This is a genomic window from Methylobacterium sp. WL1 (assembly GCF_008000895.1).
Lineage (GTDB): Bacteria > Pseudomonadota > Alphaproteobacteria > Rhizobiales > Beijerinckiaceae > Methylobacterium.
In genome coordinates this window covers 1,285,007-1,338,486 of the sequence record NZ_CP042823.1, presented here as the reverse complement: position 1 = coordinate 1,338,486, position 53,480 = coordinate 1,285,007, and the positions used below count along the sequence as shown (strand labels likewise).

The window sequence follows — 53,480 nt, the reverse complement described above, 5'->3', positions numbered from 1 at the left end:
GGGCCGACCGCGTCCTGACCCTCGACCTGCATGCCGGCCAGATTCAGGGCTTCTTCGACATCCCCACCGACAACCTGTTCGCCGCCCCCGTGATGGTGCGCGACATCAAGGAGCGGCTGCCGAGCGCCGACCGCATGGTGGTCTCGCCGGATGTCGGCGGCGTCGTGCGCGCCCGGGCCATCGCCAAGCGGATCGACTGCCCGCTGGCCATCGTCGACAAGCGCCGGGAGCGCCCGGGCGAATCCGAGGTGATGAACATCATCGGCGAGGTCGAGGGCCGCTCCTGCATCCTGGTCGACGACATCGTCGATTCCGGCGGCACCCTGGTCAACGCCGCCGAGGCCCTGCTCAACGCCGGCGCCAAGGACGTGTCGGCCTACATCACGCACGGCGTGCTCTCCGGCGGCGCGGTCTCGCGCATCGCCGCCTCGCGGATGAAGGAGCTGGTGATCACCGATTCGATCCAGCCGACGCAGGCCGTGAAGCTCGCCCGCAACATCCGGGTGGCGACCATCGCGCCGCTGCTCGGCGAGGCGATCGGCCGGACCGCCACCGAGGCCAGCGTGTCGAGCCTGTTCGACTGACCGCGCGGGTTCTCCGCGGAGACGCGCGGCATGTCTTCGACGCGCCGCACGGCCGGCGCAGCATTCGTCGCAGTTCCGGCGCAGGATTTCGGCGCTACCTCCCGGCTGCGGACGCATCGCGATCCGGGAGGGCGGGCCCTGGGCCGGACGACACTCATCGGCATCCACGGGCTCGCCAACAAGCCGCCCCGGGATGAGAAGGCCGCGTGGTGGCGCGCGGCGATCCTGGAAGGCCTCGCCCGCAATCGCGGCGCCGCGCCGCCCGAGGTGCCGTTCGCCTTCGTGTACTGGGCGGACCTGCGCTACCCGCAGCCCCTGGCCGGCGACCGCAACCGCGAGCCCTACGATGCCGAACCCGGCACCGGCCCGTTCCCGTCCCCGGACCCCGAGCAGGCCGAGCCGACGCTCACCGACCGGATCTATCGCGGCCTCTCGTACCTGGAGGAGGCCACCGGGTTCACCCCGGTCGACGACCTGATCCTGGAATACCGCCTCGACGACCTCTGGGGCTATCACGCGGACGCGGCGTTCCGGGCCGCCGCCCGCGCGCGCCTGCACGAGGCCCTGACCGAGGCGGTCGACCGCGACGTGCTGATCGCCGCGCACTCGATGGGTGGTTTGATCGCCTACGACGTGCTCCGGGCCGCCGAGCGGGACGGGACTCCCCTGCCCCGCTGCACCCTGGTCACCCTCGGCTCGCCCCTGGGGCTCGCCGAGCTGAAGCTGAAGCTCGCGGACGAGCACGGCGACCTGCGCGTGCCGGAGGCGGTCACGGCCTGGACCAACCTGATGGACCGCCAGGACATCGCCACGGTGGGCGACGACCTCGCCGAGACCTACCCGCCCAACGCCGCCGGGGTGCGGGTGCGGGACGTGCCGGTGATCAACGCCTACCGCAGGCCGGACGGCACCGAGAACCGGCACAAATCCTACGGCTACCTGCGGACCCCGGAATTCTCGGACGCCGTGGCGGCGTTCCTGGCCGCCACGGCCTGAGACAGGGCGGTGACCGCCGTCACAGCCGGCCCGGCACCGCCTCGCGCAGCACCCGCTCGGCGGCGGCGTCCTCGATCTTATTGATCAGCCGGCTCGCCTCGTGCTCGTCGCGCAGGGTCTTGGCGAGGGTGAAGGTCGTGCCGGTGAGGAAGAGCGCCGCCATGGCGAGGTAGCCCTTGATCCAGATATCGGCGGGCAGGAAGAAGATCCCGATCGCCAGCATGGCGGCGGCGGCGGTGAAGCTCACCAGCGTGAAGGTCTTCCAGGCGGCGGTGTGGGGCATCTGCGGCATCATCGGTCGTGCTCCTGTGGCTCGGGTGGTTGCTCGGGTGGTTCTTCGGGTGGTTCTTCGGGTGGCGAACGGAACGACGGATCAGGCCTGGGCCCGGAGGCGGTCGAGCACCGTCCGCGGGTCGGTGCGGGGACGGCCGTAGCCGGCGGCGTCGAGGGCGGCCTCGATCCCGGACGCCGCCTCGGCCTCCAGGCCCGCCAGGGCCTCGGCGGCATCCGCTTCGGCGGCCTGGGCCTCGCGCAGGCGCTCCAGCGTCCGCTCGGCCTCACCGAGGGCGCCCGCCGACAAGGCCGTGACCCGGCGCCCCTGGATCCCCGCCCGTCGCAGCGCCTCGGTGGTCCGGGCGGTCTGAAGGCCGCGGTCGAGGTCCCGAAGCCGGTCGCCGCCCTGCCCGACCAGGCGCTTCAGCCGCTCGATCTCGGCGCCGAAGCGGGCGGCGGCGGCTTTGCCGGTCGGAGCGCTCGTCCACCAGGGCGGCGATGTGGATTGCCGCCTCGCTGCCGAGATCCGCGCGTCCGTCGGCGAGCGCCCGGCGCGCCCCGTCCGACAGGGTCTCGATCCGGGCGTCGATCGCGTCCAGCGCGCGGGCCTCGGCGGCGTGGTAGGCCATGGCGACGGCGAGTTCGCGCCGGGCCGTCGCCACGGCTCCCGCCGCCTCCCGGATCTGCTGGCGCAGGATCGTCACCGCGTTTGCGTCGTGGATCGCCTGGGCGTTGTCGGCGATCACGCCGCGCATCAGGAGGGAGAGGGTCCTCATCACGGTTCACCTCGGGGAGCGGCGCACCGGACCCGGTCCGGAATTTGTTGAACGCCGTTCATGAAAGATATAAGCACAGCCCGACGGGCCCGGCAAGGCATTAAATGAACGACGTTCAGAAAAAAGCGAGGGGCCGCCCGCGCAAGGGGCAGACCGACCGCCAGGCGGATCGTCAGGCGCTGATCGTGGCCGCGGTGGCGATCCTGGACGCGGGCGGACCGGGGGCACTCACCGCCCGTGCGGTCGCCGAGCGGGCCGGCACCGCGGTCGGCTCGGTCTACACGCAGTTCGACAGCCTGGAGCTGCTGCGGCTGGAGGCCAACGCCATCACGATGCGGCGCCTGCGGGACGCCCTGGCGGCGGCGCTTTCCGCCTGCCCGTCCCGGGAGACCGAAGCCCGGCTGCTGTGCCTGGCCGACGCCTACCTGGCGTTCGCGGCCGAGCACCATCCCGCCTGGGTGGCGATCTTCGAGCGGCGCACGGTGGCGGCGCCCGCCTCGGTCCAGGCCGACATCGCGGCCCTGTTCGGGGTCCTGGAGGGGGTGCTGCGCGATGGCGGCCAGCTCGCCGAGGTCGCGATTCCGGTGATGGCCCGGGCGCTCTGGTCGAGCGTCCACGGCATGACCTACCTGGCCGATCTCGGCGGCCTCGGGCCCCTCGGGGCGGCGGATGTCCGCCCGATGATCGACGCCCTGGTGCGGGCCGCGGTGCGGGGTTTTCCGTCCGCCTGAACCCGTCCGCGATCAGGGGCTGGCTGGAACGGTCGGGTCTCCGCCCCGATGCCCCGCGAAAGGCCGAGTCCTTCGGGAGCCCGATCGTCCGGTCTCCTGGCGCTCACCACCCCGCGCACAATCTCCTGGATCGCGGCGTTCTGCTCTTCCATGGCGGCCGCGACCCCGACCGCGATGCTGCGCATCTCCTCGATGGTCTGGCCGACCTCGCCGACCGCCGCCACGGCCTGACGGGTCTCGCCCTGGATCCGGGCGATCTGGGTCGCGATCTCGTCGGTGGCCCGGGCGGTCTGCCCGGCCAGCGCCCTGCCCTCCGAGGCCACCACCGCGAAGCCGCGCCCGGCCTCGCCGGTGCGGGCCGCCTCGATGGTGGCATTGAGCGCCAGCAGGTTGGTTTGGCTGGCGATCGACGCAATCAGCCCGACCACGTCGCCGATCCGCTCGGTGCCGTCCGCGAGCGCCCGCGTGGTCGCCTCCCCCTGGCGGGTGGTCTCGGCCGCGCGTCCGACGACCTCCGAGGTGCGGTGCACCTGCCCGGCGATCTCCTGGACCGAGGCCGACATCTCCTCGGTGGCCGCCGCCGCGAGGCCCCGGCTCAGGTCGCCCCTTGGGCCTCGAAGGCCCGGGTCAGGCGGTCGAGCGCGGCGGCGCGGCGGGCGGTCCCTTCGGCCCCCTCCGGAACGAAAATTTCACGCGGAGAGACGGTGCGACGTTACCATTACCGCGCCGTGAAGACCGCGCCGGGCCTTGCGCTTATCGGCATGAGGCTGTCCACTCGGCGCCAATAAAGCCCGGATCCGGACATGAAGCCGGCGGGCCAGGGAGGACACACATGGTGCGTGCGTTGCGGGCGAGGACGATTCCGGGACTCTGCCGTCACCTCTTCCGGGGCGGCCACGTCGCCCTGCTGCTGGCCGGGCTGGCGCTCGCCGCCCCGCTCGCCGTCTCGGCCCAGGCCGACGACGCCAAGGTCCGGATCAGCCGGCAGCCCGGCTTCGTCTACCTGCCGGCGGTGCTGGCCGAGCGGCACAAGCTGATCGAGAAGCAGGCCAAGGCGGCCGGGCTCGGGGACGTCACGGTCGAGTGGGTGAACCTGACCAGCGGCGCAGCCGGCAACGACGCGCTGCTGTCGGGCAACATCGACATCGTCGACAGCGGCTCCACCAACATGCTGCTGCTGAACGACCGCACCCGCGGCGACGTGAAGGGGCTGTGCGGCGTCGGCAGCACGCCGATGCTGCTGCTCACCCGCAACCCGGACGTGAAGACGGTCGGCGACTTCTCCGGCAAGGACAAGATCGCCCTGCCCTCCGTGAAGGTCTCGTCCCAGGCGGTGCTGCTCCAGATCGCCGCCAAGAAGGCTTTCGGCCCCGATGGGGCGACCAAGCTCGATCCGCTCACCGTCCAGCTTGGCCATCCCGACGCGGTGGCGGCGCTGGCCAGCCCGCAGAACGAGGTCAACAGCCACTTCTCGCTGCCGCCGTTCCAGCAGCGCGAGCTCCAGGACCCGGCGATCCACGCGGTGCTCAACTCCTACGAGCTGGTCGGCGAGCCGGTGAGCAACGCGATCTTCTACGCCCGGACCGGCTGGTTCACCCGCAACCCCAAGCTCGCCGCCGCCATCGTGGCCGCCATCGACGAGGCGAATGCCGAGATCGCCAAGGACCCGCTCCAGGCCGCCAAGGACTACGTCGCCGCCACCAACGACAAGACGCCCCCCGAGACGCTGGTGGCGATCATGAAGGAGCCCGGCACCACCTTCTCCACCACCCCGTACGGGATCATGCTCCAGGCCCGGCACTTCTACGCGATGAAGACCATCAAGGCCGAGCCCAAGGATTGGAAGGACACGTTCTTCCCGATCGTGCACGGGCTGCCGGGGAAGTAGGGCGTCGGCCCGGACATTGTTGCCCGCTCCGGGCCGCGTTACGTTCGGGAGCGGGATTGGCGGCTACCGCCGATCCCTGGCATTCACCTGCTTGAGGTGTAGCCAAGCCCAGAGAGGAATGGCGAGGCGGAGCCGGAAGCTCCACCGCCATTCGCTTTTCTGGACCATGCCAGTACGATGACCATTCTCTGCACTCCCGGCCGCATCGGGCCGCGTGCGGCGTTCGCCGCTGGGTCGGTCAGGCTCACATCCGGTTTGTCGCCGGGGCTCGGGCTTCGGTTAATCGGCGCCCGGCGTCCCGAACTCGCGATTGCGCCCTTCCCCGGGCGGCCCTATAGTCGCTCATCCCCATTCGACAGCGTGAGACGGGACTTCCGGATCTGCATCCGGAGCCCGCGGCCCGGTGCCCGGCCCCCGTCCCGCCAGGCCGGAGCACGAGAGTACATGTCCCAGGGTCCGCTGATGCCGAAGGCGACCGCCGTCTGGCTGGTCGAGAACACCTCCCTGGCCTTCGAGCAGATCGCCGACTTCTGCAAGCTGCACCCGCTCGAGGTGAAGGGCATCGCCGACGGCGAGGTCGCGGCCGGCATCAAGGGGCTCGACCCGGTCTCCACCGGCCAGCTCACCCGCGACGAGATCGAGAAGGCCCAGAAGGCGCCTCACTACAAGCTCAAGCCGGCCGTCTCCAAGGTGAAGCTGCCGGAGGTGAAGCGCACCACCAAGGGCCCCCGCTACACCCCGCTGTCCCGCCGCCAGGACCGGCCCAACGCCATCCTGTGGCTGCTGCGCAACCACCCCGAGCTGAAGGATTCGCAGGTCATCCGCCTGGTCGGCACCACCAAGTCGACGATCCAGCAGATCCGCGAGCGCACCCACTGGAATTCCGGCTCGCTCCAGCCGATGGACCCGGTGACCCTGGGCCTGACCACCCAGATCAACCTCGACTTCGAGGTCCAGCGCGCGGCGGCCGACCGCCCGGCCGCGCTCGCGGCCGATTCCGGCGCCTCGCTGCTGCCCACCGAGGTCTCGACGGCCCCCGAAGCCGAGGACGCCGGCGAGCATGGCGGCCGTGAGGAGCGGATCGACGCCGATTCGGTCTTCGCCAAGCTCAAGGGCCGGCATCAGGGCGAGGACGACGAGGCGTAGGATCGGCGATCCGCGCCCCGCGCCCGCCGTGGGCGAGGGGCGCATCCGCGATGGGCGTCTCGGCAGGTGCGCCGACGTCCCTCCCCTTCTCCGGCGGGCAGGCCGAGGCCGTCAATCCGGGAGCGGCTTCCCGGTCGTCTCCGGCATGAACCACGGCACGATCAGCCCGATCGCGTAGACGCTCGACATGGTCAGGGCCGCGGCGGCCACGCCGCCCGACAGGGTGACGATCTGCCCGGCGATGATCGGGAAGATCCAGGCGATCAGTCGCGCACCGTTGAACACGGCGCTGGCTGCCGTCGCCCGCACCGCCGGGGTGAACAGTTCCACCAGGTAGATCGCCATCCACGAGAAGGCGAAGCCCAGGGTGAAGAACCCGTTCAGGAACGCGAGCCCCATGAAGGGCACCAGCCCGCCCGTCCAGAGATAGCAGGCGAGCGAGGTGACGATGCAGCCGGCATACGTGATCAGGAGGAAGGTGCGCCGCCCGACCGCATCCGCCACGAAGCCGGAGAGCAGGTAGGCGGTGATCGCCCCGACATTGTAGATGATGCCCATGCGCGGGCCCCACACGTTGGCGGGTTCGCCTGCGACCTTGGCCAGCCCCTCCGTGTAGGCCGGCAGCCAGGACGAGACCGCCCACCAGCCCACCGTCGTGGCGAACGACATCAGGGTGGCGAGCAGGACCCGCCGGCGGCTCTCGCGTTCCCGGAAGATCTCCGTCAGGGAGAACGGACGCCGTCCCCTGCGCTGCGTGCTCGCGGCGTCCTCGGCGGTGGCGGCCCAGCGCTGCTCACGAAGGGCCTGCATCCACTGCTCGGACTCCTCCAGGGCGCGCCGGAGGTACAGGCAGACGAAAGCCGGAAGTGCCCCCAGCGCGAACATGATCCGCCACGATTCCGGGCCGAGCGGTTCGAAGGCGGCGAGCAGCGCCCAGACGATCGCGGCGAGCACCGCACCGCCGCCGAAGCCCGATTGCAGGAAGCCGCAGCCCTTCGGCCGGGCCCGGTTCGGCCAGGTCTCGGCGACCAGGGCGATGCCGGTGGACCATTCGGAGCCGATGGCGAGGCCGGTGATGAACCGCAGGATCGCGAGCTGAGCGAAGCTCCCGGCAAACGCCGTCAGCCCCGTGAACAGGGCGTATCCGAGGATGGACAGCATCATCATGCGCTTGCGGCCGATGTAGTCGGCCGCGATCCCGCCCATCAGCCCGCCGAGCCCCCAGCCCAGGAGGGTAATCCCGATCGCCGCCCCCACGTAGAAGGCCGGCGCCTGGGCCTGCTCGGGGGTGAGGAGCGATCCGAGGGCCGGGCGGAGCGCGTAGACCAGGGCGACCGCCTCGTAGCCGTCGAAGATCCAGCCGAGATAGCTGCCCCAGAGAATGCGCCAGTGCCGCCGGGTCAGGCCGGCGTGCCAGGGTGCGTTGGCCCCATCGGGTAGCCGGACATCGCCCCCACGCATCGCTCGCGCCCTCCCGGTGGGACCGCAACCGACGCGGCCCCCTCCCCGGCAGGTATACAGGTCGTCGCCGCCGCGTCGGCGCGTGCAGAGGCTTGGGTGACACTATTCGTGTCGTGCTGCGCCATATTCGCACCACGCCGTGCAGTCTCCGGGCCGCGCCGAGGCCCGGCTCAGCGGGCCGCGTCGAAGGCGCCCAGGAAGGTCGTCAGATTCTCCGGCAGGGCCGCGCAGAGGTAGCCGCCCTCCTGGACGATCGCGGTGGGTAGCCCGGCGCGTGCGATTCGCTGCGCCGCCGCGGCGAAGCCCGCTCCGGTCACCGTGAGGACGCCGATCGGGTCGTCCGCCGCGGCGTCGAGGCCCAGGGCCACCACGAGGCCCCGCGGCCGGAACGCCGCGATCGCCGCGAGCCCGGCCTCCACGGCGGCGAGCCAGGGCGCGTCGCCAGAGCCCGGCGGCAGCGGCAGGTTGCGGTTGAGGCCGGCGCCGGGCCCCGCCCGGCCTCGTCGGCATATCCGGCAAAGAATGGGAAGTAGTCCGACGGGTCGGCGTGGACCGAAACGGTAAGCACGTCCCCGCGGGCATAAAAAATCCCCTGCGTGCCGTTGCCGTGGTGCACGTCGATGTCGAGGATCGCCACGGGGCCGCCCCCGGCCGCTCGCATCCGCTCCGCCGCGATCGCGCTGTTGTTGAGGAAGCAGAAGCCGCCGGCCGAATCCGCGTAGGCATGGTGGCCGGGCGGCCGGCACAGCGCGTAGGCGTGGCCGACCGCAAGGGCCGCGTCGGCGGCCGCGACGGCGCATTGCGCCGCGCCGTAGACCGCCGCCCAGGTTCCGGCCCGGATCGGCGTCGAGGTGTCGGCGGTGTAGAGCCCGGCGAGCCCGAGCAGGCCGGCGGGCGTCCGGTGCATCTGCGGGCGCGCGAAGCTGCCCGTGAGGATTTCGTCGGCCACCCCCGGGATCTCCGACCGGCGTGCCCAGGCCTCGGCCAGGAACGCGAGGTAGCCGGGATCGTGCACCGCCCGGATCGGGTCGAGGCCGTGATCGGCGGGCTCCGCGAGGGCGTGGCCGCCGTCCCGGGCCGCTTCGTGCAGGATCGCGTAGCGCGAGGCCTGCTCGGGATGCGGGATCGGCGTGCCCCGCCGCAAATACTGGTCGGGATCGTGCCGGGCGGAGGCGGCGGTGTGGAAGACGCGCATGGGGGCAGGTTAGGCGCAGCTTTGCGCCGCGTCACCCCGGCTCGGTCCGCGGTGCCGGCGGTGTCGCGCCCGGTGGGCCCGATGCACCAGGGCTCTGCGCACCAGGGCTCTGCCTTGGTCCCGCGAAAGGTCTCGCCCGTTCGAAGCCAGGATTTCCGGGGATCAGGACGTATGCGGCCTCATCCGTGGCGCCTGTAGGCGGGCTCGTCGGCGTCGGGGCTGTCGACGAGCCGGCCCGCCAGGACGGGCGTCTCGGCCGCGATCTCGCGGAGCAGGGTCGGCACCCGGGCCCAGGGCTCGGTGACGGCGTGGGCGTCCCGCCGGCCGGTGGCCCGCTCCTGACCGCCGGCCACGAGGACGTCCGGCCAGCGCGCGCAGAACGCCTTTACGCAGGCCGGGTCGAAATGGCGGCCGCTGTCGGCCCGGATGCAGGCCAGCGCCGCCTCGAACGGCATCGCCTCCTTGTAGGGGCGCTGCGTGGTCAGGGCGTCGAACACGTCCGCCACGGCGACGATCCGGGCCGCCAGGGGGATCGCGTCGCCCGCGAGCCCCTTCGGGTAGCCGCTGCCGTCCCACTTCTCGTGATGCGCCTCGGCGATCTCGGCGGCCAGCCGGATCAGCTCGGAGGAACTGCCGCCCAGGATGCGCTGGCCGATGGTCGCGTGCGTCTTGATCAGGGCGAACTCGTCCGGATCGAGCCGGCCGGGCTTCAGCAGGATGCCGTCCGGGATGGCGACCTTGCCGACATCGTGCAGCGGCGCGGCGAGGTACAGGTTGCGGCAGGCCTCCGCCGGCAGGCCGAGCGCCTCGGCCACGATCTGGCTGTAGCGGGCGACCCGCCAGGTGTGGTCGCCGGTGTCGTTGTCGCGATACTCCACGGCCAGCGACAGGCGGAAGATGATCTCCTCCTCGCGCTCGCGCATGTGCCGCAGGGCGGCCTCGACCTCGCCGTCGAGCCAGGCGGCCTGCTCGGCCAGCCGCCGCACCGCCTTGGCGAGGCGGATCAGGTTGCGCAGCCGCACGGTCTGCTCGACGCCGCGCATGGACTTGTCGAGGAAGTCGGTCGCCCCGGCCTCGAGCGCGGCGAGCCGCACCGCGTCGGAGATGTCGCTGGTCACCATCGCGATCGGCACCTGCGCGTAGTGCGGGATGGTGCGCATGCGCTGGATGAACGCGATCCCGTCCATGGCCGGCATGTGGTAGTCGACCAGCACGATGTCGAAGGCGCGCATCTGCGCCTCCAAGAGGGCGGCGGCCGGGTCGGCGTAGTCGGTCACGCTGACGTCGGGCTTGGCCTCCAGCATCTGGCGCAGGCGCAGGCGCATGGTTGCGCTGTCGTCAACCAGGAGCGCGTCCATCATGGCGTCTCGCCTCGCTCGGCGGTCCGGATGCAGGATGGGCGGGGCGTCGGCGCCGCGATCACGGCAGCCCGCGGGCGCCGGGAGCCGCGGGTCTCCGACGTCGGATCCGGAGGGCTGGAAGCGGTCATGATCCGATCCGGTGACGATCGCGGGTGACGGTGCCGTCCGCGATCGGGGAAGTCTCGGCGGTGATGCGATACATTTGGAATAGTGCACGTTAAAGGGGGGTAAATGATTTCGCCCTCGTGCTCTTGGATTATAACTTGATATGCGTCAGTAAATATCAGATTGAGGTTGGATTGACGCAGTCTTTTATGGATCGAGAACATAATATTTCAGAATGAGTAGTGCGATTACAAATGATATCGACCGACGAAAATGTCGATCCGGTGCCTGTGTTGATTCTGCGGTGTCCGATCCCCCGTTGCGCCGCTCCGGTTGCCGACGCGGCTTCGGGCGACGCGGCCTCCGGCGGTCGCTGACACGCGTGCCGGGCGACGCTACCGTCCCGCGCCGTCGCTGCGGGACCAAGGCGCCCGGTGGTGCCGCTGCTGAGAGGGGCCTTCGGCGATGATGCGGTTCGATCTCACCGACCTCGGCTTGTTCCGGCACGTGGTCGAGGCCGGCTCGATCACCCACGGGGCGGCGCGGGCGAACCTCGCCCTGGCGGCCGCCTCGACGCGGATCCGGATCATGGAGGATTCGCTGGGCGCCGCGCTCCTCACCCGAGGACGGCAGGGCGTCAGCCCGACCCCGGCGGGGCGCACGCTCCTGGCCCATGCAAGGGAGATCCTGGCCGGCGTCGAGCGCCTGCGCGAGGAGATGGCGGTGTTCTCCGGCGGCGCGGCCGGGCAGATCCGGGTGCTCGCCAACACCAACGCGCTGACCGAGTTCCTGCCCGACGCGCTCTCGGCCTTCCTGGCCGGCCATCCCGGGATCGGCGTCGAGATCGACGAGCGCACCTCCGAGGAGATCGTCGGGCTGGTGGCCGAGGGCGCGGCCGATCTCGGCATCCTGTCCGGCACGGTCGATACCGGCTCGCTCCAGACCTTCCCGTTCCGGGAGGACCGGTTCGTGCTGGTGGCGGCCCGGGACCATCCCCTGGCGGCGCGGGCCGACATCCCCTTCGTGGAGGTGCTCGGCCACGACCTGGTCGGCCTCGACCGGCGCAGCGCCATCAGCCGGTTCCTGGTCGCCCAGGCAGTGCGGGAGGGGCGGCCGATGCGTCTGCGGGTGCAGTTGCGCGGCTTCGATGCCGTCTGCCGCCTGGTCCAGGCCCGGGTCGGGCTCGCGGTGCTCCCCGAGAGCGCCGCCGCCCGGGCGGCCCAGGGCCTCGCCATCGCGGTGGTGCCGCTCTCCGATCCGTGGGCCCGCCGCGACCTGACCCTGTGCCTGCGCGACCTCGACGGCCTGCCGCCGTTCATGCGCGCCTTCGTGGCGCAGCTGCGGGGCTGAAGCGTCGTCCCGAGTCCATCGATCCTGATGTGATCGGCGAAATCGCGGTAGGTTGCGCGCCCGGTCTTCGAAGGCCGATTCTCCGATGTCCCGCACATCGGAGCGGTGCCGGGATCAGCACAGCAGGAGGTACCGTGAACCGTTTGCTCTCCCGGGGCGGCATCGCCCTCCTTCTCGCCATGGGATTTCCGGGTGCGGTGGAACAGGCGCACGCCGCATCGTCCGCGATGAGCAGGGTCGCGTTCGCGTGTCCCGCGGGGCGGACGCTCACGGTCGAGTTCGACACCGCCGACCTGAACGCGCCGGCCGTCGTTCACCCGCCCGCCGGCCCGTCGGTCACCTTGCCGGTCGAGCCGCACGCGGATGGGATCCAGTACGGAGACGCGAGCCATGAGCTGCGCGGCAAGGGGCGCACCGTCACCTGGACGGAGGCGGGCAAGCCCCCTCTCACCTGCACGGAAGTCCGCTCCGGCAAGTAGCGCCCGGCAAGGAACGCTCAGCAAGGAACGCTCAGCAAGTCAAAACCCAACCGGAGCGGGCGCCGCTATCGAGCCGAGGAAGATCCGGGCCGGGCGGTAGATCCGCTAAGATGCAGCAGTTCAATCAGAAGATGAGCATGCCGCCGGAGCCTGCGCGGCAGCGTAAACGTATGTTTCCGGGGTCGCGAAAAATTACGTACGTGCTTTACAGGGTTCCCGATCGCTATCATTCATGCGTTTTCGCGCGTTCAGGTTCTGGCGCGGCCGCAGGACGACTTTCAGATGACAGCAATGGGCAGCGCGGTGGAAACCTGCGACGTGGCCGTGGTGGGGGCCGGGCTGGCCGGGAGTTGCCTCGCCGGGGCGCTCGCCCGCGCCGGGACCCGGGTCACGCTGATCGACGCCCAGGCCGAGCGCGGTGAGGCACGCCGCGACTTCCGGGCGGAGAAATTCGGGGCCGACCAGATGGCGCTGTTCGAGGGCCTCGGCTTCGGCCGGGCGCTCGCCGCCTGCACGACGGCGACCGAGGAGGTCGCGGTGGTGCGCTACGGCCGCCTCGCCTACCGGGAGGCCTCCCGCGAATGGGGCGCGCATTATCCGGTGCTGGTCGGGGCCGCCCGGGCCGCCCTGCCGGAGGGGCTGCTGACCCCCGGCCGGGTCGCCGATTTCGACCTCGGGCCGGATCGCCAGATGCTCTCCCTGAGCGACGGCCGCCGGATCGAGGCGCGCCTGGTCGTGCTCGCCACCGGGCTCGGGCAGGCGCTGCTGGCCAAGGCCGGCATCACCAAGCGGGCGCTGAGCCCGCGTCACTCGCTGGCGGTCGGCTTCGACATGGCGGCGCCCCGGGCCGCCTTCCCGTTCCCGGCCATGACCTACTTCTCCGAGGGGTTCGGCGGCCGCGACGCCTACCTGACCCTGTTCCCGATCGGGGACGTGATGCGGGCCAACCTGTTCTGCTACCGCGATCCCGGCGAGCCGTGGGTCGCGGCCCTGCGCCGGGACCCGGAGGCGGTCCTGCGGGCGATGATGCCCCGCCTCGCGCGGCACTGCCCGGACCTGTCGGTGTCCGGCCCCCTCGAAGTCCGGCCGATCGACCTCGCCCGGGCCGACGGGGTGGAGCGCGACGGGCTGGTGCTGATCGGCGACGCCTTCCAGACCGCCTGCCCGATCCCGGGTACCGGGATCGGCAAGCTGCTGACCGATGCCGACCAGCTCGCGCGGGTCCACGTGCCGGCCTGGCTCGCCACCCCCGGCATGGGCCGGGACAAGATCGCCGGCTTCTACGCCGACCCGGTCAAGCAGGCCTGCGACGCCCGCAGCCTGCGCGCCAGCGTCTACGCCCGCGGCCTCGCCGTGGAGACGGGCGCGCTCTGGCGGGCCCGGCGCCTGCGCAACCGCGTCGCCCGCACGGCGATTCGCCTGGTCAAGGATGGGCCGCGGGCCGCCGCGGCCTTGGCACCCGGGTTGCTGCCGATGGGGCTGTAACGTTCGGCGTCGTCGGGGCACCACTCTGACAACCCGCCGAAGGGCTCGCCCTTTGGAAACCAGATCCCGCGCCGCAGGTCTTCGTCGCGGCGCGGCCATGGGGTAGCGTCGCGCTGATTCCGCCGGGGGGCGGAGGAGGTTTGCGCATGCCGATCGAGACCGTGGACGCCGCCGGGAGCCGGAGGGGCGCCGACCTGCTGCTGGATGTGCTGCGCTCGGAGGGCGTGCGCTACATCTTCGGCAATCCCGGCACCACCGAATTGCCGCTGATCGACGCGCTCACCGAGGCGCAGGACATCGGCTATATCCTGGCCCTGCAGGAGGCGACCGCGGTGGCGATGGCCGACGGCTACGCGCAGGGCGCGCGCCGGCCCGCCTTCCTCAACCTGCACACCGCCGGCGGCCTCGGCCACGGCATGGGTGCGCTGTGGAACGCCCAGGTCAGCGGCACGCCGCTCGTGGTGACGGCCGGGCAGCAGGACCTGCGCCACGCCCTGTCCGACCCGCTGCTGATGGGCGACCTCGTCGCCATCGCCGACCCGGTGGTGAAGTGGGCGCGCGAGGTCACGAGCCCGGACCAGATCCCCGTGCTCCTGCGCCGGGCCTTCCACGATTGCGGCGCCGCCCCGTCCGGTCCGGTCTTCCTGTCCCTGCCGATGGACGTCATGGAGGCGATGACCACGACCCCGGCGGGCGAGACCTCGACCATCGACCAGCGGGCGGTGGCGGGCTCCCTCGATCGCCTGGCCGAGAAACTTGCCGCCATCGCGCCCGGCCGCCTGGCGCTGATCGCCGGCGACGAGATCGACGCCTCGGACGCCTCCGCCCAGATGGTGGCGCTCGCCGACCTGCTGGCCGCGCCGGTCTACGGCTCGTCCTGGCCGGCCCACATCCCGTTCCCCACCGCCCACCCGCTCTGGGCCGGCAACCTGCCGACCCGGGCCGACGCCATCGCCGAGCTCCTCGGGCGCTATGACGCGGTCTTCGCGCTCGGCGGCAAGTCGCTGATCACCATCCTGTACTCGGAGGTCTCGGCGGTGCCGCCGGGGACGCAGGTGTTCCAGCTCTCCGCGGATGTCCGCGACCTCGGGCGCACCTACGCCACCAGCCTGTCCACGGTGGGCGACATCCAGGCCTCCCTGAACGCGCTGCTGCCGCTGCTGGCGCCGCGCGTGGCCGACCGGACCGGCGCCTTCGCGGAGTTGCGCGCGGCGGCGACGACGGCCCGGGCCGAGCGCCGGGCGCAACTCGCCGCCTCGGCGGACGCCGCCTTCGACGATCCGGTGATCGCCCCCCTGGTCGCCGCCCGCGAGGTGGCCCGGGCCGTGGGGGCGCAGACCACGATCATCGACGAGGCGCCCGCGACCCTGACCCACCTGCGCACGTTCCTGAACAGCAACTCCGTCCACCAATACGCCGCGATGCGCGGCGGCGTGCTCGGCTGGGGCATGCCGGCCGCGGTCGGTTTTTCCCTCGGCATCGACCGCGCCCCCGTGGTCTGCGTCGTGGGCGACGGGGCGGCCATGTACTCGCCCCAGGCACTCTGGACGGCCGCGCACGAAAAGCTGCCGGTCACCTTCGTGGTGATCAACAACGCCGAGTACAACATCCTGAAAAACTTCATGAAGGGGCAGGCGCACTACGCCTCGGTGCGCGCCAACCGCTTCATCGCCATGGATCTCACCGACCCGCGCGTCGACTACCTGGCGCTGGCCACCTCCATGGGGGTGCCGTCGCGGCGGGTGACCCGGGCCGCCGACATCGCCCCGGCGATCGAGGCCGGGATCCGGTCAGGGGGCGCCAACCTCGTGGAGGTGGTGGTCCGGGCGAGCTGACCGGGGGCGCCCGGGGGCATCGACCCCGAACACGGGCGGAGTCCGAGGGCCCGGCAGCCGATTGACGGCGCTTGCCGGGCCTCCAATGACTGTCTGGACCGACATGCGAGGTCCGGCATGCGCATGCCGGCCTTCGCCGGCCCCATCCTGCCGATCGATACCGCGATCGCGCTGCGCCCAACTTCACGTCCCCGATCGCAGGCGCGAGCACGATGCTCGGATCGCGGCGACCGGGCCTCGCTCACGACCTGACGATCGTCACCCGCAACAGCGCCGATTTCGCCGCGACCGGCGTGACGCTGCTCAACCCATGGCGTTGAGGGCAGGCCCCTCCAACGGGACGGACAAGTCTTGAGGGCAGGGCAAGGGGCCCGGTGGGCTCTACTCCAGCCCCGGGATCGGCACCCCGAAGGCGGCGGCCAGCAGCACCATGTTGAGGCCGAGCACCAGGGCCGCGCCGGCCATGGCGGCGGCCTGGGTCAGGGGGCCGTTGGCGAAGGCGCCCATCACGCTGCGGCGGCGGGTGAACACCACCAGAGCCACCATCGGCACCGGCAGGGCGAGCGACAGCACCACCTGGGACAGCACCAGGGCCCGGGTCGGGTCGACGCCGATCGCCACCACGACGAAGGCCGGCAGCATGGTCACCAGCCGGCGGACGATGAGCGGGATGTGCCAGCCGGTGAAGCCCTGCATCACCATCTGGCCGGCGAGCGTGCCCACCACCGAGGAGGAGATCCCGGAGGCCAGCAACGACACCAGGAAGGCGGCCCCGGCCGCCGGCCCGAGCAGGGGGGTCAGGGTGCGGTAGGCCTGGTCGATCTCGGCGACCTCGCTGTGGCCGGCATGGAAGGCGGCGGCCGCCATGATCACCATCGCCATGTTGACGAGGCCCGCCAGCAGCAGCGCCACCACCACCTCGCGGTTCGAGAAGCGCACGAGCAGGCGCCGGTCGGCGTCGTTGCGGGGGCTGCCCCTCCCCTGGGTCAGGCCCGAATGCAGGAACAGGGCGTGCGGCATCACGGTGGCGCCGATGATCCCGACCGCGATGGTCAGCGCCTGCGCGTCGGGGATCCGCGGGGTGACGAGACCCTTGGCGGCGTCGGCCCAGTCCACCGGGGCGATAGCGAGCTCGACCGCGTAGCAGAGGCCGATCGTGCCGACCATCACGCCGATCGCGATCTCCAGCGGCCTAAAACCCTCCTGCTCCAGCAGCAGGATCGCGTAGGTGACGATCGCGGTGACCGCCATGCCGGCCATCAGCGGCATGCCGGTGAGCAGCGACAGCCCGATCGCGCCGCCCAGGAACTCGGCGAGGTCGGTGGCCATGGCGGCGACCTCGCTGATGCCCCACAGGCCGAGCCGCACCGGCAACGGCGTCGCGTCGCGGCAATGCTCCGCGAGGTTCTTGCCCGTGACGATCCCGAGCTTGGCCGAGAGCGCCTGGAACAGCATCGCGGTGATGTTGGCGAGCAGCACCACCCAGAGCAGGCCGTAGCCGTAGCGGGCGCCGGCCTGGATGTTGGTCGCGAAGTTGCCGGGGTCCATGTAGGCGATCGACGCCGTCACGGCGGGGCCCACGAACAGCAGGAACCGGCCGCGGCCGCCCGGCCGCCCGTCGAGCGTGTCGCGGATCGCCTGCTCCGTGCGCCGGCTCATCCTGCCGAGCGCAGGGCCCGCCGGTGCCGGAGGTACCGTTCCCGTCGGCGTACGTCCCTCGGGCATCTGGCCCCCCGGGACCGTCGCCGCATCCGGCGTTGCCATGCCTCACCCTTCTCTCAAAAATATAGCTTGGGCTATATTCAAGGGATCGGCCGCGTGTTTCAAGGGGGCATTTAAGACAGGCCCGCAACCGCGTCGCGGGACTCCCCTCCCCGGGGCGGATTTTGCTAACAAGGGTCGGGCGGCGCCGGGGGGCGGCGAGAGGGAGAGCCGATGCAGGAACCGTCCGAGCCGCGTGCCTCCGAAACCCAGGGCCTGCCCGAGACCGCGCTGGTCGATCCCGAGCGGCACGTGGAGAGCTTCCGCCAGGCCCGCGAGGCCCGGCGCTCCGAACTCGTCGAGGATTACGTCGAACTGATCGACGACCTGATCGGTGACGGCGGCGAGGCGCGCCAGGTCGACATCGCCGCCCGCCTCGGCGTGGCCCAGCCGACCGTCGCCAAGATGCTCAAGCGGCTGTGCGAGGACGGCTTCGTCCAGCAGCGGCCCTATCGCGGCGTGTTCCTCACCGAGGCTGGCCGCCGGCTGGCCGCCCAGGCGCGCGAGCGCCACCGCATCGTCGAGCGCTTCCTGTGCACCCTCGGGGTCAGCCCCGAGACCGCCCGGCGGGATGCCGAGGGGATCGAGCACCACGTCAGCGCCGAGACCCTGGCGGCGTTCCGCGCCTTCGTGGAGGGGCGGGAGGAGATCTGATCGGCGACCGGGCGCATAGCGTGCGGGACGGCGTATCGTGTGCGTCGCTACCGCCGGCCGGCAAACTCGGCCGCGTCCTGCGGGCGGTCTCGGGCGATGACGACGTGCCGGTCCCGGGCGGGCACGACCGGCAGCGTCGTGGCCGATTATGCCGACGGCGAGGCCTTCGAGGTCGAGTTCACGGAGCCATTCGACACGCCGGCGACGGTCGAGGCCGGCGGCGTGTGGTCGGTCGAGCGGGCGGTCGGTCGAGCGGGTGGTCGGGTGACCGATCCGGACGGTTGGCCGTCCCGCTTCCTCGCCGCCCTGGTCGTGGTCACCGCAGACCTGCTCAATCCGAGCCACCGGGACGGGGCCGCGAAGTGTCGCTTCCTCGCCGCATGCGGATTCACGCCGGGTGATCCGGACGCCCTGATCGATGCGCCGTTCGATCACGGCCGACGTCCGGATGTGCGCGGATTCCTATCGGGCCATCGAGCCGTCTTTCGAGGGCCCTCTCGCCGCCCGTCCCGGCGCGGATCCACAGGTCAGAACCGTCTGGCAGGTCGATGAGGCCGATTCGTCCCGGACGTGCCGGTTCATGACCCTGAAGCCGATTCCGCGCCCACGGCCCTGACAGGCCGCCGAACGCATCACACGGTCGGCGCCGCCACCTTCTGGCGCAACCCCAGGATCACCGCCCGCAGCATCTCGGCCCCGGCCTCGCCGGGATCCGGCAGGGTGCCGGAGCGGGAGGCGTAGATCCGCTCGTGCACGAAGGCGAGCTTGGCGATCACCGTGGGGGTCAGCTTGAACGGGTAGAGCGCCGGCTGGCCCATGCTGTGGGACAGGGAGTTGATCGCGTAGGTCAGCGGCAGCCACGCCTCGATCAGCCGGTCGAGGTCGTGGGTGTCGTAGGGGTCGAAATCGATCACCGTGGGTGCCGTCGTGGCGTTGCGCAGGCGCGGGCGCACGTGCAGCTCGAAGGTCGAGGCGGTCTCCACCGTGTCGACGATGTGCAGGTAATGCGCGAAGGTCTCGGCGAAATCCTCCCACGGATGGGCGGTGGCGTAGGCCGAGACGTAGGAATCCTCCCACTCGGCCGGGGCGCCGTGGGCGTAGTGGTCCTGCAGGGCCCGGACGTAGTTCAGGTTCTCGTCGCCGAACAACCCCCGGAAGGCGCCCATGGTCGGCCCGTTCATGACCAGCAGGTACCAGAAGTAATGCCCGATCTCGTGCCGGAAATGGCCGAGCAGGGTGCGGTAATGCTCCCCGAACAGGATCCGGCGCCGCTCGCGCTCGACGTCGTCGGCCTCGGCGATGTTCATGGTGATCAGGCCGTTGATGTGGCCCGTGAGCACCGGCGGCCCGTACGAGAAGCTCTCCGACGGATCGACCAGGAAGTCGAAGGCCAGCCCGTCGGTGTACTGGGCCCGGGTCGCCAGCGGCAGTTCGAGGCGCAGCAGCGAGTAGAACAGCCGGCGCTTGGCCGCCTCGATCTGGCGCCAGCGGGCGAGGTTCCAGGATTGCGACAGGTCCGGCACCACTCGGTTGTGCCGGCAGGCGGTGCAGAAGATCTCGGATTCGTCCTCCGGCACCAGCCAGTTGCAGGCCCCCGACGAGGCGTTGCTGCAGTAGCGGTAGCGCCGTCCGGAACCCGCATAGGCGTGGAAGGTCTGGGCGCCGCCCATGGCCGGATGGGCCGAGAGGCCCATGGGCTCCAGGGCCGAGACCTCGTGCGCCGCGCAGACATAGCCCAGCCGGCGCGCGCAGCTCTCGCAGGCGGTCGCCTCGAAGGTGACCGGCTGGTCGCAGGCCTGGCACTGGAAGAGCTTCATCGCGTGGTCCCGGGCCGGCAACCGGCCCACTTTTCGATCAAATGAGCGCGACCGGCAAAGTTCCGGCCAAGGTCGGCGGCGCTCCGCGGACGCAGAGGGCACCGCACGAAAATTGCTTGTGACCCCGTCCTTGGCACATAACCGCGCGGTGGGCTCGGCGATCGACCCGCCGCGGCGCCCGGTGCCGGCTACGAGACCGCATTCGATCCTTCAGACGGAGCCATCGTGTCGATCAAAGCCGCCCTGCACCACGTCACGCATTACCGCTACGACCGGCCGATCAGCCTCGGTCCCCAGGTGGTGCGCCTGCGCCCGGCTCCGCACGCGCGCACCAAGGTTCCGGCCTACGCGCTGACGGTGACGCCCGCCAACCACTTCCTGAACTGGCAGCAGGATCCGAGCGGCAACTGGCTCGCCCGCCTGGTCTTCCCGGAGAAGACCGACGAACTGAAGATCGAGGTCGACCTCACCGCCGAGATGGCGGTGATCAACCCGTTCGACTTCTTCGTGGAGGATTACGCGCAGGCTCGGACCTTCGCGTACGAGCCGGACCTGTCGGAGGAGCTGGCGCCCTACCTGATGCCCGTGGACGCGGACGGGCCTGAGATCGAGGCGCTGCTCGCGCGGCTCCCCGAGGAGCCCAGCACGGTGCTGTTCCTAGTGGCGCTCAACGGCCTGATCGCCCGCGAGATCGCCTACGGCGTGCGCCTGGAGCCGGGCGTGCAGACGCCGGCCGAGACGCTGCGGCTCAAGAGCGGGTCGTGCCGCGATTCGGCCTGGCTGCTCGTGCAGGTGCTGCGCCGGATCGGGCTCGCGGCGCGCTTCGTCTCCGGCTACCTGATCCAGCTCGTGCCCGACACCACCGCGGTCGACGGCCCCGCCGGCGCGTCGGCGGACTTCACCGACCTGCACGCCTGGGCCGAGGTCTACCTGCCGGGCGCCGGCTGGATCGGCATGGACGCGACCTCCGGGCTGCTCACCGGCGAGGGCCACATCCCACTCGCCGCGACCCCGCATTACCGCTCGGCGGCGCCGATCTCGGGTGCGGCCGAGCCGGCCAAGACCGAGTTCGGCTTCGAGATGCGGATCACCCGAGTCGCCGAGACGCCGCGGATCACCAAGCCGTATTCCGAGACGGTCTGGTCGGCCATGGACGCGCTGGGTGAGCGGGTCGACGCCGACCTCGTGGCCCAGGACGTCCGTCTGACCATGGGCGGCGAGCCGACCTTCGTGTCGGTGGACGATTTCGAGGCGCCGGAATGGAACATCGCCGCGGTCGGCCCGACCAAGCGGCGGATGGCCGACACGCTGATCCGGCGCCTGCGCGACCGGTTCGGCCCGGGCGGGCTGCTGCATTACGGCCAGGGCAAGTGGTACCCGGGCGAGAGCCTGCCGCGCTGGGCCTTCGCGCTCTACTGGCGCAAGGACGGCAAGCCGATCTGGACCGACCCGGCCCTGATCGCCCCCGAGGTGGGCGAAGGGGCGGAAGGCCAAGATTCACACGGTACCGCCACCATCGCGCAGGCCAAGGCGCTGGCCGACGCGCTGGCCCGCCGGCTCGGGCTGTCCGACTACGTGTTCCCGACCTTCGAGGACGGCGAGCTCTGGGAGAAGAAGGCGGCGGACCTGCCGGTCAACGTCACGCCGGCCGCCGCCAAGTCCGGCTCCGTGGAGTTCGACGCCCGGATCCGGCGCGTCTACGCCCGCGGCCTCGGGGAGCCGGCGGGCTACGTCCTGCCGCTCGCGAGCCTGCCCACCGGCAAGGACGGCGATTCCGACCGGGTCTGGATCTCGGAGAAGTGGGCGTTCCGCCGGGGCCAGGCCTTCCTGGTGCCGGGTGATTCGCCCCTCGGCTTCCGCCTGCCCCTGTCGTCCCTGCCCTACGTGCCGCCCGAGCACTATCCCTACTACCAGCCGCAGGACCCGCTGGAGCCCCGCGGGCCGCTCCCCGACGATCCCAAGGCCGCGACGGTGGTCAACGGGGCCGGCATCACCGGCGTCGCGGTCCGCACCGCGCTGGCGATCGAGCCCCGGGACGGAATCGTGCGCGTGTTCATGCCGCCGACCCAGCGGGCCGACGAGTATCTCGAGCTCGCCGCCCACCTCGAGGCGGCTGCCGCCGAGCTGGCGCTGCCGATCCATGTCGAGGGCTACGAGCCGCCCTACGATGCGCGCATCGGCCTGATCAAGGTCACCCCCGATCCCGGCGTGATCGAGGTCAACGTCCACCCGGCCGCGTCCTGGCGCGAGGCGGTGGCGATCACCACCGACCTCTACGCCGAAGCCCGGCAGACCCGGCTCGGCGCGGAGAAATTCATGGTCGACGGGCGCCACACCGGCACCGGCGGCGGCAACCACGTGGTCATGGGCGGCGTCACGCCGGACGATTCGCCGTTCCTGCGCCGGCCCGACCTGCTGAAGAGCCTGGTGCTCTACTGGCAGCGCCACCCGGCGCTCTCGTACCTGTTCTCCGGCCTCTACATCGGCCCGACCAGCCAGGCCCCGCGCATGGACGAGGCCCGCCATGACGGGCTCTACGAGCTGGAGATCGCGCTGGCCCAGATCCCGGCCGCCGACGCGCCCAACATCCCGCGCTGGCTGGTCGACCGGGTGTTCCGCAACATCCTGGTGGACGTCACCGGCAACACCCACCGGGCCGAGATCTGCATCGACAAGCTGTACTCGCCGGACGGTCCGACCGGGCGTCTCGGCCTGCTGGAGTTCCGGGCCTTCGAGATGCCGCCGGACGCCCGCATGAGCCTCGCGCAGCAATTGCTGCTGCGGGCCCTGGTGGCGTGGCTGTGGCGCGAGCCGCAGACCGGGGGTTGTGTCCGCTGGGGCACGAACCTCCACGATCGCTTCATGCTGCCGCATTTCCTCTGGGCCGACTTCCTCGGGGTGCTGGAGGATCTGCGGGCGGCGGGCTACGCTTTCGACCCGGTCGCGTTCGAGGCGCAGGCCCAGTTCCGCTTCCCCGTCTTCGGCGTGGTGGAGCAGGGCGGGGTCCGAATGGAACTGCGCCAGGCGCTGGAGCCCTGGCACGTGATGGGCGAGGAAGGGACCAGCGGGGGCACCGTGCGCTTCGTCGACAGCTCGGTCGAGCGGCTTCAGGTCAAGGTCGAGGGGTTCGTGCCCGAGCGGCACGTCATCGCCTGCAACGGGCGCCGGCTGCCCATGACCGGCACCGGCCGTGGCGGCGAGGCCGTGGCGGGCCTGCGCTTCAAGGCGTGGCAGCCGGCCTCCTCGCTGCACCCCACGATCCCGGCCCACTCGCCGCTGACCTTCGACATCCTCGACGTCTGGAGCGGACGTTCGCTCGGCGGCTGCCGCTACCACGTCGCCCACCCGGGCGGACGGAACTACGAGACCCACCCGGTCAACGCCTACGAGGCGGAGGGGCGCCGCCTCGCCCGCTTCGAGCCCCTCGGTCACACGCCGGGCCGGGTCGAGATGCCCCGCGCGGAGACGAACGCCGAGTTCCCGCTGACCCTCGACCTGCGCATGCCGGCCCCGACATGACCGGAGCCCGGTGATGGAGGCGGCGCTCGCGGCCGGCGCCGCCCGGACCGAGGCGGGCGAGAACGTGCGCGAAAGCCCGCGGGAGCGCGTCGCGCGCTGGACCGCGGGTTATCGGCCCGTCTCCGGCCGTCCCGACGAGTTCCTGGGCGGCGACGGCGCCCCCCGGGGGGCGTGGCCGCGCCTGCTCGACCATCTCGGGGCGCTCACCGAGCCGGAGATCCTGGCCCGCTTCGTCTCGGCGGAGCGGCACATCCGGGATGCCGGCATCTCGTTCCGGATCTCCGGCGACCAGCGCGAGCATCCCTGGCCGCTCGACTGCCTGCCCCTGGTGGTCGAGGCCGCCGAGTGGCGCGACCTCAGCGCCGGGATCGTCCAGCGCGCGGAGCTGATGGAGGCGATCCTTGCCGATTGCTACGGCGAGGGCCGCCTGGTCGCCGACGGGCTGCTGCCCGCCGCGATCGTGGCCGGGACGCCCGAATTCCTCCACCCCCTTCACGGGGTCGCACCCCCGGGGGGGCACTACCTGAAGCTCTACGCCGCCGATATCGGCCGGGGACCGGACGGGCGCTGGCAGGTCCTGGCCGACCGGACGCAGGCCCCCTCGGGCCTCGGCTGGGCGCTGGAGAACCGCATGGTCCTGGCCCGGACCTTCCCGGACTTCTTCCAGGACCTCCACGTCGAGCGCCTGCCGGCCTTCTTCCAGGCCTTCCGCGAGGGGCTGGCGCTCGGGGCCGAGCGCTCCGACCCGCGCATCTGCCTGCTGACCTCGGGGCCCTACAGCAGCACCTATGTCGAGCAGGCGGCGTTGGCCCGGTATCTCGGCCTGATGCTGGTCGAGGGCGACGACCTCGTCATGCGCGACGGCGCCCTGCACGTGCGCACCGTCTCGGGCCTGAAGCGGGCCGACGCCCTGTGGCGGCGGATCGATGCCGACTATCTCGATCCCCTCGAACTGAACCCGGCCTCGCGCCTGGGCGTGCCCGGAGTGATCGAGGCCCTGCGCAACGGCTCCCTGGTGATGGCCAACATGCCGGGCTCCGGGCTGGTCGAATCCGCGGCGCTCGCCCCGTATCTCGACGGCATCGCCCGCCGGCTGCTGGGCGCGCCGCTGCGGCTCGGGCATCCCCGGGCCTGGTGGTGCGGCGACCTCGAAGGCCTGGCCCACGCCCAGGCCAACCTCGACAACCTGACCCTGCGCCCGGCCGCCACGCCCCAGCGCGGGGCCGGCCGCGACGCGATCCTGGCGCCCCAGGCCCTGGCGGCCGAGCGGGCCCGGTGTGGTGGCGGCCCTGCGCGACCGGCCGTTCGACTACGTCGCCCAGGAGGCCGCGCCGCTCTCGACCATGCCGGGCTGGGAGCGTGGCGACAACGGCCTCTACCTGGTGCCCCGCCCCTTCGTGGTGCGCGTCTTCGCGGCCCGGACCCCCGCGGGCTGGCAGGTCATGCCGGGCGGCTTCTGCCGGGTCTCGGAGCGCGAGGACGTCGACCCGATCGAGATGCGGCTGGGCATCCGCTCGGCCGACCTGTGGGTGCTGTCCGAGAGCCCGGTCGAGGCGCCGCTGATCGGCTCCCACGCGGCCCCGCGGGTGCGCCGGGTCGGCGGCCACCTGCCGTCGCGTGCCGCCGACGGCCTGTTCTGGTTCGGCCGCTACCTCGAGCGCGCCGAAGCGGTGATCCGGCTGGTCCTGGCGCACCTGCGCAGCGTCGGCGACGCCGTCGGGGCCGACATCTCCGGGGCCCTCGACACGCCGGCCGCCCTGGCCATCCGCGGGCGCTGCTCTACGAATGGGGCGCCACCGGCGCCACCGACCTGCCCACGGCCCGGCTCGCCCAGGAGGCGCTGACCGGGCGCGAGCGCTCCGGCTCGGCCCGCGCCCACATCGTCTCGGCCCGGCGCAACGCCGCGCGCTCCGCGCCCGCCTCTCCGGCGAGGCCTGGCGGGTGCTGGCCGACCTGATCGAGATCGTGTCGCTGGACACCGAGCGGGCCTTCACCGAGTCGCAGCTCGCCGGGCGGGCCGAGCGGGCGCTGAGCCAGCTCGCCGCCCTGTCCGGGCTCACCCACGAGAACATGAGCCGGGCGGAGGGCTGGCACTTCGTCGAGCTCGGCCGGCGCGTCGAGCGGGCGGTCAACACCTGCACCTTCGCGCTGTCCTTCGCCAACGACGAGGCGACCCCGGGCTGCCTCGGGGTGATGCTATCGCTCAGCGACTCGCAGATCAGCTACGGCCGGCGCTACATGCAGGGCGCGGCCCTCGACCCGGTCCGCGACATGGTGTTGCTCGACCCCTACAACCCGCGTTCCATCGCCTTCCAGGCCGAGGCGATCGCCCGGCACCTCGACGACCTGCCGGCCCTGTCGGCCGACGGCATCCCGGAGCCGCATCGCCGCATCGCCTCCCGGATCCTGGCGGAACTGCGCAGCGGCGAGGCCGCCGATTTCGACGCCGTGCGCCTGACGGCCCTGGAGACCGACCTCGAACGCCTCGCCGACGGCATCGCGGTGCGCTACTTTCCGGCCGGGCCGAACGCGCTGCGCCCGGAAAAGCTGACAGGCCTGGCTTGATGATGTGCGCCCCTGAAGCCGCCTTGAGGACGGCCCGCGGCGCGCGGTCGTCGCGATGATCTACACGCTGCGCCACCGCACCACCTACCGCTACGGCAAGCCGGTGCGCTTCGCCCGCTGCGCCCTGCGGCTCAAGCCGCAGGACGGCGAGGGCCAGAGCGTGCTGGCGAGCGCCGTGACCATCGATCCGAGCCCCACCACCGCGGTGATGCGGCGCGACTATTTCGGGATCGAGGCCGTGGCGATCACGCTCGATACGCCCCACACCACCTTCAGCGTCGAGGCGCTGTCCACCGTGCGGGTCGAGCGCCGCGTCCCGCCGGAGCCCGAGGCCGGCCAGCCCTGGGAGCGGGTCCGCGACGCCGTGGCGGCCGGGTGCGACCTCCGCGGCCGGGCGCCGGTCCATTTCCTGTTCCCGAGCGGCCGGGTCCCCCTCGTCCCCGATGTCACCGACTACGCCCGCGCCAGCTTCGTGCCCGGCCGCAGCGCCTATGGGACGGCCTACGACCTGATGCTGCGCATCCGCGCCGACTTCCGGTTCGACGCCAAGGCCACGACTGTGCGCACGCCGCTCGCCGAATCCTTCGCGCTCCGGGCCGGGGTCTGCCAGGATTTCGCCCACGTGATGATCGCGGGCCTGCGCGGCATGGGGCTGCCGGCCGCCTATGTCAGCGGCTACCTGCGGACCGTGCCGCCGCCGGGCCGGCCGCGCCTGCGCGGCGCGGATGCGAGCCACGCCTGGGTGGCGGTCTGGTGCGGCGACGGCTGGCTCGGCCTCGACCCGACCAACGGCGTGGCGGTGCGGGACGACCACATCGTGGTGGCTCGAGGCCGCGACTACGGCGACGTGGCGCCGGTGGACGGCATCGTCAGCGGCTCGGGCAAGCAGCGCCTGAAGGTCGAGGTCGATGTGATCCCCGAGACCGAGATGCAGGATTTTTCCCAGCCGGGTCTCGCCCTGGTGGGGTGAGTGGAGGCGAGCGGCACGGGCCGATCCGATGGACGGCATGCGCCCGTAATGCACGCACTCTACAGGCGGATCCAGAAAATCGAACGCCGCGTCACCACATCGTCTTGGCGGCCCGTCCCGGCCATTCCGCGTCGTAGACCTGGCCTCCGACCTCCCCCGCGGTGAGCGCGGCCAGGATCGCCCCGGGGCTCGGCAGGTCCGCCGGATCGACCCGGGCGTCGGGCTCCCAAAGCCGGGCGCGGATGATCGCCCGGGCGCATTGGAAATACGCCGCCTCGACCGTGATCACGAGGGCCGTGCGCGGCGCGTGCCCGTCCACGCGGAACGAATCCAGGAGATCCGGGTCGGCCGAGATCACCGCCGTGCCGTTCACCCGGAAGGTCGTGCCCGAGCCCGGGATCAGGAACAGCAGCGCCACCCGGGGATCGCGCACGACGTTGCGCAGGGAATCGATCCGGTTGTTGCCGCGCCGGTCGGGCAGGATCAGCGTGCGCGGGCCGGCCACCCGCACGAAGCCCGGCCGGTCGCCCCGGGGGCTGCAATCGAGCCCCTCGGGACCGCTCGTCGCCAGCACTGCGAACGGCGCGGCGGCGATCAGCGCCGCGTAGTCCGGCGTGATCGCCGCCGTGACCTTGGCCACGGAGGCGGGCGCCAGGGACGGCGCGTAGATCGCCTCCAGCGCCGCGATGCTGTCGACGATCATCGCGCTCACGCGACGACGTCGGCGGGGCGGCCCACGAAGGCGGCGTGCTCCGCCACCAGGGCCCCCGAGAGGGCTGCTGCGATCAGCGCCCGGGTCTCCGCCACCCCGTAGAGGGCCACGAAGGAGCCGAAGCGCGGCCCCCGCGCCTCGCCGAACAGCACGTTGTACAGGCTCGTGAACCACGCCTGGGACACGCCCGGGCGCCCGTCCGGGCTCTTGGCCTTGCCGGACGTATCGGGGAAGTGGCGCCGCCCGACCTCGTAGACCGCCGCTTGCAGGGCTTCCGGATCGGTGGAGCCGGCATGCTGGCCGAGCGTCTCCGACAGGTCCTCGAGGGCCGTCCGCTCCTCCTGGCTCGGCTCGCGGTAGGTCTTGGCCGGGCGCACGAAGTCCGAGAAGTACGTGAGCGCGTGGACAACCAGCCGGTCGAGCCCCGGATGGGTCTCCGGCCCGGTCTGCGGCGCGTAGCGGCGGATGAACCCCCACAGCACCGCCGGATCCTCGGTGTTGGCCACCGCGGCGAGGTTCAGCAGCATCGCGAAGGTCAGGCTCGCGCCCTCGACCCGCTCCGGCTCGGGCGGATTCCCGGCATGCAGGTGCCAGACCGGGTTGCCGAGGCGCAGCTTCGCGTCCTGGCCGGCATAGCGGTCGAGGAAGCCGATATACTCGTCGACGTGCCGTGGGATCACGTCGAAGAACAGGCGCTTGGCCTCGCGGGGCTTGTTGTACATGAACAGGCCTAGGGATTCCGGCGTGCCGTACTTCAGCCAGTCGTCGATGGTCAGGCCGTTGCCCTTCGACTTCGAGATTTTCTGGCCCTTCTCGTCGAGGAACAGTTCGTAGTTGAACCCCTCCGGCGGCTCGCCGCCGAGCGCCCGGGCGATCTTGCCCGACAGCTTGACCGAATCGATCAGGTCCTTGCCGGCCATCTCGTAATCGACGCCGAGCGCGACCCAGCGCATCGCCCAGTCGGGCTTCCATTGCAGCTTGGCGTGGCCGCCGGTCACCGGGGTCTCGTAGCGCTCGCCCGTGGCGGGGTCGCGCCAGACCAGCGTGCCGGTCTCGACCCGCACCTCGTCGATCGGCACCTGCATGACGTGGCCGGTGACCGGGTGCAGGGGCAGGAACGGCGAGTAGGAGGCCGATCGTTCCGCGCGCAGCGACGGCAGCATGATCTCCATCACGGCGTCGTAGCGCTCAAGAACGCGCATCAAAGCCGCGTCGAACACGCCCGAGCGATAGCAATCCGTCGCCGAGCGGAACTCGTAAGCGAATCCGAAGGCGTCCAGGAAGCGGCGCAACTCGGCGTTGTTGTGCGCCCCGAAGCTGTCGTGGGTGCCGAACGGGTCCGGCACGCGGGTGAGCGGCTGGTTGAGATGCGCGGCCAGCATCTCGCGGTTGGGCACGTTGTCCGGGACCTTGCGCAGTCCGTCCATGTCGTCCGAGAAGGCGATCAGTCGGGTCGGCACCGCGTCCCGGGTCAGCACCCGGAAGGCGTGGCGGACCATGGAGGTACGGGCGACCTCCCCGAAGGTGCCGATATGCGGCAGTCCCGACGGCCCGTAGCCGGTCTCGAACACCACCTCGGTCGTGCCGGATTTCTCCAGCCGCGCGACGAGCTTGCGCGCCTCCTCGAAGGGCCAGGCGGCGGCGGTGGCGGCCGCCTCGATCAGGTCGGGGTCGAGGGTCAGGGCAGGTGCGGCGGGCATGATCTGGGGACTGAGATACACTGGGATCGCGCACCCTAGAGCGGTTCGAGCCCCAGCGGAACGCCTGCCGGCGCAATCCGGCGTCCCGGCGGCGTTCGGGGCGCGTGTGGGTTCTTAGGACTGCGGCTGGCGCCCGGCATGCCGGCTGCCGAGGATGACGATCTCATCTGTCGCGACGTGATACGTGATCGCGTAGGGGTATGGACGTACCTGGAGACATCGGACACCGGGCCGGGCCGTCACGGAGCCTGCAAAGGGTGTCGCAGGAGAAGGTCCATGGCCGCCCGAAGCCGCCGTCGTACCTTGCGCGCGCCCTGCGGGTTCTTCTGGTCAAGGTAGGCCAGAGCCTTGCCGGGTTGCGATGCCGCGGTCTGGGTGAGGCGCAGCCTCACAGGCCATGTCTGTCCCAGATGGCGCGTACCTCCGATTCCGTCGCGAGGTCGCCACCCGCCGCTGCCGCCTCGGATGCGTCGAGTTCCGCCTTCTCCTCCGGGGTGAATTGGTCGAGCGGTGCGTCCTCGCCGACGAAGGCCAGCATCAGGCGGGCGATCTCGTCCTGCACCTCCGGGGCGAGGGTTTGAGCCTGCGCTACCGCCTTATCCGTCATGCCTCGGTCCTTTCGGCGAACCCGTTGCCGGGCAGGGTCACCGATGCGCTGCCGCGACGGAAGCCTCTCAGAACGGGCTCACCGGGAAGAACCGCAGGTATAGCTCGGTGTACTTTCCGTCGTCCCAGACCCGCTGGAGCGCGTCGTCCAGCGCCCGGGAGAGGGCGGCGTCCTCCGGGCGGGTGATCAGCCCGATGCCCTCGCCGAAATAGCGGTTCTCCAGGTAGTCGCCGCCGATCAGGGCGCAGCAAGCCTCCGCCTCCTGGCCGCCGACATAGAGGGCGAGGTTGAGGCCGTCGGCGAACAGGTAGTCGATCTCGCCGCGCTTGAGCGCGCCCTCGGCGGCCGCGAGGTCGAGGAACTCCTTCGGGACGGCTTTGGGGAAGAACGCCTTGAGGTAGGCCGCGTGCGCACTGCCGCCCATCACTCCGACGCTGCGTCCGGCGAGCGCCGCCGCCGAGGGGACTGGCAGGCCCTTGTCGGCCCGCGCGGCGAAGCGCGCCGGCCAGCGGAAATACGGGCGCGTCGCCAGGAATTTCTCACGCACGGGCGCGGTCAGCGGGATGGCGGCCGCGATCACGTCGCCCTGGCGGCTGTCCAGGGCGTCCAGCAGGGTGTCGAAGCGGCGCGCCTGCACCGTGCAGGTGATCGTCAGTTTCTCGCACACCGCCCGGGCGAGCTCGACCACGAAGCCGGTCGGGTTGCCGTCCGGGCCTGCGAAGTGCAGCGGCGGGAACTCGTCGTCGGTCAGGAATCGAACGGCGCGGCCGGTCTGGGGCGCCTCGATCCGCTCGCCGCGGCTGCGCGGATTCCAGAAATCCGGGACCGTCACGGAGGGCGTCGCCTCCTGTGGCGCGGCGGTCGCCGCCGCACAGGCGGGCCGCGATCCGCCCCAGGCCAGGGCTGCGAGCGCAGCCAAGGCGAGCATGGCGAAAGCGAGCGCGGATCGCGCTCCGCCCGCCCTTGACGGCGGAAATGCGGCGATGCTCCTTTCGGAGGACGGGAACGGGGTCTGGCTCACGCCCCTCCCCTACCACGTCCTGGGGCTGCCGGGGGAGCGTCGGCATGTCGGTGCAGCGCCTGCCCACGGCCTCGATCGCCCCGACGATGTCCCTGCCGCCGGAGATCGCGTTCCTGCGCGCCGAGGGGATCGATGCCCGCCTCCTGACCCGGGCGGCCCGGGACGCCGCCGCCGCCGGGACCGATGCGGCGACCGCGCTGCTGAATGCCGGGCTGATGGAGGAGACGGCCTATTACCGCGCCCTGGCCCGGCGCCTCGGCGCCCCGTTCCTCGTCGGTCCGATCCCGTTCGGCCTGGGGTTGCGCTTCCCCGACAGCCTGGTCGCCGGGCTCGCGCCCCTGGCCCTCGGGTCCGTCGCCGCCTGCGTGCTGGCGCCCCGTGGCCGGCTGATCGCCGAGCTTCTCGACGGGCCGCGCCGCGTCGCGATGCCGGCGATCACCAGCCCGACGCACCTGCGCGAGGCGGTGTTCGCCGCGATTCCGGGGGCGGTGGCGGATCACGCGGCGCAGGATCTGCGGCGGCACGCGCCCGAACGGTCCGTGCCGTCCGAGCCCGCGAGCCGGTGGCTGCTGCTCCTCGTGCTCGTGCTGATCGCGGGGTTCTGCCTGTTCTCGGTGCTGCCGCCGCCCATCGCCCGCGCCGTGACGCTGACCGGGCAGGCCCTGTTCCTGGCGATGACGACGGTCCGGCTCGCCGCGGCGATCATCGCGGCGCCGGTGGCGGCCGAGGCCGTTGACCTGCTCGTCGACGCCAACCTGCCGGTCTACACGGTGCTCGTCGCCCTCCACCGCGAGGCGGCGGTGGTGCCCGACCTGATTCGGGGACTCGCCGCCCTCGACTATCCGGCGGCGAAGCTCGACATCAAGCTGCTGATCGAGGCGGACGATGCCGAGACCGCGGCGGCCCTGGCGCCGATCGCCCTGCCGGCCCGGTTCGAGGTGATCACGGTGCCGCCGGGGGCACCCCGCACCAAGCCGCGGGCGCTCAATGCCGCCCTGCCGCTCGCCCGCGGCGCCCTGCTCACGGTCTACGACGCCGAGGACGTGCCCGATCCCGGGCAGCTGAGGCTGGCCGCGACGCTGTTCGCGCGCCTGCCCGAGAGGACCGCCTGCCTGCAGGGCCGCCTCGTGATCGACAATGCCGGCGATTCCCGTCTGGCCCGGGCCTTCGCGCTCGAATACGCAGGCCTGTTCGACGTGCTCAACCCGGCGCTCGCGCGCCTCGACGTGCCGGTCCCCCTCGGGGGCACATCGATGCACCTACGCGGCCTTATGGAGCAAATGCACCAAAAAGCGGCCTAGGTCAATGCATACGCCATCGTCTATGATGGCAAAATGTCGGAACCCTACGCCCTCGCCATCTCCGGTCTCCTGAAGCGTCGTCAGGAGCTACAGGACGAAGCCGCCACCATGCGAGAGCGCATGGCGAGCGTACAGACTGACGTGGAAGCGATAGATCGCGTCCTCGACTCCCTCGGCTACCAAGGCGAGTTAGAGAACCGCACGGCCCGATCCGAGCGCATCGTCCTGTTCTACCGGAACGAGCTGCGCAGCTTCATCCTGAAGGAGCTACGGGGCTCAGAGAGGCCGCTGAGCACACGAGAGCTAGCCGAACGCATCTGCGGCGTCGAAGGCCGCTCGGCGCCCGATAAGCGGCTCCTGAGCGACGTTGTGAAGCGCACGAGCAAGGCCCTGCGGATGATGCGGGCGGGCAAGCTGGTCGCAGCCGCGGGTTATGATCGGGGGACGTGCCTTTGGCGTCCTGAGTAACCCGCCGCATCGGCTCCGCGTGCAACTTCTTGAGCGCGCAGGCGATGCGCATTAAAAGTATACGCAAACTTGATAAAATCCGTCGCCCTATGAGCTGAGCATATAAAACTAAGCCGCGCTCAATAAATCCCTAGCGTATCTCTGAACCCCATCCCGATTGGATTGGTTTAGCCCATGATCTATATATTGCAGATCTTTTGCCGTAACCGTTACTTCGTCCTTGGCGATTATTTTTCGCAGAAGTATTAGGTCTTTTTCAGAAAACTTTTCTTTGTAGTCAGAAGTCAGCAAAGTTCTCACTCGGGCGTCTCGCGCCTCTTTTTTGGCCCTCAAGATGGCTAATCGCGCATGTTTCTTTGCACGCAGCCCAAAAATACTAGCCAAGATTGAATAAAGAACCGATACAAAGCTTAAAGCAGAAGCTGCTATTGCGGCTACTTCAGTGCCAGCAAGGAATTTGGCGCTATCAAAAAACTCAATCATGATGACCTCCTCCTTACTCGCCTGACGCCTTGGTAAACCGTACCCTATCTGGGAATGGTCGGTCTAGGACACAGTGCCAGAAAAATCTTTCACAAGCGTGCAGAAAACATACCGCAATCAACAAAGTTCCTGCGTAGTGTTCAAGCCAAGCCGCCGCTGATGGTCCTCCTACAGTGCTAAGCAAGAAGTTAGCAATAAACAAAACCAAGTATGCAAAAAATAATAGCGGATGCTCTGTTGTGAATATAAGCGCCGATGCTAATACAGTTGCCGTAATAGAAATGGTGTCACTTTTCATGTGCCCGTCTCTAAGCCATTCTATCATAAGCGGAAGGCACGGCAGCAGCAGTGTTGCGCTGATGCTTATGAGGCAAACACCAATCTTGAACGAAACTGAGAGTATGGAAACCCAGCATTTTTTTGCGGCCACCCCAGTCCAACTGAGTGCGTTAGTTATCGAATTCGGCACGGCACGCTTCTGTTGTTGATCTCGTAGGCAAATTTCTTAATGCGCCTACGCTTTATCGCGCAGATCGTTAGCAGTGCGATGGAGTGCCTACTGATTTAGAAAAGCTCTCTAAGGCAGGCGGCCAGGGCTTCGCAATATGGTGCCGGAAAATGTATTGCGGCATTCTCCTAGCTGTTATTCGGGCCTAGGCCTCACGTCGTTGCCAGTAGCCCTTCCAATCCCGGCTCACGCCTGACGCCATCGCCAGCCGGATCACGCGATTGAACGCCCGGCCGTTGTCGAGGCGGCGGAAGTCCTCCTTCCAAGCCGCTTCGGCCGCGTACTGGTGAAGATAGCGAGCGGTTACGAAGTGGTGCTGGCCGCTCACCATGCGACGGAGGCGGGCGAAGTAGCTCTCGGCCTGATTGGTGTTGGCACCGTCAGCCGAGTACGCCTCGCTGTGATTGATGCGGCCCGCGTCGGGGAACGAAGACTCAAGGTCGTCCCAATGCGTCGCCTCGTCAGCGTACACCTTCGTACCCTTGGCGACGTGCGTCTCGGCCAGCGCCACGCCCTCGGCCTCGCGCTTGGCGACGAACGTGAGGGTGCGACCAAGGCGCTCACGCATGACGATGACGACACGGCGCTCGGTGCTCTGGTGCTCCTTGAGGCGGCGGTCCTTGCGGTCCTCCTTGCGGTTCTCGGGGCGCACAGTGCCGCCGAAGTAGGCGCCATCGATCTCGACTTCGCCCGCCAGCGTGGCGCCCTTGTTCTCAGCCGACAGCGCCTCGCGCAGCTTGTGCGCCAGGACGAAGGCGGTCTTGTAGGACACGTCCAGATCGCGGCCGAGCTGGAGCGCAGACAATCCCTTCACCGCGTTCACGAAGATCGCGATGCCGGCGCACAGGTCCATGAAGGACAGCTTGCGGCTGGCGAAGATTGTCCCGCTCGTGACGCTGAACTGCGTGCCGCAACCAGCGCACTTGAAGCGGCGGCGCGTGCTGATGTTGTAGTGGTCCAGGCAGCCGCACTTCGGGCAAACGGGCTCACCGTCCGTCTCGGGCCAACGAAGGCGCCGGAAGGTCATGTAAGCTGTGTCCTCGCCACCCTTGTAGATCGCCTTAAGCGAGAGGGTGCGGGCCTGGGCTGAGAGGAGGAAGTGGGAGGACATGCCATCGCGTCCGGTGCTTATGCATCGCATATGATGGCATAATCGCACCGTAGTCAAGTGCAAAAGCATCGCGTATGATGGCATGAGCCATTGCGAGGGATGCATGACGACGGATGACACGACCCACGCGCCGGATGAGGCGTGGGACGGCAAGGTGAAGGCGATCCTGAAAGCTGAGCTGAAGCGGAAGGGCGTGACCTATGCGCAGCTCGTGGATAAGCTCGCAGCCGTTGGCGTGAAGGAGACGGAGCCGAACATCCGCAACAAGATGGCTCGTGGGAAATTTACAGCAGTGTTTTTCCTGCAATGTTTGACGGCTGTCGGCTCTAAAGAACTAAGGATTGATTAGGGCGGCTTCCTGTAAACTGGTCACGGCAAATTTTACCGTGCCTTTGACCAAGGTATCAGGACGAAGTTTGTCGTCAATGACAATCAGTGAGCCCGTTCGTGAACTATGGGGAACTGCTTGGACTGCAAATTGAGCTTCTGCTGTGCCAAGATCTTCCTTCCACCTGATCGTTACCCTAAAGCTAAATTCGGCTGCATTAAACGCTTGGTGATCCGGCAATACAGCAACAAAAAATAGCTCGGCACATGAGTAGATCTGCGAGGGCATGTCTACAGCGATAGCCGAATAATTGTCGATTTGCGGGGCGACATACGGAAAACTAGAACTGATTTGTGAGAGAAATGCTGTCCCAGCTTCTCGTATCGTCTCACCCAAGGGGCTGGTCAACATAAACATTTGCCCCTGAGCACGACCGTAAAAACTAGCTATGCGGGGTGCCGCTTGCAAAGCTGGGAGATTAATCTCATCGCACTCCCATATGATCTGCACGTCTTTAGCTACGACGCTGCCAAGGTTTTTTAGTGCGAACACAGGCAAGCGTGTCGTCGTCTGTTCTGGCTCTGTCGGATGCCAATCTGGCGTTGTAATTATCTGCATATCTTGTGGCGCATCCCAGACCAGGGAATAAGTCCGCGTCGGAGGTAGCAACATCAAGTCGGCTGCTGGCCTCGCGGTGGGTGGCAGCTCCGCTTCGGGCTGAGCAACCGAAGAAGCCTCTGTGGATGCGGCATCAGCCTCAAAGCGCGGCTGGGTCACTAACTTGCCGCGCCGCCGCCGATGAAAGACAGCCGAAATCTCGCCAACAAAAATAATGGCAAGCGTGAAAAGCGCCCCGCCCCAAAAGGTGTTCAGCCACTCAAGCATGGTGGCCGCACCGCTCCACAGGTGCGCGATCAGCGGGTGCGCGCCGTCCTTCCAGGCGTCTTGCACCTCGGTGTCGTAAATTGCCGCGACCGCCTTTCTGAACAACGGAACGATGACGGCTTGAACGAGCGCCGTGAACGCAAGCCCTAGCGCGGCGATGACCGTGTTGCGGAGCTTCAGCATCCGGCCAAGATGCCGCGCAACTTCCAGCGTGGCGAGTGCGCCAAACGCCTTCCTGTGAACTCACCTCGTGTTCTCCTGCTTGGCCTTCAGCTAAGCACCGCATATGATGGCGTAAGCCATCATATCTGGTGCATTTGCTCCATAAGGCCGCACCTACGCACACGGGTGCTGCGGTCGCTGCACGGCTGGGACCCCTGGAACGTCACCGAGGATGCCGACCTCGGGATGCGGCTCGCCCTGGCGGGTTACGCGGTCGGCGACCTGCCGAGCGCCACGATCGAGGAGGCGCCGGCCCGGCTGGGCCCCTGGCTGGCCCAGCGCACCCGCTGGCTGAAGGGCCTGATGCAGACCAGCCTCGCCCACGGTCGCCGCCCGCTGGACAATGCCCGCCGCCTCGGCACCCTGGAGGCGCTCTGCGCGGCGGCGCTGGTACCCGGCACGGTGGCCTCGGCGCTCGCCTATCCCGTCTGCCTCGCCTACGCCGCCTGGCGTTACCTGGTCGCGGAGATCCCGGCCGCGCCGTCCTTTCCGGACAACCTCGTGGCCGGGATCGCCATGACGCTGTTCGGCGTGGGGTTCGCCGCCATGGTGCTGCCGACCCTGATCGGCTGCGCCCGGCGCGGCTGGGGCGACCTGGCGCAGTCGGCCCCCTGGATGCCGCTCTATTTCCTGCTCGTCAGCCTGGCCGCCTGGCTCGCCCTGATCGAGCTGGTCCGCGCGCCGGTGCGCTGGAACAAGACGCCGCACGGCCTGTCGCGTACCTCGCGCAGCGGCCGGTTGCTGCGGCGGGCGGCGCCGTGACGGGCGGTTTTCGATGGCCCGCCCGTCACGCGCGTGCGGAACTTTGGGAACAGTCGGCCGAGGCGGCTCGTTCGGCCCCTGCGGCACGTCGCTTTGGCGAGCCGGAGACGACTAGGACAACTCTATGGCTACCGGTACCGTGAAGTGGTTCAACGAGACCAAGGGCTACGGCTTCATCCAGCCCGATGATGGCGGCAAGGACGTTTTCGTCCACATCTCGGCTGTCGAGCGCGCAGGGATGCGCAACCTGATCGAGGGACAGAAGATCTCCTACGACGTCGAGGCCGATCGGCGCAGCGGCAAGGAGAGCGCGGCCAACCTCAAGGCCGACTGAGCTTTCCCGATCCGGGACCGAAGCGCGCGCGTCCGCTTGCGCTTTGGCTAACCGGAGCCGGCTATCACCGGTCCTGCGAGCCGCGTTGCGTATCGGCTCGCGCCGGTGAGATCCACGACCTCCCCGCTGCCCGGTGATCGGATCTGGGCGCGGGGGGGCGTGTCACGTCTCGTCCTCGGACGAATGGGCGACCGCCGGACCCCGGTAGAGCAAGGTCGCGTGCCGGTCATGCGCCTTCCACACCGGCAACGAACCCTCCCGAACGAACATCGCGAAGGCCTCGATCGCCTCCCAGCGCTCGAACGCGTCCGCGCCGTCCAGGGCACGACCCACGATACAGGCGCCCTCCGGGGCGTCCGCGCCAGGTCGCTTGCCAGGAGACGCGCCGGGATTGCGACGCTCGAGCGCGAAGACGACGCCTGCGCGATCCGGCCTCAGCGCATCCGGCAGGGCCGCGATCCGGCGCCAGAGGCAGTGCCATTGCACGCAGGCCTCGGGACGCTCGGGGTAGATCCCGCAGTCCCGGCCGGAATTGTGCCGGCACAGGATTCCCGCCGGTTTGGCCAGGGCCTTGATCTCCAGGATGCGGCAGCAGGCCGTGCATGATCCGCAGGACCGGCCGGGAACGAGCGCTCCCGTGGCGTGCGGGACCGTCAAGCGCGGGGTGCCGTGGCCGGAATTGCCATCGCTGTCGATCCTGTCGGGGGCGGGTGCCGCAGGCACGGCCGCCCGGGCTGCGACATCGCGCATCGTGCCGGATATCGGACCCGGCACGATGCGCGAGCGCCTCGATCCGCATCGTCTTCTTCCGAAAGGCGGGGGCCTCCTTTCGGAACGTCGCTTACGTGTCGGACTCACCGCCCGCGGTGCAGGACCTTGCCGATGCCCGGCACGGCCACGCTCCGGGACCTGGTGACCGACGAGCGCATCGCGATGGAGGCGGTCGGCCGTGCGGTCGACGCCTATTTCGCGGAGCCCGCGACGCGGACGCAAGCCTCGGGGCCGGATCACGTCCCGGATCCGGCCGCGGCCGACATGGTGCACGCCTTCGCGCCGGCCACGACGCGATGACGCCCCGACGGCGTCATCGCGTTCGGACGATCCTACTCGTCGTCGTCGTCGTTGACCTCGACGAGGTCGGAGGTGTTGTCGTCGTCCTCGTCGACCACGAGGGTGTCGTCCTCGACCGTCTCGCCGTCGTCCTCGATGTCCAGGGCGTCGTCGCCCTCGGTATCGGTGTCCTTGTCGGCCTCCTCGGCCTCGACCTCATCGAGGGACACGAGCTCGGGGCCCTCGGCCTCGTCCTCCTCTTCGACCGGCGCCTCCTTGCGGGCGACGACCGGCGCGGCCGTCCGGCCGAACGAGGTCGCGACCGCGGTCGGGACGACTTCGCCCGAGTAGGGGGAGACGACGGGATCCTTGTTGAGGTCGTAGAACTTCTTCCCCGTCGTCGGGCAGATCCGCTTTGTACCAAGGTCCGGACGCGCCACTGCAACTCTCCTTAAGAACGTGATCGATGCCGGATCGCCGGCGTGGTTTCAGGGTGTGTAGCACAGGACGGCGCCCGGTGACCCGCCTCGACCGAGACGGATCCCACGGGGCCGCCGCCGGGGCGGTGCCCGGCCCGACGCGCCCGCCCGGATGCCCGGGCCCGCGGTGCCGTACCGGTCCGTTGCCCCCAGCCCATGACAGATTGCGCCGCGGAATGCCCGCAGGTGACTGGCATCCGCGCGGCAAGGCTGGCATAGGGCACTTATGTCAGACGTACCACACCCCTACTCCATCGAGGTCTCCCCCATCGCCAAGCCGGAGGGCCATTTCCAATGGGCCATCCGCCGGAGCGGCAAGCTGATCGAGCGATCCGATCGTCCGCACCGCAGCGAGGCGAAGGCGTTCGAGAGCGCCATGGAGGCCATCGAGCGCGCCATGAAGCCGGGCGCCGACGGCGGCCGTCGCTAAAAACGCATGATTCCGGGCGGTGGCACCTCACGATCCCTGATCTGAGGCGCGCCGCACTGATTCGGTGACGATGCCGGCAGCCCGCTTTGCGGCGGGCTGCCGGCGCACCTGCGTTCGCCTGCCTTGCAGGGCGTGGCCGGGTGGTGTGTGGGCGACGGCCGGAGAACCAACGGCGGTCCCGCTCGTTATCGAACATGCCGCAGCGGAAAGACCAGCCTGACTGCACCTGCGCGACCCTGCGGGAACGCCTCGCGTTCAACATCCTGTTGGACGAGTTCGCGATCGCCGCGTTGTCGGACGCGCTCGTGCTGCTGAACGCCACCGATGACGATCCGGGCGTCACCCAGATCGAGCACACGATCCGGACCCATCGAATCGCGATCCTGAAGCAGCGCGTCATCCTCGGCGCGGCGGGCATCGAACTCGAATGACGGCCGCACCGCTCTTCGTCGTGCGGGCGAGGAAACCCCACGGGACCGCGACGTACAATTGCCCGACGCCGGAATGGGCGCTCAAGAAGCTGGGCGATTTTCGGGCCGCCGGTCACGACAGCATCAGCATCACCGGGCCGGACGGGCAGCCGCTGGACGAGGCGGACCTGCGCGCGCTGGTCGAGGGCCGAGACGGCCCGGTGCGCAGCGCCGGCCGTGTCACCGCCGATCTCAAATCCTGATCGCCGCCTGACGCGGGTGCCGCTTGTTTAGGGATTGGCCCGGTCAGCATTCCGGCAGGTTCACCGCGAGCCCGGCCAGGCTCGTCTCCTTGTATTTCGCGCTCATCTCCTCGCCGGTCTGCCGCATCGCCGCGATGCAATTGTCCAGCGGCATGAAATGCGAGCCGTCGCCGCGGAGCGCCAACGAGGCCGCCGCCACCGCCTTGGTGGCACCGATCCCGTTGCGCTCGATGCAGGGCACCTGCACCAGGCCGGCCACCGGGTCGCAGGTCATCCCCAAGTGATGTTCCAGGGCGATCTCGGCGGCGTTCTCGACCTGGGCGGGCGTCCCGCCGAGCACGGCGCAGAGGCCGGCCGCCGCCATGGCGCTGGCCGAGCCGACCTCCCCCTGGCAGCCGGCCTCCGCCCCGGAGATCGAAGCGTTGTGCTTGATCAGCCCGCCGATGGCCGCGGCGGTCAGGAGGAACTCCGGGATCCGGCCCGGATCCGCGCCGATGCAATGGTCGATGTAGTACCGAATCACCGCCGGAACGACGCCGGCGGCACCGTTGGTCGGCGCGGTCACGACTTGTCCTCCGGCGGCGTTCTCCTCGTTGACCGCCATGGCGTAGACGCTCAGCCAGTCCGCCATGACGTGGGGTTGGGCGGTATTCGAGCCGTGCTCGCGGTCGAGCTGGTCCCGGATCCGCTTGGCACGGCGCTTGACCCGCAGGCCGCCGGGCAATTCGCCCTCGCGGGCGAGGCCCCGCTCGACGCAGGCATTCATGGCCTGCCAGATCCGGGTGAGGCCCGCATCGACCTCCGTGTCGGAGCGACCGACGGCCTCGTTCGCACGTTTCATCGCGGCCACCGACAGGCCGCTGTCGCGGGCCATGCGCAGCATCGCGGCCGAGGTCTCGAACGGGTACGGCCACAGCCGCAGGTCCGCGGCCGCGGTGGGGGGCGGCACATCGGCCGCGCGCTGGGCCGCGGTGACGACGAAGCCGCCGCCGATCGAGTAGTAGGTCTCGGAGACGAGCGGCGCGTCCGCCGCGTCGAGGGCGGTGATCACCAGGCCGTTCGCGTGACCGGGCAGCGGCGGTCCGTAATCGAAGATGATCGCCGTCGCCGGATCGAAGGCGAGGACCGGCAGGCCCGCCGGAGCGAGGCGCTTCTCGACGCGCAGTGCCTCGAGCGCACGTTCGGCGTCGTCCATGGGGATATCGGCCGGCCGGAAACCGAGGAGACCGAGCGCGACGGCGCGGTCGGTGGCGTGTCCCCGCCCGGTGAACGCCAGCGAGCCGTGCAGTGTCGCCCGGAGGGCGGCCGCCCCTGCGTGCGAATCATGCCGGCGCAGCAGGTCCAAGAAGTCGGCCGCAGCCGTCATCGGCCCCATCGTGTGGGACGAGGAGGGGCCGAGGCCCGGTTTGAACACATCGAACACGCTCAGAAACATCGGTTTGCCTGTCCCAGCCGCAGGGCCCCGTCATGGCCTGCGACGCCTTTTCCGCGAAAGCCGGCTCCACGCCGGAGGCGCAACTGCCCGGTCATGCCTGGCCTGCCCACCGGCTACGAATGGAAGAAACGCGCCAAGCCGCGATAACGGCCCGGATCCCGACCGGGGCGCCCTCGGGATGCGTTTCTATGCGTTCCTTGCGCCAGACCGGTGTCGCTCCGTTCGGCTGCCTCGGAGGGAGGCCGAAGGGTCGGGGCAGGACCGGACACGAGCCTCCGCGGGCGACGGTTGCCGGTCCGCGCGGTCCCTGGGCCGCTTGCGTGACGTGCTACAACGCCTTTTCGGTGCCGTCCTCGACCGCGGCGGGGGCTGGTTCCGGCGCCCTGCATTCCGTCCCGCCCTCGGCCGCGTCCCGGCCTTCGGCGGCCGGGGCCGCCTGCGGATAGCCGTTCGCGCCGAGCCGTTTCCGGCCGGCGCGCGCGCTCGCCTTCCGATCCTCCGGAGAGGGTTGGGCGCTGCCGCTCTGATCCCGGGCCATGACAAACTCCTGACCTCAGGTCCAACCGCCGAGGCGGCCCGGGGTTCGGTGCCGGCGCCGCTGCGCTTTTTCGACGGCCGGAAATAAATCCCGGTCACGGTGCGGCCGGGGCGTCGAGCCCCGGCACGCGGCAGCTTCAGTAGCGGCAGACGCGCCGCGGGCCGAAGGGCGTCGGGCGGAAGAAGCAGCGGGGACCGTAGAAGCGCGGCCGGCGATAGATCGGGCGGCAGCGGCCGTAGGGCCCGGGGGCGAAACCGGGGCCGCACCCGTAGGCGATCGCTGTGATCGGGGCGGTGCCGGTGATGGCGTCGGCGGCCATCGGTGCCAGCGGCGCGGCGCCTGCGGACGCCAAGCCGAGACCGCCGGCCACGGCTGCAACCGCCGCGAGCATCTTCACGTGCATCATGATCAGACCCTCTGTGCAAACCTGCGCCGGGTCCGCCCGGCGCAGGCTGAGGGTGAGATCGGTCCTGCGGCCTGAATGCCGGCTGACCCCCGCTTTGACCGCCCGGAAACATGAATGAGTCCGCTGGTCCGGGGCCGGCCTAACGGCCGCCGGGCTTGTCGCGCTCCGCTCCAAGGCTGGTGCCACCCCGGGCTGCCTCCTCCGCCTCGGTGCCGGCTCGATCCATCGGGCCGTCCTGGGGTTTGACCGTGCCGGTGGCCGTATCGAGCGGGGCGTTGGCCAGTCCCTCGCTCTTCGGCTTGCCGTGGGGCATCCGCTGCGCCTGCGTGTCGGCGGGCACGTCAGCCATGCTGGGATCCTTTCGCGTCGGGCGAGCTGACCTTCGGGCCCTCGTCCGGGGCTGCCCGGTCGGGGCTGGCGGCAGCCGGAGGGGCGGGCTGATGTCTGGCGGTCGCCCGCGCCCGGCGGTGGGCGTCAGACTCGGTCTCGGCGAGGTCTTGCGTGTCGGCCGTCGGTCCGTCGGGCATGCGGGACTCCCTTTCGGAGGCAACCGCCCGAGACGCCTCCGGTATCCGGCCGCTTCGCCCGGGGCCGCCGGGATGTCGGCGCGGCGCGCCCGACGTTCGGTCGCAGCGTGCCGGATGCGCATGCAGGAACACCGCGACAGCCGTGGTGTTGACGGCCAAATCTACAATCGCGAGGCGCAGCGATGTCAGGAACCGCCAAGAAGACAGATCCGAAGCTGTGGGAGACGGTCAAGCACGCGGTCACCGAATCCGACAAGGGCGGCAAGCCCGGTCAATGGTCGGCCCGCAAGGCTCAGATGGCGACCGCGGAATACAAGAAGGAAGGCGGCGGCTACGCCGGCAAGAAGGCGTCCGACAACCACCTCACGCAGTGGACCGAGGAGGAATGGGGCACGAAGTCCGGCGCCGAGAGCGGCGAGACCGGTGAGCGCTACCTGCCCAGGAAGGCCCGCGAGAGCCTGACCGATGCGGAATATGCGGCCAGCACCGCCAAGAAGCGCGCGGACACGCGCAATGGTAAGCAGTTCTCGAAGCAGCCCAAGGCCGCGGCCGAGAAGGCGGCGGCGGCGCGCAAGGGCGGCCGCGAAGGCACCACGAAGGCGGAGCTGATGCGCAAGGCCAGGGCGCAGAACGTCTCCGGCCGCTCGCGGATGTCGAAGGCCGAACTGGAGCACGCCGTCCAAGCCTGACCGGGACCGCACAGATGAAGACGTCCCGGGATGTGATCCCGGGACGCTTCTCGACCAAGCGGCCAGTCTGATCGGGCTGGGGATGCTTAGGTCAAGGGGTTTCGGCGGCGCTGCTCAGTACGAGCCGAACTTGTAGTTCAGGCCGGCGCGGACGACGGCGAACTCGTCGTCGCGACGACCGATCGGGCTGTAGTAGGCCGGGACGAGGTTGGCGGCGTTGACCACTAGGGCACCCTGGTTGCGGTTGCCGCGATCAAGGTTGACGTACAGGCCTTCGACCTTGAGCGTCACGGCGCTCGAACGGAAGAAGTTCAGGAACGAGTCTGTGGGGAGCGCGTACTCGATGCCGCCGCCGACGGCGTAGCCGGTGCGGAAGCTGTCGTTGCCGGCGTAGCCGCCGAACGAGCGGTCAGCGCTGCCCGAGCCGTAGGCGAAGCCGCCGGTGCCGTACACGAGGGTGCGATCGAAGGCGTAGCCGAGGCGGCCGCGCACGGTGCCGAAATAGTCGAGGCTCGACAGGCCGCGTGGGTCGGTGACGTAGTAGCCCGGGGCGACGGCGCCGCTGATGAAGGCGTTGTTCCGGTTGCGGCCGAAGTCGAGGTACTGGGCGTCGGCCTCGATGCCGACGACCACGCCCGAGCCCGGGGTGAACTGATAGTTGTAGCCGACCTGGGCGCCGCCCGAGAAGCCGTCCTGGCTGCGGTCGCGGAAGGTGGCGGTGGTGCCGACGGCGGCGTAGGGGGCCGGGATGCCGAAGACCGAATTGTTGGAGCGGCTGCTGGCGTCGAAGGCGTAGCCGGCGTTGATACCGAAGTAAGCGCCGGTCCAGGTGAACACGGGCACCGGGGTGAAGATCGGCGGCGGGGCGGCGCGGCGCGGCAGGTCGGCGGCCGAGGCGGCGCCGGTCAGGAGGGCCGTGGCGGCGCTCGCGAGAAGAAGCTTCTTGATCATCGGGTCCTCTGTCTCCCGTTCGGCGGGATGTGTGCCCGGCAACAGAGACGGCAGGTCGGGGAAACGCGATAGTGCAGCGCTGCAACAGCGCCTCCAGGGTCCCGGACCGGTGGTTGGGTCCGTGCGATTGAGCACATCCCGCGCCCAAGAATGCCACTTGAGCCCGAAGATTTGTATCTCGACGTTTCCGGCAGCAAAAAACCCCGCCGCACGAGGCAGACGGGGCTTTAGTTTGCTCGAGAACATTCCCAGGACCAACCAGGAAGCTTCGTGCTCACTTAGATCGGAGTGGCCGGCGCCTCGCAAGCCCGTCCGGGACTATTGATGGGTGTTAAGATTAATTAACGCCCCCTGCCGCCTGTGCGGGGGCTGTAAACCCTCGGCGAATAACCGCCATCCCGCGAACAGTCTGCGTGGCGCGGGCATGCCCCGGCCCCGCGGCGTGGTCCGCGGGTTGCGCTCGGACGCCATCCTGTGGTGACGCTCCCGGCATGCTGAACCCGAGATCATCCGCCGTCGCGCGGGGCGGCGCCAGAGACCGGGCGGTTGCGCCACGTCCGCGAGCGTAGCGCGCCCATGTTCGGCTTCTCCTTGAGCTCCACCGAGCCCGACAGCATCGCCCACATCATCCAGGTCGCCCTGGCGCCGGCTTTCCTCCTGTCGGCGCTCGCAACCCTGCTGAACGTGTTCTCCGCCCGTCTCGGCCGAATCTCCGACAAGGTCGATGCCCTCTCGGGACAGATCGCCAAGGCGACCGACATGGAGGCCGCGCGCCTGTCCCGCAGGCTGACCTTCCTGCGGCGGCGCTCCTTCGTGCTTGATGTCGCCGTGGTCCTCGCCTCGCTCGGCGCTTGCCTGATCGGGATGGCGGTGCTGACGCTGTTCGTCGGAGCGATGCGCGATGCGGCGACCGCCTCGATCCTGTTCGCCTGCTTCGGTGCGGCACTGGTCTGCACGGTCGCTGCGATCGGGGCGTTCATGACCGAGATCCTGATGGCGGGTCACGGCGTGCGCGACGAAGTCGAGCACCAGCAGGACAAGGTCCCGGCCCAATCGTGACCGGCTCGTCTTTCGCATTGCACGGCAAAGGAACTTCGTCTTAATCTCGAGGGTGCCTGATTCTACGCGTCCGCTTCGTCCGAGTGTTCCGCCATGAGCGTCGCGATCCTTGTTGCCCTCATCGCCGGTGCTTTGTGCCTCGGAATGCTGTCGTCCATCCTGCCGTCCGGGCGGCGGGACGAGGACGAGGAACTGGCCTGCGAGAACGACTACTTCGACATCGGCGGACCGGTCATCGACCTGAAGCCGTTGATCCCGCTGATCGAGGCGCCGGCCCTCGAAGCGAAGCGATAGGCCCGGATCGCCGGGAGGGCCGCCGAAAGGCCGGCGGCCCCGCGTGTTGGGTCAGGCGGATTCGCCGTCCGAATCGTCCGCGTCCAGGATGGTCTCCAGGTCGCCCACCAGGGCGTCGAGCTGGTCGGCGGTGGCCTTCAGCTTCAGCTTGGTGCCGTCCTCGGCCTCGACCGCGATTTCGATATGGTCCCCGACCTGGGCGGCCAGCGCCTGCTTGATGGTGTAGGTGGTCACGTCAGCGGTGTCGGCCATGCCTGTCTCCGTGTTGGCTGCGGGCAACGCGGATCCTCGAGCCTTGGTGCTGCGGCAGAAGCTCGCGTTGATGGCGCCGCGCGGAGCGGGGCCAACGCTAGCCGCGGGTTCGGCGACGCGTCGACACCTGCCCAACATCCGCCGCATGCCCATCCGCCAACCGAGGGGGCGGCGGCGGCAGCAGCGGCGGCCGGGGCCGCTCGACGATCACCGCCTCCAATACCACCGGTCGGGCGGACTTGGTCAGGGCGAGCGGCTTGCCGGGTCTCGACGCCAGGGTGCCGGCGGCCCAGAGCGCCAGGCACGACAGGCCGACCAGCACGCCCGTCCAGGACGGTTCCGACCGGACCATCAGGGAGGCGGCGCCCGTGAGGGCGGAAGCGGCCGCGAGCAGCCGGGGCGTGGGATCACCGGACATCACCGCTCCATCCTCACTGAGGCGGGCTGACGGCCGGTGAAAGGAATCACTCGAATGCGAGTCAATCCGCCAGGCTGGAGGGCGTCTGCCAGGCGGTGCCGGGATGCTCGCGGATGTCGCCGGCCCGGGACCCGGTATCGGCGTCGCTGGTCCAGTCGCTGGGCTCGGTGAGGCCGGCGATCTCCGCTTCCGGGTAGGCCGCCGCCAGGAACAGGCGCGCCTCGCCCTCGGCCTCCGCCCGCACCGTCACGAGGGGCTTGTCTCCGTCCGCGTCGCGAATCTGAGCGATGAACAGCTTCGTCATGGGGCCTCCGCGTGGGGCGACGCACCGTCGTTCCCGAGAGCGTCCGGCGCCAACGGGCCGGTGGCAGGATGGTTCAGGTCGGCGGCCCGATGGCGCCAAAATTCCCTTCCGCGGCACCTGTGGCCGTGGCGATACAGCTTGAGTGTGGAAAACCGGGTAATTTCCCGCTCGATAGGAACATTCGCTGGGGAAAGACCAGTTATGAAGACGCTTCTGGCCTCGTTGGCCGCCTTTACTGCCCTGACCGCCGCCGCCTCGGCCGCCGACCTGCCGCGCCGCGCCGCCCCGCCGCCGATCTTCACCCCGGTGCCCGTGTTCACCTGGACCGGCGCCTACTTCGGTATCAACGCCGGCTACGCCTTCGACGCCAGCAGCAACAGCACCTCTAGCTTCGGCATCCCGGCCGCGTTCGCCACCGGCGTCGCCACGGCGAACTTCAGCCAGCGGAACCAGGAAGGCTTCTCCGGCGGTGGCCAGGTCGGCTACAACTACCAGTTCACCCCGGGTTCGGGCGTGGTCATCGGCGTCGAGGCCGACGCCCAGTACCTCGATTTCGGCCGTGGCCGGAACAACGCCTTCGTGACCGGTGGCGGGCTGCGTCCGGGCTTCTACGTGACCGACCCGCGCGGCCTGTCGAGCCTCGACTTCTTCGGCACCGTGCGCGGCCGCCTCGGCTACGCCTTCGACCGGGTCCTGGTGTACGGCACCGGCGGCTTCGCCTACGGCTCGGGCAGCGCTGACCGTTCGTTCGGCGGCTTCGCCGGCAACGACAGCTTCCGCACCGGCTGGACCGTCGGCGGCGGCATGGAATACGCCCTCCCGGTCGACTCGTTCCTGAACTTCTTCCGCTCGTCGGCCGTGACGCTCAAGGTCGAAGGCCTGTACGTCAACCTCGACCGCAACACCCGCAACCAGGGTGCGTTCGTGATCAACGCCGCCAACAACGTCCCGGCCTTCTACAGCGCCATCGGCCGCCGCGACGACGAGTTCGCCGTCGTCCGCGCCGGCCTGAACTACAAGTTCGGCTCGTACTAGGACCAACGCCGCCCGGCCGATCAGGCCGGGCGGACATTGTGCCGGCAAACGCCTCGGGTGCTTCCGCGCCCGGGGCGTTTGTCGTTGAACATGGCCAGGACGGCACGGAACGGGGTTTTCGGGCCTGGACGACGGACGGCCCCGTCTTCAGCCCGTGGTACGGGCTGGCGGCGCTCCGACCGCTCGGCTCGATCATGCGGGCGCGCCGGGCAGTCTACCCGGCCTCGGCGGGATTCCGTGCTGCGCAGAACGGCTGCCCGCTACGCAAGCCCGTCAGAGCCGCCGCGCTGCGGGTCCGTGCCCTGCGGCGGGGGGCGGGGGCCTGGAACAGCCCCGGCGCCGTCACCGTTGTCCAGGTCATGCCGGCCCCGGCCGGTCCTTCGGGATGTGAGCGTTTCATGACCAGCCGTACCCTTCAGTCCACGCTTCTCGCCCTCGCCCTCGTCGCGGGCAGCGCCGGGATGGCGGCCGCCCAGAGCACGCCCAACGGCAACACCTCGACCTCCGGCTCGCCGGCCGGCAGCAACAGCACCGGGAACGGGGCCACGGGCAGCGGTGCGGCGCCCAGCGGAAAGTGACCCGGCCTCGACCCTGAGCGCCATGTAATCGTCGATCCCGGAGCCCCCTGCTCCGACGACCGTGCCGCCTTCAACCCCGCAGCCCGACCGGGTCCGCGGGGTTTTTCGTGCGCCGGCCCCGGAGGAGTGGAGCGCGCCTGGCGTGACACGCCGCGAGACCATCCGCCTGCGGAAGCGAGCGAGCGCCCGTCGGCTCCCGATAGAGATCGGCCCGAATTCGGAATCCGTGACACGAAGGCTCGCTTGTCTTGCGCGATGGACTGAGGTTCGATCCCTTAGATGCCGGCGTTCTTGAGGATTATATTCTACGTCCTGGTATCGCCGCATAAATCCGGTATCCCAATCGTGGAAGCTTGACCTTTCATCTGCAAACCAGCACCTGACATCAGCACGTGGCCGGCTGCGCACGCGCATGTCGGGATGCACGACTCAGGCGATGCGGTCGAAATCAGTCCTGGAGATGGGCGGAGACGGACCTGGTCTGCTTCAAGCCGCGGCCTGGCGTGAGGCCGTGGCGCCGTTCTGGGAGTTCGCCATCCGGCCGGAGGATGTCGCCGACTTCCGCGGGCAGTCGCAGGTCCGGCATCTGGGCAACGCCATCCTGTGCCGGGCGGGGGCCTCCGGTTTGCGGTTCGAGCGCTCGCGCGCCCTGGTCGCCCGGATGGGCGTCGATCACATCCTGGCGCATGTCCGCGTCTCCGGCCGCTCCCGGATCGAGATCGACGGCAGCGAATACGATTGCGGGCCCGGCGATATCTGCCTGTTCGACCTGTCCCGGCCCCTGGCGGCCCGCTCCACGGATTACCGCGCCCTGACGCTGGTCCTGCCGCGGCCGCTGTTCGGCGCGGGGGCGGTCGATCTCGACACGCTGCACGGGACGGTCCTGCACGGCACGACGCCGTTCGGCAAGTTGCTCGCAGACCATCTCCGCTCGCTCAGCGCCCATGCCGACGGGTTCTCGGAACGCGAGGCCCGGGCGGCCGCGGAAGCGACCGCGACGCTGCTCGGCGCTGCCGTGCCGCGCCTGTCCGGAGGCGAGCGGACCGACCGGGCGCCGGAGCGCGCACCGATCCTCCTCGTCATCCGGCGGGTGATCGAGGCCGAGTTGGCCAACCCGGGCCTGACCGCCGAGGCGCTCTGCGGGCGGTTCGGCGTCTCGCGCAGCACGCTCTACCGCCTGTTCGCCCCGATGGGCGGCGTGGCCGGCTACATCCGCCAGCGCCGGCTCGACCGCGCCTACCGGGACCTCGCCCGCCCCGGGGACGGCCGCTTCGCGCGGATCTCGGAGGTCGCCTACCGGTGGCATTTCGAGAACCCCGCGCATTTCACGCAGGCCTTCCGGGACGCGTTCGGTTGCGCCCCCCGGGACGTCCGCGCCCAGACCCGCGCCCAGATCCAAGCCGGCGCGCCGCCCGCCCCGCTCCCGGCGCGCCAGGGCTGGGCCGACTTCTACGACTGGATCCTGCGGCTGTCGGCGTGAGCCGCCTCGCCCCGCTCCTTCGGGGCGCGGGACGGCCGAACGGTACCTCGATCGCGCCGGCCCTTGTGCGCCCGGGGCCGGATCGCCCATAACGACCCCAATGAAGTCTCGGATTCGGCACGGGCGCTCGGGGCGCGGCTGGTGGGCGATCGCCGCCCGCATGCTCGCGCTCGTCTTGACCCTCTGCCTGGCCGGACCGGGCGTCGGCCTCGCGGCGGACCTGGCGTTCCATGCCGGCGGCCATCACGACCGCGTCGACGGGCCATCGCTCGCGGAGGCCGGCACCAGCGTCGATCCCGGCGTGACGGAGCACCTCCATTGCGGCTGCCACCAGGTCGCGCCCCTGGAGACCGGAGCCCTGGCGCCGCCGGTGGTTCCCGTCCGTCCGGTCGCGGTCCGGATCTCCGGCGCCCTCCCTCGGTCGTGCCCGACCGCCTGCCCCGGCCCCCCGCGCCTGAGCCGACGCCGCCGGTCTCGGCGCGCGTCCTGGCCAACCTGCCCGCGCGGGCGTCCGGGGCTCGCCCTCACGCGTCATCTGAACGGGATTCCCCGGACGCCGCCGAGCGGCGCGCCGCGGTCCCGGCCGAGCAGGCCTCCATGCGTCTCCGTATGTCCGTTCTCCTCCTCTCCGCTCTCCTCCTGGCCGCCGGCATCGTCGTCGGGGCCGCGGTTCCGGGCGTGTCCGGCTTCGTCCGGGACAGCCTCGGGGCGGTCGGCCTGCCCCGAGCCACCGGCCATCCCGGCTCCGAGCCCGCCGGGCACGATCACGATCATGGCCCGACGCGGGCCGCCGCGCCGGAAGGGCGAGAATTCCAGAACCAGGCGCACCAGAGTGAAGGGCATCCGGACCACGAGCACGCCGAGGCGGGCGTGATCCGGATGCGGCCCGAACAGGTCGCGGCGCAGGGCATCGCGGTCGCGCCGGTCACCGGCGGCACGCTGGCCCGACACCTCCTCGTCCCCGGCACCATCACCCCCGATACCGACCGGATCGCCCGGGTTCCCGCCCGGGTGGTCGGGACCGTCGCGGAGATGCGCAAGCGCCTGGGCGACGCCGTCCAGAAGGACGAGGTCGTGGCCGTGCTCGACAGCCGGGAGGTCGCCGACGCCAAGAGCGAGTACCTGACCGCCCTGGTCCAGGTCGAACTCCAGACGATCAACTTCGAGCGCCAGCAGAAGCTGCTGGCCTCGCGCTCGGCCTCGGAATCGGCGTTCCAGAGCGCCCGCGCGGCGTTCCTCGAGACCCGGCTGCGGGCCGACCTGGCGCGCCAGAAGCTGTCGGCGCTGGGGCTCGACGCCACCGCGGTCGCGGCCGCGCAGAAGCGCGACGAGGCGACCCCGACGCTCTCGACCCTGCGCCGCTACGAGCTGCGCGCTCCGTTCGCCGGTCGCGTGGTCGAGCGGAAGGTCGATGTCGGCTCGGCGGTCGGCAAGGAGGGCGACCCGGCCGAGATCTACCTGGTGGCCGACCTCTCCACCGTCTGGATCGAATTGTCGGTGCCGACCCTCGACCTCGCCCGGGTGCAGGAGGGCGCCCGCGTCACCGTCACCCCGGGCCGGGAGGGCGGCGGCCGCCACCAGGAGGGCCGGGTGATCTTCGTGAGCCCGTTCCTCAACCCGGAGACCCGCTCGGCCCGGGTCGTGGTCGCCCTGCCCAACGCCGACCTGGCCTGGCGCCCCGGTACCTTCGTCACCGCCGAGATCGAGATCGACCGGGATCCCGTGCCGGTCCGGGTGCCCAAGGCGGCGCTCCAGACCGTGGCGGGTGCGCGTGTGGTCTTCGTCCGCACGCCGGAGGGCTTCGCGATGCGCTCGGTCGAGCTCGGGCGCTCCGACGACGAATCCTACGCGGTCACCGCGGGCCTCGCAGCCGGCACCGAGATCGCGGTCGGCAACACCTTCCTGCTGAAGGCCGAGCTCGGCAAGGCCGAAGCCGGCCACGACGATTGAGGCGCCGGACATGCTCAGCCGCATCCTCGACGTCGCGATCCGCCAGCGCTGGCTGGTCCTGCTCCTCGTGCTGCTGGCGGCCGGCTTCGGCGCCACGGCGCTGACCAGGCTGCCGATCGACGCGGTGCCCGACATCACCAACAACCAGGTGCAGATCAACACCCTGGCGCCGTCGCTGTCGCCGGTCGATATCGAGCGTCAGGTGACCTATCCGGTCGAGACCGCGCTCGCCGGCATCAAGGGGCTCGACCACACCCGCTCGCTCTCGCGCAACGGCTTCTCGCAGGTCACCGCGGTCTTCGACGAGCGGCTCGACATCTACTTCGCCCGCCAGCAGGTCGCCGAGCGCCTGTCGCAGGTGAAGGGCGACCTGCCGCCCGGCGCCGAGCCGCATATGGGCCCGATCTCCACGGGGCTGGGCGAGATCACCATGTGGTCGGTCCAGTACGCCAAGCCCGGCGGCCGGACGGTCGCCCCCGCGGGCCGGCCGGGCTGGCAACCGGACGGGAGCTACCTGACCCCGGAGGGCCAGAGTCTCGCCACCGAGCTGGAGCGGAACGCCTACCTGCGCACCGTGCAGGACTGGATCATCCGGCCCCAGATCCGCACCGTGCCGGGGGTGGCCGGGGTCGACGGCATCGGTGGCTACGAGAAGCAGTACCACGTCCAGCCGGACCCGACGAAGCTGACCGCTCTCGACCTGTCCTTCGGCGACGTCGTCCGGGCGCTCGAGGCCAACAACGCCAACCAGGGCGCCCGCTACCTCGAGGATAACGGTGAGGGCTACGTCGTGCGCGCCGCGGGCCGGCTGGAGAGCATGGAGGCGATCGCCGACGTGGTGGTGGCCACGCGGGGTGGCGTGCCGGTGCGGGTCCGGGACGTGGCAGCCCTGCGGTTCGGGCGCGAATTGCGCACCGGCTCGGGCAGCATGGACGGCCGGGAGGCCGTGATCGGCACCGCCCTGATGCGGATCGGCGAGAACAGCCGCACGGTCGCGGCCGCGGTCGAGGCCCGCATGGCTCAGATCCGGCGGACGCTGCCGCCCGGGATCGTGGTGTGGACGGTGCTCGACCGGACGGTCCTGGTCGAGGCCACGATCCGCACGGTGGCCCGGAACCTCGCCGAGGGCGCGGCCCTGGTGATCGCGGTCCTGTTCCTGCTGCTCGGCAACATCCGGGCGGCCCTGGTCACGGCCCTGGTGATCCCGGTCGCCATGCTGATGACGGTGACCGGCATGGTCGAGGCCAGAATCTCGGCCAACCTGATGAGCCTCGGCGCCCTGGATTTCGGCCTGATCGTCGACGGCGCGGTGATCATCACCGAGAACGCGCTGCGCCACCTCGCCGAGCGCCAGCAGGCGCTGGGCCGCGGACTCACCCTGGAGGAGCGCCTGCAGACGGTCCGGGCCTCGGCCGAGGAGATGATCCGGCCGTCGCTGTACGGGCAGGCGATCATCATCCTGGTCTACGGGCCGCTCCTGACCTTCACGGGGGTCGAGGGCAAGATGTTCGAGCCGATGGCGCTGACCGTGATCCTCGC

General features: G+C 70.2%; 53 protein-coding genes and 5 pseudogenes (2 of these 58 running past the window's edge). 32 read left to right on the top strand and 26 right to left on the bottom strand.

The window, feature by feature from the left end; translation table 11 throughout:
• Together FVA80_RS06850 and FVA80_RS06845 are read left to right on the top strand one after the other, a co-directional pair.
• Nucleotides 1-584 carry the 3' portion of a ribose-phosphate pyrophosphokinase gene (locus tag FVA80_RS06850; protein ID WP_147907828.1) on the top strand. 361 nt of this gene lie to the left of the window's left edge, so the window shows 584 of its 945 coding nt (coding positions 362-945); its start codon lies beyond the left edge, outside the window; its stop codon occupies nucleotides 582-584.
• A gap of 30 nt (nucleotides 585-614) precedes the next feature.
• Nucleotides 615-1,580, top strand: coding sequence for a hypothetical protein (locus tag FVA80_RS06845; protein ID WP_246692294.1), 966 nt, complete (start codon nucleotides 615-617; stop codon nucleotides 1,578-1,580).
• Nucleotides 1,581-1,599: 19 nt separating this feature from the next.
• Here FVA80_RS06845 and FVA80_RS06840 read toward each other — a convergent pair whose 3' ends face one another.
• The 3 genes from FVA80_RS06840 to FVA80_RS06835 all read right to left on the bottom strand — a co-directional run bounded on the left by FVA80_RS06840 (nucleotide 1,600) and on the right by FVA80_RS06835 (nucleotide 2,629).
• The gene (locus FVA80_RS06840; RefSeq protein ID WP_007563059.1) at nucleotides 1,600-1,875 is read right to left on the bottom strand and encodes a YiaA/YiaB family inner membrane protein; all 276 of its coding nucleotides are present in this window, start codon (nucleotides 1,873-1,875) and stop codon (nucleotides 1,600-1,602) included.
• 78 nt (nucleotides 1,876-1,953) lie between these two features.
• Nucleotides 1,954-2,160: a hypothetical protein gene (locus FVA80_RS31060; RefSeq protein ID WP_246692293.1), complete on the bottom strand. Its 207-nt coding sequence runs from the start codon at nucleotides 2,158-2,160 to the stop codon at nucleotides 1,954-1,956.
• The gene (locus FVA80_RS06835) at nucleotides 2,138-2,629 is read right to left on the bottom strand and encodes a PspA/IM30 family protein (RefSeq protein ID WP_246692292.1); all 492 of its coding nucleotides are present in this window, start codon (nucleotides 2,627-2,629) and stop codon (nucleotides 2,138-2,140) included. The genes FVA80_RS31060 and FVA80_RS06835 overlap by 23 nt, the downstream gene beginning before the upstream one ends.
• 104 nt (nucleotides 2,630-2,733) lie before the next feature.
• Between FVA80_RS06835 and FVA80_RS06830 the strand changes: the two genes are divergently transcribed.
• The gene (locus FVA80_RS06830; protein WP_147907830.1) at nucleotides 2,734-3,360 is read left to right on the top strand and encodes a WHG domain-containing protein; all 627 of its coding nucleotides are present in this window, start codon (nucleotides 2,734-2,736) and stop codon (nucleotides 3,358-3,360) included.
• Nucleotides 3,361-3,467: 107 nt separating this feature from the next.
• Here FVA80_RS06830 and FVA80_RS31055 read toward each other — a convergent pair.
• Nucleotides 3,468-3,941, bottom strand: a pseudogene (locus tag FVA80_RS31055) (methyl-accepting chemotaxis protein); the annotation flags it as partial.
• Nucleotides 3,942-4,192: 251 nt separating this feature from the next.
• Between FVA80_RS31055 and FVA80_RS06820 the strand changes: the two are divergent.
• Together FVA80_RS06820 and FVA80_RS06815 are read left to right on the top strand one after the other, a co-directional pair.
• Nucleotides 4,193-5,248 (top strand): ABC transporter substrate-binding protein, encoded by a 1,056-nt coding sequence (locus FVA80_RS06820; RefSeq protein ID WP_147907831.1) that lies wholly within the window; start codon nucleotides 4,193-4,195, stop codon nucleotides 5,246-5,248.
• A 444-nt stretch (nucleotides 5,249-5,692) separates the two neighbouring features.
• A complete protein-coding gene (locus FVA80_RS06815) occupies nucleotides 5,693-6,394 on the top strand; it encodes a cell cycle transcriptional regulator TrcR (protein WP_147907832.1) in 702 nt (233 codons plus the stop codon).
• Nucleotides 6,395-6,505: 111 nt separating this feature from the next.
• Here FVA80_RS06815 and FVA80_RS06810 read toward each other — a convergent pair whose 3' ends face one another.
• The 3 genes and pseudogenes from FVA80_RS06810 to FVA80_RS06800 form a co-directional block, all read right to left on the bottom strand.
• Nucleotides 6,506-7,855, bottom strand: coding sequence for an MFS transporter (locus tag FVA80_RS06810; RefSeq protein WP_147907833.1), 1,350 nt, complete (start codon nucleotides 7,853-7,855; stop codon nucleotides 6,506-6,508).
• A gap of 170 nt (nucleotides 7,856-8,025) precedes the next feature.
• Nucleotides 8,026-9,050: pseudogene (locus tag FVA80_RS06805) on the bottom strand (histone deacetylase family protein).
• 179 nt (nucleotides 9,051-9,229) lie between these two features.
• Nucleotides 9,230-10,408: an HD domain-containing phosphohydrolase gene (locus FVA80_RS06800; RefSeq protein WP_246692500.1), complete on the bottom strand. Its 1,179-nt coding sequence runs from the start codon at nucleotides 10,406-10,408 to the stop codon at nucleotides 9,230-9,232.
• Nucleotides 10,409-10,981: 573 nt separating this feature from the next.
• Here FVA80_RS06800 and FVA80_RS06795 point away from each other — a divergent pair.
• The 4 genes from FVA80_RS06795 (at nucleotide 10,982) to FVA80_RS06780 (ending at nucleotide 15,665) form a co-directional block, all read left to right on the top strand.
• Complete coding sequence (locus tag FVA80_RS06795) at nucleotides 10,982-11,866, top strand: LysR substrate-binding domain-containing protein (protein ID WP_147907836.1); 885 nt, start codon at nucleotides 10,982-10,984, stop codon at nucleotides 11,864-11,866.
• A 134-nt stretch (nucleotides 11,867-12,000) separates the two neighbouring features.
• Nucleotides 12,001-12,345, top strand: coding sequence for an MliC family protein (locus FVA80_RS06790; protein ID WP_147907837.1), 345 nt, complete (start codon nucleotides 12,001-12,003; stop codon nucleotides 12,343-12,345).
• 282 nt (nucleotides 12,346-12,627) lie between these two features.
• Entirely contained in the window at nucleotides 12,628-13,830 is a 1,203-nt protein-coding gene (locus FVA80_RS06785; protein WP_147907838.1) for an NAD(P)/FAD-dependent oxidoreductase, read from the top strand.
• 146 nt (nucleotides 13,831-13,976) lie between these two features.
• Nucleotides 13,977-15,665, top strand: a complete 1,689-nt coding sequence (locus FVA80_RS06780; RefSeq protein ID WP_147907839.1) for a thiamine pyrophosphate-binding protein — start codon at nucleotides 13,977-13,979, stop codon at nucleotides 15,663-15,665.
• 381 nt (nucleotides 15,666-16,046) lie between these two features.
• Here FVA80_RS06780 and FVA80_RS06770 read toward each other — a convergent pair whose 3' ends face one another.
• On the bottom strand, nucleotides 16,047-17,429 hold the full coding sequence (locus FVA80_RS06770) for an Nramp family divalent metal transporter (RefSeq protein WP_147907840.1): 1,383 nt from the start codon (nucleotides 17,427-17,429) through the stop codon (nucleotides 16,047-16,049).
• A 171-nt stretch (nucleotides 17,430-17,600) separates the two neighbouring features.
• Here FVA80_RS06770 and mntR point away from each other — a divergent pair, with 171 nt between their 5' ends.
• Together mntR and FVA80_RS06760 are read left to right on the top strand one after the other, a co-directional pair.
• Nucleotides 17,601-18,080, top strand: a complete 480-nt coding sequence (gene mntR, locus FVA80_RS06765; RefSeq protein ID WP_147907841.1) for a manganese-binding transcriptional regulator MntR — start codon at nucleotides 17,601-17,603, stop codon at nucleotides 18,078-18,080.
• 96 nt (nucleotides 18,081-18,176) lie between these two features.
• Nucleotides 18,177-18,632: a hypothetical protein gene (locus tag FVA80_RS06760; RefSeq protein WP_147907842.1), complete on the top strand. Its 456-nt coding sequence runs from the start codon at nucleotides 18,177-18,179 to the stop codon at nucleotides 18,630-18,632.
• 80 nt (nucleotides 18,633-18,712) lie between these two features.
• On the opposite strand, the gene FVA80_RS06755 is transcribed toward FVA80_RS06760, so the two are convergent.
• Nucleotides 18,713-19,897, bottom strand: a complete 1,185-nt coding sequence (locus FVA80_RS06755; RefSeq protein WP_147907843.1) for a putative zinc-binding peptidase — start codon at nucleotides 19,895-19,897, stop codon at nucleotides 18,713-18,715.
• A 225-nt stretch (nucleotides 19,898-20,122) separates the two neighbouring features.
• Here FVA80_RS06755 and FVA80_RS06750 point away from each other — a divergent pair, with 225 nt between their 5' ends.
• The 3 genes and pseudogenes from FVA80_RS06750 to FVA80_RS06740 all read left to right on the top strand — a co-directional run bounded on the left by FVA80_RS06750 (nucleotide 20,123) and on the right by FVA80_RS06740 (nucleotide 26,951).
• The gene (locus FVA80_RS06750) at nucleotides 20,123-23,416 is read left to right on the top strand and encodes a transglutaminase family protein (protein ID WP_147907844.1); all 3,294 of its coding nucleotides are present in this window, start codon (nucleotides 20,123-20,125) and stop codon (nucleotides 23,414-23,416) included.
• Nucleotides 23,417-23,429: 13 nt separating this feature from the next.
• Nucleotides 23,430-25,981, top strand: a pseudogene (locus tag FVA80_RS06745) (circularly permuted type 2 ATP-grasp protein).
• A gap of 55 nt (nucleotides 25,982-26,036) precedes the next feature.
• Complete coding sequence (locus FVA80_RS06740) at nucleotides 26,037-26,951, top strand: transglutaminase family protein (protein WP_147907845.1); 915 nt, start codon at nucleotides 26,037-26,039, stop codon at nucleotides 26,949-26,951.
• 91 nt (nucleotides 26,952-27,042) lie between these two features.
• Here the strand turns inward: FVA80_RS06740 and FVA80_RS06735 are convergent, their stop codons facing one another.
• From FVA80_RS06735 to FVA80_RS06715, 4 genes are all read right to left on the bottom strand, one after another.
• Complete coding sequence (locus FVA80_RS06735) at nucleotides 27,043-27,654, bottom strand: pyridoxamine 5'-phosphate oxidase family protein (RefSeq protein ID WP_147907865.1); 612 nt, start codon at nucleotides 27,652-27,654, stop codon at nucleotides 27,043-27,045.
• A 5-nt stretch (nucleotides 27,655-27,659) separates the two neighbouring features.
• Nucleotides 27,660-29,363, bottom strand: a complete 1,704-nt coding sequence (locus FVA80_RS06730) for a lysine--tRNA ligase (RefSeq protein WP_147907846.1) — start codon at nucleotides 29,361-29,363, stop codon at nucleotides 27,660-27,662.
• Between the two features lie 388 nt (nucleotides 29,364-29,751).
• A complete protein-coding gene (locus tag FVA80_RS06720) occupies nucleotides 29,752-29,970 on the bottom strand; it encodes a hypothetical protein (RefSeq protein WP_147907847.1) in 219 nt (72 codons plus the stop codon).
• Between the two features lie 67 nt (nucleotides 29,971-30,037).
• Nucleotides 30,038-30,889 (bottom strand): transporter substrate-binding domain-containing protein, encoded by an 852-nt coding sequence (locus tag FVA80_RS06715; protein ID WP_187193703.1) that lies wholly within the window; start codon nucleotides 30,887-30,889, stop codon nucleotides 30,038-30,040.
• 146 nt (nucleotides 30,890-31,035) lie between these two features.
• On the opposite strand from FVA80_RS06715, the gene FVA80_RS06710 reads away from it, so the two are divergent.
• Nucleotides 31,036-32,292, top strand: a complete 1,257-nt coding sequence (locus FVA80_RS06710) for a glycosyltransferase (RefSeq protein ID WP_246692291.1) — start codon at nucleotides 31,036-31,038, stop codon at nucleotides 32,290-32,292.
• Between the two features lie 33 nt (nucleotides 32,293-32,325).
• Nucleotides 32,326-32,760 (top strand): hypothetical protein, encoded by a 435-nt coding sequence (locus FVA80_RS06705; protein WP_147907848.1) that lies wholly within the window; start codon nucleotides 32,326-32,328, stop codon nucleotides 32,758-32,760.
• A gap of 108 nt (nucleotides 32,761-32,868) precedes the next feature.
• On the opposite strand, the gene FVA80_RS06700 is transcribed toward FVA80_RS06705, so the two are convergent.
• Entirely contained in the window at nucleotides 32,869-33,243 is a 375-nt protein-coding gene (locus FVA80_RS06700; RefSeq protein ID WP_147907849.1) for a hypothetical protein, read from the bottom strand.
• A gap of 653 nt (nucleotides 33,244-33,896) precedes the next feature.
• Complete coding sequence (locus tag FVA80_RS06695; RefSeq protein ID WP_147907850.1) at nucleotides 33,897-34,862, bottom strand: IS1595 family transposase; 966 nt, start codon at nucleotides 34,860-34,862, stop codon at nucleotides 33,897-33,899.
• 103 nt (nucleotides 34,863-34,965) lie between these two features.
• On the opposite strand from FVA80_RS06695, the gene FVA80_RS06690 reads away from it, so the two are divergent.
• Nucleotides 34,966-35,211 (top strand): DUF6471 domain-containing protein, encoded by a 246-nt coding sequence (locus tag FVA80_RS06690; RefSeq protein ID WP_147907851.1) that lies wholly within the window; start codon nucleotides 34,966-34,968, stop codon nucleotides 35,209-35,211.
• Here the strand turns inward: FVA80_RS06690 and FVA80_RS06685 are convergent.
• Nucleotides 35,197-36,258: a hypothetical protein gene (locus tag FVA80_RS06685; protein ID WP_147907852.1), complete on the bottom strand. Its 1,062-nt coding sequence runs from the start codon at nucleotides 36,256-36,258 to the stop codon at nucleotides 35,197-35,199. The genes FVA80_RS06690 and FVA80_RS06685 overlap by 15 nt on opposite strands.
• 150 nt (nucleotides 36,259-36,408) lie before the next feature.
• Between FVA80_RS06685 and FVA80_RS06680 the strand changes: the two are divergent.
• Nucleotides 36,409-37,059 (top strand): annotated as a pseudogene (locus tag FVA80_RS06680) (glycosyltransferase); the annotation flags it as partial.
• A 124-nt stretch (nucleotides 37,060-37,183) separates the two neighbouring features.
• Entirely contained in the window at nucleotides 37,184-37,393 is a 210-nt protein-coding gene (locus tag FVA80_RS06675) for a cold-shock protein (RefSeq protein ID WP_007563113.1), read from the top strand.
• A 162-nt stretch (nucleotides 37,394-37,555) separates the two neighbouring features.
• Here the strand turns inward: FVA80_RS06675 and FVA80_RS06670 are convergent, their stop codons facing one another.
• Nucleotides 37,556-38,143, bottom strand: a complete 588-nt coding sequence (locus tag FVA80_RS06670; RefSeq protein ID WP_246692289.1) for a hypothetical protein — start codon at nucleotides 38,141-38,143, stop codon at nucleotides 37,556-37,558.
• Nucleotides 38,144-38,275: 132 nt separating this feature from the next.
• On the opposite strand from FVA80_RS06670, the gene FVA80_RS06665 reads away from it, so the two are divergent.
• Nucleotides 38,276-38,464, top strand: coding sequence for a hypothetical protein (locus FVA80_RS06665; protein ID WP_187193606.1), 189 nt, complete (start codon nucleotides 38,276-38,278; stop codon nucleotides 38,462-38,464).
• Nucleotides 38,465-38,496: 32 nt separating this feature from the next.
• Here the strand turns inward: FVA80_RS06665 and FVA80_RS06660 are convergent, their stop codons facing one another.
• Nucleotides 38,497-38,883 carry a TIGR02300 family protein gene (locus FVA80_RS06660; RefSeq protein WP_147907853.1) on the bottom strand — a complete coding sequence of 129 codons (387 nt, stop codon included), beginning with the start codon at nucleotides 38,881-38,883 and terminating at the stop codon, nucleotides 38,497-38,499.
• Nucleotides 38,884-39,148: 265 nt separating this feature from the next.
• Between FVA80_RS06660 and FVA80_RS06655 the strand changes: the two genes are divergently transcribed.
• From FVA80_RS06655 to FVA80_RS06645, 3 genes are all read left to right on the top strand, one after another.
• Nucleotides 39,149-39,352 (top strand): hypothetical protein, encoded by a 204-nt coding sequence (locus FVA80_RS06655; protein ID WP_058192874.1) that lies wholly within the window; start codon nucleotides 39,149-39,151, stop codon nucleotides 39,350-39,352.
• 194 nt (nucleotides 39,353-39,546) lie between these two features.
• Nucleotides 39,547-39,783, top strand: a complete 237-nt coding sequence (locus FVA80_RS06650; RefSeq protein WP_147907854.1) for a hypothetical protein — start codon at nucleotides 39,547-39,549, stop codon at nucleotides 39,781-39,783.
• Nucleotides 39,780-40,025, top strand: coding sequence for a hypothetical protein (locus FVA80_RS06645; protein WP_147907855.1), 246 nt, complete (start codon nucleotides 39,780-39,782; stop codon nucleotides 40,023-40,025). The genes FVA80_RS06650 and FVA80_RS06645 overlap by 4 nt, the downstream gene beginning before the upstream one ends.
• A gap of 43 nt (nucleotides 40,026-40,068) precedes the next feature.
• On the opposite strand, the gene FVA80_RS06640 is transcribed toward FVA80_RS06645, so the two are convergent.
• The 4 genes from FVA80_RS06640 to FVA80_RS06625 form a co-directional block, all read right to left on the bottom strand.
• Nucleotides 40,069-41,460, bottom strand: coding sequence for an L-serine ammonia-lyase (locus FVA80_RS06640; RefSeq protein ID WP_147907856.1), 1,392 nt, complete (start codon nucleotides 41,458-41,460; stop codon nucleotides 40,069-40,071).
• Nucleotides 41,461-41,788: 328 nt separating this feature from the next.
• Nucleotides 41,789-41,998, bottom strand: coding sequence for a hypothetical protein (locus FVA80_RS06635; protein WP_147907857.1), 210 nt, complete (start codon nucleotides 41,996-41,998; stop codon nucleotides 41,789-41,791).
• Nucleotides 41,999-42,134: 136 nt separating this feature from the next.
• Complete coding sequence (locus FVA80_RS06630; RefSeq protein WP_147907858.1) at nucleotides 42,135-42,404, bottom strand: hypothetical protein; 270 nt, start codon at nucleotides 42,402-42,404, stop codon at nucleotides 42,135-42,137.
• Nucleotides 42,405-42,543: 139 nt separating this feature from the next.
• Entirely contained in the window at nucleotides 42,544-42,753 is a 210-nt protein-coding gene (locus FVA80_RS06625; RefSeq protein WP_147907859.1) for a hypothetical protein, read from the bottom strand.
• 360 nt (nucleotides 42,754-43,113) lie between these two features.
• Between FVA80_RS06625 and FVA80_RS06620 the strand changes: the two genes are divergently transcribed.
• On the top strand, nucleotides 43,114-43,620 hold the full coding sequence (locus tag FVA80_RS06620; protein ID WP_147907860.1) for a hypothetical protein: 507 nt from the start codon (nucleotides 43,114-43,116) through the stop codon (nucleotides 43,618-43,620).
• A 114-nt stretch (nucleotides 43,621-43,734) separates the two neighbouring features.
• Here the strand turns inward: FVA80_RS06620 and FVA80_RS06615 are convergent, their stop codons facing one another.
• Nucleotides 43,735-44,571: a porin family protein gene (locus FVA80_RS06615; RefSeq protein ID WP_147957799.1), complete on the bottom strand. Its 837-nt coding sequence runs from the start codon at nucleotides 44,569-44,571 to the stop codon at nucleotides 43,735-43,737.
• Nucleotides 44,572-45,147: 576 nt separating this feature from the next.
• Between FVA80_RS06615 and FVA80_RS06610 the strand changes: the two genes are divergently transcribed.
• Nucleotides 45,148-45,630, top strand: a complete 483-nt coding sequence (locus FVA80_RS06610; RefSeq protein ID WP_147910777.1) for a DUF2721 domain-containing protein — start codon at nucleotides 45,148-45,150, stop codon at nucleotides 45,628-45,630.
• 93 nt (nucleotides 45,631-45,723) lie between these two features.
• Nucleotides 45,724-45,924, top strand: coding sequence for a hypothetical protein (locus FVA80_RS06605; protein ID WP_147910776.1), 201 nt, complete (start codon nucleotides 45,724-45,726; stop codon nucleotides 45,922-45,924).
• Nucleotides 45,925-45,975: 51 nt separating this feature from the next.
• On the opposite strand, the gene FVA80_RS06600 is transcribed toward FVA80_RS06605, so the two are convergent.
• The 3 genes from FVA80_RS06600 to FVA80_RS06590 form a co-directional block, all read right to left on the bottom strand.
• On the bottom strand, nucleotides 45,976-46,176 hold the full coding sequence (locus FVA80_RS06600) for a hypothetical protein (RefSeq protein WP_147856358.1): 201 nt from the start codon (nucleotides 46,174-46,176) through the stop codon (nucleotides 45,976-45,978).
• A gap of 97 nt (nucleotides 46,177-46,273) precedes the next feature.
• Nucleotides 46,274-46,594, bottom strand: coding sequence for an energy transducer TonB (locus FVA80_RS06595; RefSeq protein ID WP_187193605.1), 321 nt, complete (start codon nucleotides 46,592-46,594; stop codon nucleotides 46,274-46,276).
• A 61-nt stretch (nucleotides 46,595-46,655) separates the two neighbouring features.
• Nucleotides 46,656-46,898, bottom strand: a complete 243-nt coding sequence (locus FVA80_RS06590; protein ID WP_147856356.1) for a hypothetical protein — start codon at nucleotides 46,896-46,898, stop codon at nucleotides 46,656-46,658.
• Between the two features lie 201 nt (nucleotides 46,899-47,099).
• On the opposite strand from FVA80_RS06590, the gene FVA80_RS06585 reads away from it, so the two are divergent.
• The 6 genes and pseudogenes from FVA80_RS06585 to FVA80_RS06555 form a co-directional block, all read left to right on the top strand.
• Nucleotides 47,100-47,933, top strand: coding sequence for a porin family protein (locus FVA80_RS06585; RefSeq protein WP_147910775.1), 834 nt, complete (start codon nucleotides 47,100-47,102; stop codon nucleotides 47,931-47,933).
• Between the two features lie 134 nt (nucleotides 47,934-48,067).
• A pseudogene (locus tag FVA80_RS32125) lies at nucleotides 48,068-48,205 on the top strand (catalase); the annotation flags it as partial.
• A gap of 126 nt (nucleotides 48,206-48,331) precedes the next feature.
• A complete protein-coding gene (locus FVA80_RS06575) occupies nucleotides 48,332-48,511 on the top strand; it encodes a hypothetical protein (protein ID WP_147910778.1) in 180 nt (59 codons plus the stop codon).
• Between the two features lie 436 nt (nucleotides 48,512-48,947).
• On the top strand, nucleotides 48,948-49,991 hold the full coding sequence (locus tag FVA80_RS06570; RefSeq protein ID WP_147910774.1) for a helix-turn-helix domain-containing protein: 1,044 nt from the start codon (nucleotides 48,948-48,950) through the stop codon (nucleotides 49,989-49,991).
• Nucleotides 49,992-50,600: 609 nt separating this feature from the next.
• Nucleotides 50,601-51,941 (top strand): efflux RND transporter periplasmic adaptor subunit, encoded by a 1,341-nt coding sequence (locus tag FVA80_RS06560; protein WP_246692288.1) that lies wholly within the window; start codon nucleotides 50,601-50,603, stop codon nucleotides 51,939-51,941.
• A gap of 10 nt (nucleotides 51,942-51,951) precedes the next feature.
• A protein-coding gene (locus FVA80_RS06555; protein ID WP_147909410.1) for a CusA/CzcA family heavy metal efflux RND transporter crosses the window boundary here: on the top strand, nucleotides 51,952-53,480 show its start. 1,765 nt of this gene lie beyond the right edge of the window; only the first 1,529 of its 3,294 coding nucleotides appear in the window; its start codon is at nucleotides 51,952-51,954; its stop codon lies off the right edge, out of view.

Coding starts and splice junctions, on each gene's coding strand:
- FVA80_RS06845 (WP_246692294.1), top strand. CDS start 615: ATGTCTTCGACGCGCCGCACGGCCGGCGCAGCATTCGTCGCAGTTCCG.
- FVA80_RS06840 (WP_007563059.1), bottom strand. CDS start 1,875: ATGATGCCGCAGATGCCCCACACCGCCGCCTGGAAGACCTTCACGCTG.
- FVA80_RS06835 (WP_246692292.1), bottom strand. CDS start 2,629: ATGAGGACCCTCTCCCTCCTGATGCGCGGCGTGATCGCCGACAACGCC.
- FVA80_RS06830 (WP_147907830.1), top strand. CDS start 2,734: ATGAACGACGTTCAGAAAAAAGCGAGGGGCCGCCCGCGCAAGGGGCAG.
- FVA80_RS06820 (WP_147907831.1), top strand. CDS start 4,193: ATGGTGCGTGCGTTGCGGGCGAGGACGATTCCGGGACTCTGCCGTCAC.
- FVA80_RS06815 (WP_147907832.1), top strand. CDS start 5,693: ATGTCCCAGGGTCCGCTGATGCCGAAGGCGACCGCCGTCTGGCTGGTC.
- FVA80_RS06810 (WP_147907833.1), bottom strand. CDS start 7,855: ATGCGTGGGGGCGATGTCCGGCTACCCGATGGGGCCAACGCACCCTGG.
- FVA80_RS06800 (WP_246692500.1), bottom strand. CDS start 10,408: ATGGACGCGCTCCTGGTTGACGACAGCGCAACCATGCGCCTGCGCCTG.
- FVA80_RS06795 (WP_147907836.1), top strand. CDS start 10,982: ATGATGCGGTTCGATCTCACCGACCTCGGCTTGTTCCGGCACGTGGTC.
- FVA80_RS06785 (WP_147907838.1), top strand. CDS start 12,628: ATGACAGCAATGGGCAGCGCGGTGGAAACCTGCGACGTGGCCGTGGTG.
- FVA80_RS06780 (WP_147907839.1), top strand. CDS start 13,977: ATGCCGATCGAGACCGTGGACGCCGCCGGGAGCCGGAGGGGCGCCGAC.
- FVA80_RS06770 (WP_147907840.1), bottom strand. CDS start 17,429: ATGGCAACGCCGGATGCGGCGACGGTCCCGGGGGGCCAGATGCCCGAG.
- mntR (WP_147907841.1), top strand. CDS start 17,601: ATGCAGGAACCGTCCGAGCCGCGTGCCTCCGAAACCCAGGGCCTGCCC.
- FVA80_RS06760 (WP_147907842.1), top strand. CDS start 18,177: ATGACGACGTGCCGGTCCCGGGCGGGCACGACCGGCAGCGTCGTGGCC.
- FVA80_RS06755 (WP_147907843.1), bottom strand. CDS start 19,897: ATGAAGCTCTTCCAGTGCCAGGCCTGCGACCAGCCGGTCACCTTCGAG.
- FVA80_RS06740 (WP_147907845.1), top strand. CDS start 26,037: ATGATCTACACGCTGCGCCACCGCACCACCTACCGCTACGGCAAGCCG.
- FVA80_RS06735 (WP_147907865.1), bottom strand. CDS start 27,654: ATGATCGTCGACAGCATCGCGGCGCTGGAGGCGATCTACGCGCCGTCC.
- FVA80_RS06730 (WP_147907846.1), bottom strand. CDS start 29,363: ATGCCCGCCGCACCTGCCCTGACCCTCGACCCCGACCTGATCGAGGCG.
- FVA80_RS06720 (WP_147907847.1), bottom strand. CDS start 29,970: ATGACGGATAAGGCGGTAGCGCAGGCTCAAACCCTCGCCCCGGAGGTG.
- FVA80_RS06710 (WP_246692291.1), top strand. CDS start 31,036: ATGTCGGTGCAGCGCCTGCCCACGGCCTCGATCGCCCCGACGATGTCC.
- FVA80_RS06705 (WP_147907848.1), top strand. CDS start 32,326: ATGTCGGAACCCTACGCCCTCGCCATCTCCGGTCTCCTGAAGCGTCGT.
- FVA80_RS06700 (WP_147907849.1), bottom strand. CDS start 33,243: ATGATTGAGTTTTTTGATAGCGCCAAATTCCTTGCTGGCACTGAAGTA.
- FVA80_RS06695 (WP_147907850.1), bottom strand. CDS start 34,862: ATGTCCTCCCACTTCCTCCTCTCAGCCCAGGCCCGCACCCTCTCGCTT.
- FVA80_RS06690 (WP_147907851.1), top strand. CDS start 34,966: ATGACGACGGATGACACGACCCACGCGCCGGATGAGGCGTGGGACGGC.
- FVA80_RS06685 (WP_147907852.1), bottom strand. CDS start 36,258: ATGCTGAAGCTCCGCAACACGGTCATCGCCGCGCTAGGGCTTGCGTTC.
- FVA80_RS06675 (WP_007563113.1), top strand. CDS start 37,184: ATGGCTACCGGTACCGTGAAGTGGTTCAACGAGACCAAGGGCTACGGC.
- FVA80_RS06670 (WP_246692289.1), bottom strand. CDS start 38,143: ATGCGCGATGTCGCAGCCCGGGCGGCCGTGCCTGCGGCACCCGCCCCC.
- FVA80_RS06665 (WP_187193606.1), top strand. CDS start 38,276: ATGCCCGGCACGGCCACGCTCCGGGACCTGGTGACCGACGAGCGCATC.
- FVA80_RS06655 (WP_058192874.1), top strand. CDS start 39,149: ATGTCAGACGTACCACACCCCTACTCCATCGAGGTCTCCCCCATCGCC.
- FVA80_RS06650 (WP_147907854.1), top strand. CDS start 39,547: ATGCCGCAGCGGAAAGACCAGCCTGACTGCACCTGCGCGACCCTGCGG.
- FVA80_RS06645 (WP_147907855.1), top strand. CDS start 39,780: ATGACGGCCGCACCGCTCTTCGTCGTGCGGGCGAGGAAACCCCACGGG.
- FVA80_RS06640 (WP_147907856.1), bottom strand. CDS start 41,460: ATGTTTCTGAGCGTGTTCGATGTGTTCAAACCGGGCCTCGGCCCCTCC.
- FVA80_RS06635 (WP_147907857.1), bottom strand. CDS start 41,998: ATGGCCCGGGATCAGAGCGGCAGCGCCCAACCCTCTCCGGAGGATCGG.
- FVA80_RS06630 (WP_147907858.1), bottom strand. CDS start 42,404: ATGATGCACGTGAAGATGCTCGCGGCGGTTGCAGCCGTGGCCGGCGGT.
- FVA80_RS06625 (WP_147907859.1), bottom strand. CDS start 42,753: ATGGCTGACGTGCCCGCCGACACGCAGGCGCAGCGGATGCCCCACGGC.
- FVA80_RS06620 (WP_147907860.1), top strand. CDS start 43,114: ATGTCAGGAACCGCCAAGAAGACAGATCCGAAGCTGTGGGAGACGGTC.
- FVA80_RS06615 (WP_147957799.1), bottom strand. CDS start 44,571: ATGATCAAGAAGCTTCTTCTCGCGAGCGCCGCCACGGCCCTCCTGACC.
- FVA80_RS06610 (WP_147910777.1), top strand. CDS start 45,148: ATGTTCGGCTTCTCCTTGAGCTCCACCGAGCCCGACAGCATCGCCCAC.
- FVA80_RS06605 (WP_147910776.1), top strand. CDS start 45,724: ATGAGCGTCGCGATCCTTGTTGCCCTCATCGCCGGTGCTTTGTGCCTC.
- FVA80_RS06600 (WP_147856358.1), bottom strand. CDS start 46,176: ATGGCCGACACCGCTGACGTGACCACCTACACCATCAAGCAGGCGCTG.
- FVA80_RS06595 (WP_187193605.1), bottom strand. CDS start 46,594: ATGTCCGGTGATCCCACGCCCCGGCTGCTCGCGGCCGCTTCCGCCCTC.
- FVA80_RS06590 (WP_147856356.1), bottom strand. CDS start 46,898: ATGACGAAGCTGTTCATCGCTCAGATTCGCGACGCGGACGGAGACAAG.
- FVA80_RS06585 (WP_147910775.1), top strand. CDS start 47,100: ATGAAGACGCTTCTGGCCTCGTTGGCCGCCTTTACTGCCCTGACCGCC.
- FVA80_RS06575 (WP_147910778.1), top strand. CDS start 48,332: ATGACCAGCCGTACCCTTCAGTCCACGCTTCTCGCCCTCGCCCTCGTC.
- FVA80_RS06570 (WP_147910774.1), top strand. CDS start 48,948: ATGCGGTCGAAATCAGTCCTGGAGATGGGCGGAGACGGACCTGGTCTG.
- FVA80_RS06560 (WP_246692288.1), top strand. CDS start 50,601: ATGTCCGTTCTCCTCCTCTCCGCTCTCCTCCTGGCCGCCGGCATCGTC.